Below are 56,402 nucleotides of genomic sequence, written 5' to 3'. Positions count from 1 at the left end.
GGAACATGCCGTAGGCGCAGCCCCATTCAGCAGCCTTCCAGGAACCAGCGGGTTCGCCGTGCATGGGAAAGGACATGTAGTAGGCCCAGTCCATGGAACCGCCGAACATGCAGCCGGACCCCACGCCCGCACAGAACAGCATGCCGACCCACGAGAACGTGGAGTATTCGATTTTGTCGCCGATTTTTTTTCGGCCGAGCGGACCGAACGCGAACCAGAGGATCAGCGCAAAGGAGCCAAGGCCCGCAAGCATGTAGAGCCAGCCCAGTTCCACGGTCACGAAATCGAACAGGGCGTTGATGACCCGTTCCCCTGCCTCGGGATAGAGCAGGAGCGGGATGCAGGTTGCCAGAATGATGGAGAGCGCGCCATAGAAGCAGGTCTTGCGGATGGAATTGGCCTCGGGGCGGCAGGGAGTCATGGACGCGGCCATGGCGGCAGCGTGTTCTTGTTCAGGCATGAATGCTTCCTCCTTTTCAGAGTCGGTGCGGAAAAGCAAGTGCGTCCGCGGGTAAAGGCGGATTTTCGTCCGGGCATGGCGAAATCCGGGATATGCGTTTCAATCGTGCGCTGCCGGAAAACCAGGAAAGACAGGAATCCCCAGACAACCGGGACAGTGCGTTTCCCAAGTCGTGCACTGTCCCGGAAGTCGAGGGGAGGTCGTTCTTGTTCAGGAAGACGATGCGTTCGCTGGAGCCCGGACACCCCTTGAACAGGCCGTTCCTGTTTTGGGCAAGGCGAATCATGTGTTCGGGAAGAATGCTTTTTCCGGCAGACAGCCCGGCGATGCGAGCGAATGTTTCGTGGCGGTGGACCGTGGTTTCGGTCAGGGGGCGAAAGGCCGCGTCCAGACCCATGACGCCGATGCACAGGTCCGTGTTCGCGGGGATGACGGGCTCGTGTTCCGCAGGAGCCTTGAGCGGTTTGCGCGCGGCTCCGTCCGCCTCCACCAGAGTCAGGTCCGCGAGGGCGGACAGTTCCGTGACCATGGCAGGATGCAGTCCCACCAGTTTGCCAGTGGTTTTATCGAGGTGATCGGCGACAACGGTGATTCCGTTTTGGTCCAAAGCCGAATTGATGATGTCGGCAGGGGAGTGCGCTGTTCGGAGCAGGATGGCATTCAGGTCGGGAAACGGGAAGAATTTGGTCGTGGTGGTGATGAGTACGCGTTTTCCTGCCTGCCGGAATGCCTCGGCAAACCAGCGGATGAGTGAGGTCTTTCCCCCGGCCCCGGCAAAGGCCGCGAGCCGGTGGCTCGGACGAATCAGATCGTCCGGCAGGATTTGCGCCGCATCCCCGGCCAGTGTCATTGGTCCTCTCCGATCAGATGGGCCAGAATGGCTTCAAGCACGCCGCCGCCGATGGCAAGGGCCTTGTCCGACGCCTGATGGCAGTAGCTGATTGCGCCTCTGGGGTCCACGTCGCCCAGCTTGGCACCTGCGGTCACCGGAGTGTTGTTGCGCAGAAGTCCCCGGATCACGCCGGATACGGCCGCGATGACCGGAACGCCGTCAATGCTTCCCAGCACATCGCCCTTGTTCACGGTTTCCCCGATGTCCAGACTGGTGACGAAGATTCCGTCGTTTTCGGCCCAGTAGACCCGTTCGATGGTGTAGCCTTCGATGTTGCCGGGGATTCCGGTGTTGGCGGCAGCACTCCCGGAATGGATGATTCGGCCCAGATGATGGCCGCGCTTGGTTTCCACTATCTTGTGGACGTCTTTGCCTGCGGTGAAGCCGGGGCCGAGACCGATGACCAGCGAGGCCATGTCCTGATTGGTGCCGAGGTTGCGTTTGGCGATGATCGCGTCCACGAGTACGTCGGGCCGGAATGCGGGAATGGTTTCGGCCTTGGGATCGCAGATAACGGGAAGTTCGCCTTCGGCCCAGACTTCCGGTGCATGGTCCGGAGAGGGAATCAGCCGTGCGGTGACACCTTCCACCGTGACGGTCTCGTGATACACGGCTTCGGAAAAGGCCACGGTACGGCGGACCGCCAGAGGGTGTTCCGTTTCCAGAAAGACCATTTTGCGCAGCCCGGCGCGATACAGGCGAAGGGCAACGCCCGTGGCCAGATCACCTGCGCCGCGAATGGCGATGATGGGATATTGGAATGTTGTCATGATGCCTGCCTGCCGGTGTTGTCGAAACGTTTCAGGAGAAGCTGGTATTCCTCTTCGGTGTCCACATCGATGAACGGGCCCACATCGTATATCTTGACGAGGCGGAGGTTCAGGCCCGGGGAACCGATCAGGGGGCGCGCCCCGGTGTCGCCTTCCAGCTCGAAGACCTTGGGATACCATGCTGCGGGAATGGTGATGGGGTTGCCGCGCATGCCGTCATGCACCGGAGCCACCCAGCAGTCGGGCTGCTGGGAAAAGGCCCAGACCAGCCAGTTGATGTTTTCCGCAGTGATCAGGGGCTGGTCCCCGAGCAGCATCATGCAGCCTTCGGAGTCGTCCATGACGTGCCGGAGTCCGGCCTGAAGGGATTCGGCCTGTCCCATGTCCCGGTGCGGGCTGGTCACCCTGTCGCATCCTTCCAGATCAAGAAGCTTTTCCAGCTCCGAATCGTGCGGCAGGACCACGGTCACGTTCCTCAGGCTGGATTCGCGCGCCGCATTGATCACGTGCTGCACCAGAGGAATGCCCCGGAAGGGCAGGGAAAGCTTGTCCCTGCCCATCCGGTTGGAGTGTCCCGCCGCCAGTATCACGCCGGATACGGCGGCTATTTTCTGTTTCATGTCCATGATGAATCGGTCCGTGCTAGCCTGCGCAGTCCATCAGGGTGTCGGCCACGATGGTCTTGGCCATGTTCACCTTGAACATGTTCAGGATCAGGGGCTTGGCATCGGCAACTGCGATTTCACCGGCCTTTTCCGCTGCTTCGCGAGTCAGGGGGGAACCGATCAGGGCCTCTTCGGAGTCCTTGCAGCGGCGCGGGTTGTTGTGCACGCCGTTCAGGCAGATGCGGGCGGATTCCACCACGCCGTCCTTGAGCGTCACGGATGCGGCGCAGTTGACCAGAGCGAAGTCGATGGATTTGCGGAATGCGATCTTGCGGAACGCATTGCCGTTGCCTGCTGCCGGGCGGGGTACCAGAATTTCCCTGACGATTTCGTCATGCTCCAGAACCGTGGACTGTGCGCCCATTTCCGCAGTGAAGAATTCGTCTGCCGGGATGTCCCGCTTGGTGGTTTTGATGGTTGCGTTCAGGGCGATCAGGGCCGGAGCCGTGTCGCTGGGATTGACTGCAATGCACTTGTTCACCGCGCCGAAGATGGAGTGGTAGCGATGGTCGCCGGGCACGGCCAGACAGCGCTTGCCGCCCTTGCGCACGCAGTCGATGCGACCGCCGATCTTGTCCGGGTAGCGGTAGTACCAGCAGCGGTTTTCCTGACAGATATTGCCGGAAATGGTGCCGATGTTGCGCAGCAGGGGCGACGCAGTGCGTCGGGCCGCCTCGGCCAGGCCGGACCATGCACCCTTCACGACCTCGGATTCCGACACTTCGGTGAGCGTAACCATTGCGCCGATGTGCAGGCCGTCCTCTTCTTCCTTGATGTCCTTGAGGCCGGGGATGGTCTTGAGGTTGATCACGGCCTCGGGATATTCCATCCACAGATTGTCCTTGAGTCCGCCCAGCAGGTCGCTGCCGCCGGCGATGACATGGGAATTGCCTCCGTGCTCGCGCAGAAGTTCGGCAGCCTGTTCCAGACTGGTTGCGTCGATATGGTTGAACCGCTTCATTATTTCTTGCTCCGTTTGGCCCTGGGCTTGATTTTTCCCAGTCCCTTGAGGATTTTTTCCGGGGTGAACGGCGTTTCGATGACCCGTACGCCAATGGCGTTGTAGATGGCGTTGGAGAATGCAGCCAGAGACGGGCAGGCCGCACCTTCGCCGCAGGCCGTGGCTCCGAAGGGATGGGTCGGATCACCGGGCTTTTCCACCACGAAGGGATCGACGTCGCCGTCCAGGGCCGTGGAGGGACGGTAGTCCACGAAGTTCGGGGTCATGAGCCAGCCGTTGCGCTTGTCCACGATGCATTCGTTGCCCAGAATGGCGTTTTCCAGACCGTGGCGGGAGGTCAGGAGCTGGCCTTCCACGATCTTGGGATTGAGCGCCTTGCCCACGTTCTGCACCATGGTCACGCGGACGTTGGAGAACATGCCGGTCTCGGTGTCCACGTCCAGCGAGATGAACTGCGCGCCCTTTTCCTTGGGAATGTACAGTTCGTCCTTCTTGCCGTCCTTGAGGCAGTTGGGATGCGGCGAATTGTTCACGTAGTAGCCCACGATCTCGTGGCGGCCGCCGAAGCTCATGGTGAGGCCGAAGATTTCGGCAAAGGTCGCTCCCCTGCTCGGTTCGGCGGTGACGTACACACCCTCCTCCCTGATGCTCAACTGGTCTGTCGGAACAGCCAGCTTGGCCGAGGCGAGGTTCAGGAGTTGACGCTTTGCGTCCATGGCCGCCTCGTAGGTGGCCCAGCCCTGAATCCATGTGCCGCAACTGTTGGCGACCAGAGTGGCGAACGGAGTGGAGTCCGTGTCGTGGCAGACCAGACCGACCTTCTTGTAGGGCAGGCCGAGCACTTCGGCCACGATCTGGCATTGCACGGTGTGCTGTCCCTGCCCGATGTCCGCGATGGCGCACACCAGAGCGGCGGAGCCGTCGGGATATATCTTGACCATGGCCTCGCTGGAGTTGCCCGGACCGGGGCGACCCGCGCCCATGGCGAAGATGGCCACGCCCATGCCGTGACGGATGCGTCCGCTCTTTTCGTCCGGATGCTGCCATGTGTTCTTCCAGTCCAGATGCTTGGCGCCGAGGTCAAGGCAGTCGCGGATGCCGGAGGAGGAGATGTAGCCGGACTTGTAGACCATGGGGTCCCAGCCCGCGTCGATGTCGCCGGCGCGCATGCAGTTCTTCTTGCGCAGCTCGACGGGATCGATGCCCAGCTTGTAGGCCGCGATGTCCATGGTGGTTTCCACGGCAAAGGTGCCTTCGGGCGCACCGTAGCCCTGCCAGCCGATGGAGGTGAATCGGTTGGTGTGCACGTAGCGGATCTTGCCGCGCAGGTTCCTGCAGTTGTGGGAGTAGAGCACGGCTCCGGTGGCGAGCATGGCGTTCTTGGGCGGATACTTGTCGCCGCCCGCGCCGACTTCGTGCCAGTGGGCGAAGTCCATGGTGGTCAGGGTGCCGTCCTTCTTGAAGCCGATCTTCACGTCGGCCATGCTGCCACGCGACCATGCGCAGAGCATTTCCTCTTCGCGGGAGTAGCCGCAATGCACGGGCTTGTGCAGGGCCAGACAGGCCAGACCGGCGATGAGCAGGTAATGCGAGGGAAGGTTCGGATTGAGCGGGGCCGCGATCTTGCCGCCGAAGCTCGATCCCGTGTAGGGCGACACGTAGTTGATCTTGTCGGAACCGATGCCCAGCGCCTGCGCAAGGCAGTACTTTTCGTCATGGATGCCCTGGGAATGGGTATAGACATGCAGCTTGACCCCGTCGTAGTTCACGGTGCAGCCGCGCGGCTCCATTGCCGGAGACTTGCAGTAGGCGTACTTCAGTCCCTTCTGCTCCACGATTTCGTCGGCTTCCTCGAAGCCCTTGTCGATGTCGCCGAATCCGTTGTACTCGGCGGGCGTCTTGGTCTTGAACAGTCCGGTTTCCGGGTCGCGGTCGCTCAGGATGGCGTGGAACTCCCAGTCATGGCAGTTGGCCGCGCCCTCGAATACCTCGGGAGAGTCGGGTTTGATCGCATCCTCGAGGCTGAGCACGAACTTTTTCTTTTCGTACTCCACGGAAATGCGTTCCAGCGCTTCTTCGGCAATATCCTCGTTGTCCGCGACAACAGCGGCAACTAGGTCGCCCACATAGTACAGGGACTTGCGGAACGCCTTGGGAAAGTTCTCGTGGGTCATGACCAGCCGCACGCCGGGCATGGCTTCGGCCTCGGCGGTATCGATGCTCACGATGTCCGCGGCAGGGTAGGGGCTGCGCAGGATGCGCGTCTGGAGCATGCCCGGGAACTGGAAGTCCGCATAGTATTTGGCTTCGCCCGTTACGCGAGGGCGTCCGTCCTTCTGGCGGACAGCCTTGCCGAGAGATGACGTGTTATCCATCCGTGCGCTCCTTTGCCATCTTCTTCGCCGCGCTTTTCACGGCGTTGATGATGTGCTCGTAGTTGCTGCAGATGCAGAGATTGCCGCCCAGAGCTTCCTTGATCTCGTCCTCGGTGGGATCGGGATTCTTGTAGAGCAGTCCCTTGGTGGTCATGATCATGCCCGGGGAGCAGAAGCCGCACTGGGCGCCGTACTCTTCGAGCCAGGCTTCCTGAATGGGGTGGAGCTTGCCATCCCGGGACAGGCCTTCAATGGTTTCGATGGCCTTGCCTTCCTGTTCCACGGCCAGAACCATGCAGGACGGGGTGGCCACGTTATCGATGAGCACGGTGCAGGAACCGCACGCACCCTCGCCACAGGCCTCCTTGGTGCCGGTCAGGCCGAGTTCCGTGCGGAGAACCTTGGAAAGGGTCCAGTTGGGCTCCACTTCCAGGGAGCGGGGTTCTCCGTTCACCATCAGGACGATGGATTTCTTGGTGTGTTCGTCTCGGGTCATGTTGATCGTTCCTTTGTCGAACGGTTTTCCGGGCCGCTATTCGGCCGGTATTGCAGTTCTTTTTGTCGGGGGTCAGACGTGCCGATCCCGGTCCCGCCGCCTTGGCGACGGGGAAATTCAGTGTGGGGACGGCAATGCCGTCCCCACGTTTCAAGCAATGGCGACTATGCCTGATTGGTTGCGGTGGCCGCTTCCGCCTTGGGCTTGCGGCTGGACCAGTAGATGCCGCCCACGATCAGGATGCCGCTGACCAGGTGCACCATGCCCATGGCCTCGCCGATGAACAGGTAGGCGAACAGGCCGCTGAACAGGGGCATGGCGTAGTAGATCATGCCGGCGCGGGAGGGGCCCGCGTATTCCAGAGCGAGGTTCCACGTCCACCAGGCGATCAGGGAGTTGCCCACGCCGGTGTAAAGCACGCTGAACACGACCAGACCGTTGAACTGGATGCTGGTCTCGGGCAGGGACCATTCCCACATCAGGAAGGGGATGAGCATGATCAGACCGAAAAAGGTCATGATGGTGAGAATGGTGCTCTGGGAAAGTCCTTCGGGAATCTTGCGCAGAACCATGCTGTAGATGCCGAAGCCGACCGCACCGCCGAGCATGAGCAGATCGCCGATGGCGAACTGGAGGCCGAGCAGACGGCTGAGTTCACCGTTTGCCACCAGATAGATCGAGCCGATCAGGGCGATGGTACAGCCGATCCAGGTATTCAGGGACTGCTTTTCACCGAGCATGGAGGACATGAGCACGATGAATATGGGCGTGGTCACGGAAATGAGGGACAGGTTGATGGCCGACGTGGTCTGTGCGCCCAGATAGCACAGCGGGTTGTACAGGGTGACTGCGGTCAGGCCCGCGATGAAGATCTGGGGCAGAAACTTCCTGGCGACGGGCCATTCCTTTTTCACCTTGGGCAGGGCAAAGCAGCACAGCAGGATGAACGCCACGGTCCAACGCATGGCTCCCAGGGTCATGGGCGGGATTTTGCCGACGGCCATGCGTGCAACCACGAAGTTGCCGGACCAGATCACGATGGTCATCAGGGCACAGAAACACCCTTTGTAGACAGGGTTCTTGAACATACACTCTCCTCGTTTTCGTGCGGTGGCTCACCAGATTCCCGGACTGTGCACGGTGTCAGCGGTGTCCGTCATTCCCCCCGGGAAACGCGTCTTCGTGCAACCCGCCTGTCACGCGGGAACAGGTGAAAGTGAAATTACCCCTTTGCCGATACGTCCCGCATTTCCTCCTTCATGGGTAGAAAATTGTGTTTTTCCACCATGTTGTCGCGAGACTCATTTCCAATGAGCAAAGCGCATGCCAATCCAAAAAAGGTTGGGCAAGGTTTTTTTACAAGTAAAAACAGACGGTTGAATGTGGCGCTGATTGATTGATCGATCAGTTCCGCCATAGGGAACGAGTCGTTATTGACTCAAGCAAAGCCAAAGTGTCCCGTAATCCGGTACTTTTTGATGCTGAGTTGATATCGACTCGGTGAGTCGATCAGGACTCGTTTTGTTTGGTGTATTTTCGTATGAGACGGGAGGCGCGGGATTGGCTGATCCCCAATGCTGCCGCGACCTTGCGTGAACTGCCGTGCATGGCCAGAGCATCGAGCACAAGCTTGCGTTCCAGAGATTCGACAGCATTGTCAAGTGATCCCGACACGTTCAGCGTCGGAAGGGCAGGATGCGGCATGGTGGCGTAGATGGATGCGGGCAGATGATCCACGGTGATGACTTCGTCCTCGACCGTGACCACGAGACGTTCCACCAGATGCGCGAGTTCGCGGATGTTGCCCGGCCAGGAGTGCTGGCAGAGAAGATTCAGGGCTTCGGCGGACAGCCGTTTGCCCTTGCCGTGCAGTCGGCCGAACTTGTTCAGGAAGTGGAAGAGCAGAGGCACGAGGTCTTCCCGGCGGTCCCGAAGCGGAGGGATCATGATGTCGAACACGTTGAGCCGGAAGTAGAGGTCCTGCCGAAAGGCGCCGCTGCCCACCATGCGTTCCAGATTCCGGTTGGAAGCGGCCAGAATGCGCACGTCCGCCTTGACTGTCTGGGAACTGCCGACAGGGCGGTATTCCATTTCCTGCACCGCGTGCAGGAGCTTGGCCTGCATGGACAGGGGAAGCTCGGAAATTTCGTCGAGAAACAGGGTTCCGCCTTCGGCCTTGGCAAAGAGGCCGCCCCGGGCCTGCGTTGCACCGGAAAATGCGCCCCGAACATGTCCGAAGAGTTCGGATTCGAACAGCTCCTGAGGAATGGCGGCACAGTTGACCACCACGAACGGCTTGTCCGAACGGATGCTGTTCGCGTGGATGTACTTGGCGAGCAGGCTTTTGCCGCAGCCGGATTCGCCGAGCAGGAGGCACGGGGAGCTCAGGTCGCCCACCTTGCGCGCCGCATCCACCACCTGTTCCATGAGGCAACTGTGATAGATGAAATCTTCGGGAAGATGGTTTTCTTCGCCGTCCTTGTTGCCCGAGAAGTGGTCCCGGCTGGGGATCTGTTCTTCGTGAAAGTTGTCCCGGATGCTGAGGAGGACGTATTCCACCTCGCCTGCATCGTCCAGAATCGGGACCGCGATGGTCAACACGTCCAGCCCGAGATAGGTCTTCTGCTTCTGCTTGACCGGGCGTTTGTGCTCATAGACCGTGGGCAGGACCGATCTGTCCCAGGCATGGTGTCTGCGGACCACTTCCCAGAACGGGAGACCGACCATCTCCTTCTGCGTGAAGCCGTAATGCCGTTCGCATGCCTTGTTCACGTACAGCATGCGATAGTTGTTGTCGTAGATGATGATTTCGTCGTGCAGGTTGTCGATGAGCCTGGCGAACGTTTCGAAATCAAGGCCGAAATGGTCGGTTTTGGGCATTGTGGAGCAGGAACCGGCGGTGCGGTCCTCGGGTTGCGGTTGCAGAAAACAGATTCAATAGCCAGAGCCCGGGATGAAAATCCACCCTGGGCCATTTCCGCAAGGTTTGTCACCGGAAAGCGTGATCCGGCAGACGGCCTTTCCTACTCTGGCCGTCTGCCGGAAACGTGAAGAGGGATCGAATGGGCTTTCGACGGTCCCCGTGCAATCAGCCGCCCGCGCTGAGCAGGGTCACGATTTCCGAGCTGTCGCGGGAGTTGTTGAACGCCTCGAAGGAATTCATGGTGATCCGCTTGACCCCGTAGAACGCGTGGTCCTCGCCCTTGACGTAGGCCCAGCGCTGGGTGCCGTATTCAAAGTGCCACCATTCGCCGTGGTAGTTGACGAAGCCGGACTGGATCATGACGTCGTAGAGCAGCCTGCGGTTTTTCAGCGCGGCCTGCTCGTTGTCATCCAGTTTTTCGCCGCGTTCGAGCTTTTCCTCGAAGTATCGGGTGTTGGACACCGGGCCGGGATAGTCGAACGGTGCGCCGAAGAACAGGGGCGCGCCGTCCGTGGTGGCGATGGTCAGGTCCACGGCCCCGCCCGTGGAGTGTGGAGAGGGCCGAGTCGGATCCACGCTGGGGCGTGCCACGAATTCGCTGGTCATTTCCTCGATTTCCGTTGCATCCCTGTCCGGGTACGCCTTGGTCAGGGCTTCGGCGCAGCGCCGGAACAGTTCGGTCTGCACGTCCTTGCCGCGCCATGTATCCAGAATGATCAGGCGCATGCCCTTGGGTAGCAGGGAGTTGGCCTTGAGCAGCCTTTGGCGGATGCCTTCGCGCGCATAGCATTCGGGTACGGCGCCGTTGATGCCTGCCACAAAGTATGCGGGGCGAACAAGGATATGATCCTGAGCCAGGGAAAGGGGCACGAACCGTTCGTTGCCTTCCCTGATTTTTGCGGTGAACACGGTGTCCCAGGAAGGTGCGCCGGAATCCGGGATCGCCGGGGCTTCAATGGCTCTGGGCATGATACCTCCAACAGTGATTGAGCCGCGGCAAAACGGGGCGGCTCGTCCCCGCAGCTAGTAGCCGAGCATTCTGGGCAGCCACAGCGAGATCGACGGAAAGAAGATCAGCAGGAGCTGGCAGCCGAGGGCCACGATCACGAACGGCCAGATGTGGCGGAACATCTTTTCCAGAGGCACGGAGCCGATCGAGGAAACGATGTACACGCATGCGCCCATGGGCGGCGTGATCAGGGCGATGGTGATGTTCAGGGTCATGACGATGCCGAAGTGCAGCGGGTCGATGCCCGCGGCCACGGCCAGAGGTGCGAAGACCGGGGTCAACAGCACCAGTGCGGCGATTTCCTCCATGAACATGCCCACCACGAAGATGATCACGCTCATGAAGAGCAGGACCATGGTCGGGGTCTTGGCATACTGGAGCACGATGGGCGCGAGTTTCTGGGGAACCTGTTCCGAAGACAGTATCCAGCCCACGATGGTTGCCGCGCCAATGACCACGAAGATCACGCTCGACAGGCGCACCGTGTTGGACAGGGCCTTGCCGATGTTGCGGATGTTCAGCTTGCGGGTCCAGATCAGGCCAACTATCAGCACATAGAGGCTGGCCACGGCTCCGGACTCCGTGGGAGTCATGAATCCGAACAGGATGCCGCCGATGATGATGGCCGGTGCGATCAGCGCAGTGATGGCTCCGCCGGTCGCGGCAAGCAGGTCGGAAAACGAGAACCGCGAGTTCACGATGGGCAGGTTCAGTCTGGATGCGCTGGCCCGATGCATGAGCATGAAGGCCGTGCCGAGCAGTATGCCCGGAAGCACGCCCGCCATGAACAGGCCGCCTACATTGGTTTTTGTCATGGAACCGAACAGGATCATGAAGATGCTGGGCGGGATGATGGGACCGATCAGGGAACTGCCCGCAGTGAGTCCGGCTGCATAGGGGCCGGGGTAGCCGCCCTTTTTCATGGCCGGGATCATGATGGACCCCACGGCGGATGCGTCCGCTGCAGCCGATCCGTTCACGCCCGCGAAAATGATGCTTGCCACGACCGTGACGTAGCCCAGTCCGCCCTTGAGATGCCCGACCAGAGCCTCGGCAAATCTGAGCAGCCGTTCGGTCAGCCCGGAATAGCCCATGAGTTCGCCGACCAGAATGAAGTAGGGAATGGCCAGCAGGGAAAAGGGCTCCATGCCTCCGTAGAACTGCTGGATCATGATCCGGAACTGGGAGAGGTCTCCGATGTAGGCGAAGCCGGTGATGGCCGTGGTCAGCATGGCCGCAAACAGCGGGAGCCCGCAGATCAGGGCAATGAAAAACACGGCCAGGAGAACGAAACTCATGAAGCGACCTCCTCGTCGTTCTTTTTCGAATGATCGGCGTGTTCAAGGGGAATGAACTGCTGGAGGGCGTACTCGATGAACATGAGTCCCATGCCGATGGGAACGGCCAGCAGGGGAATGCTTTTCTTGATGCCCAGAGTCATGATGGTGAACAGCCGCAGCTTGTACGCGTACTGGAATCCGAGCACGATCATGAGGGCGAGGATGGCGAAAAACGCGATGCGTCGCAGGACCGTGACGACCTGACGCTGGGTTTTGGGCAGCCGGTCCACGATGATGCGGATGACCATGTGTTCCCCGCGCTTGAGTGCCGGGGCTGCGGCCAGCATGACCAGCCAGACCAGCGTGATCTTGGCGAGGTCGGTGGTCCACATGGGAGGCCGGAAGAACCGGCCGAACACGCCGAGCATGACCGTCATCAGATTGATGGCGAGGAGCGCCCCGGCCCCGCAAAGGCAGAGGCGCTCCAGAACGTCAGAGGCTTTTTTGCAAAAGCTGGCGACGGAATCCATTGCTATTCGGCTCCCTCGGAATTGGCCTTGGCCGCGTCCCTGATGGCGAGGTCGATCCAGGACTGGTCGATCTGCACCTTGAGCCAGTCGATGTACGAGGGACTGCCGAGCTTCTTGAACTGGGCCATCTCATCGGCATTGGGCGCGTAGCTGATCATGCCCTTGCTTTCGAGGAAGCTGATCCGTTCGTCCACCTGGGATTCCACGAATTCGCGGGTCTTCACGTTGGCTTCGTGCGCGGCCTTTTCCAGAGCGTCGCGCTGGTCCGCGTTCAGGGAATCGAGCAGTTCGCCGTTGATGAGCAGGAACTGGTCGGAATACTGGACATTGGCCAGCGTCAGGTGCTTCTGCACCTCGAACAGGCTACCGATGATGATGTAGGTCGGCGGATTCATCTGGCCGTCGGCAACGCCGGTCTTGAGGGCCAGATACACTTCGGTCCACGGAATCGGGGTGCCGGCTGCGCCGAACGCCTCGTACATGGCCACCTGACTGGTATCCATGGCGCGGAACTTCAGTCCCTTGAAATCGGCCGGGGAATGGATGGGCTTGTTGCTGGTGAAGGCAAGAAAGCCGCCTTCCTCGACCACTTCCAGCAGTTCCACGCCGGTGCGCTCGCGCATGGTTTTGCGGGCCTTGTCCATGAACGCACTGGAGTCGAAGAAAACGTGTGCAGCCTTGTAGCTGTCGAACAGGAACGGGATGTTCGTGGCAAACATCTCGGGAAACACGGTCTGCATGCCGCCGTAGGAGGCCACATTGATGATCGGACCGCTCATGACCTGTTCCATGCGCTGTTCCTCGTTGCCGAGCTGGCTGTTGGGGAACAGATTGATTGCGATCTGGCCGTCGGTTGCCTTTTCCACCAGATTCTTGAAGGTGTCGGCAAAGTAGTGGACTGCGTTGTCGTCCTTGTTCGGCGGGCCGTTGTAGCTCATCTTGATGGAGGTTCCGGCCAGAGCCGCGGTCGGGATGGCCAGCATCAGGACCAGACAGAGCAATGCGATGCGTTTCATGAAGACCTCACAGGGTATTTTGTTGAGAAAACGCCGGGCCGGTGCGTACGTTGCACATGGCTTTCGGTGTCTTCCGTTGCAGGGCGAAAACATGGTGCGGGGACGCTCCCCCTTGTTGGGAGTTTGGAGTGGAAAGTCGGGTTTCCCTTGCCGTTGCGCAGGCGTTTCAGCCTGCATATATGCGTTTGACCCGGGGCATTATCCGGGAAACGACTTCATAGTTGATGGTGTCGATCTGCCGTGCAATCTCGTCGGCCGAGACCTCTTCCTGTCCCTGTCTGCCGAGAATGACGACTTCGTCACCCGGTTCGGCATCCGGCACGTTGCCCAGATCAATCATGGTCTGGTCCATGCAGACCCGGCCCACCACGGGCACGCGTCTGCCGCGCACCAGCATGGTTCCTGCCGAGGACAGGTGTCGGTCGTAGCCGTCGGCATAGCCCACGGGCACGGTGCCGATCAGGGTCTCGCGTTCGGTCACGTAGGTATGCCCGTAGCTGACGGAAAAGCCTGCCGGGACGCGTTTGACCTCGGCCAGCGTCGCCTTGATGCTCATGGCGGGCCAAAGGTCCATCAGGTTTTTGTCCATTTCATCGGAAGGATACAGGCCGTACAGGGAAATGCCCTGTCTGACCATGTCGAAGCGCGCCTCGGGCATGCTCATGATGGCCGCGCTGTTGGCCGCGTGCACATGGGAAAAGGAAAACCCTGCGTTCTGGAGTTCGCGCAGGGTGGAGGCAAAGGTGGTGAGCTGTTTCCGGGCTTTGGTCAGGTCTTTCCCGTCGCTGGAGGCGAAGTGGGTGAAAAGACCGTCCAGACGGATGTGTTTCAAGTCCAGCAGGAAGCCCATGGATTCGGATACGCTCTGCGTGCCGTGATTCCCGGGCGGAAGAAAGCCTATGCGGCCCATGCCGCTGTCTATCTTGAGGTGTCCCTTGACCGTGCAGCCCGCCTTTTCGGCAGCCTTGTCCAGCTCCAGGGCATAGTCGCGGGAAAACACGGCCTGAGTGATGTCCTGATCGGCCAGTCGGGCCGCGTCGCAGGGCGGGGTGTACCCGAAGATCAGGATGGGCAGGTCGAGTCCGGCCCGCCGCAGTTCCTCGGCCTCGCAGATGCGGGCCACGCCCAGAGCGCCAGCTCCTTCCTCGGCCACGGCCTTGGCCACCTCGACGGCCCCGTGCCCGTATGCATCGGCCTTGACCACGGCCATGACCTGTGCGCCGGGTCCGGCCATGTCGGCAGACAGTCTGAAATTGTGCCTGATGGCTTTCAGATCGATCTCGGCCCAGAGGGCTTCATGCACCGCCATTTCTGCTCTCCTCGTTGGAATTCCGTATCGCATAGCGATACAGGGATTCTAATAGCAATTTAGAATTATTACAAAAACAAGTCAAGTAGCTTACCCCAATCGGGTGGGTGAAATTTTGATTCACTTGTTGTATAAGGTATATAAGCGGCGGGTTCATGCCTTTGCGTGCGGAGCTGGGGCGGAGTGAACCCGGGGGGGATTCATCTAAAACCGAACGAGCGTTATGTCAAAGATTAAGAGCCGGAGAGCGAGTTCTCTTTTCGTGGCATCGGTTGAACGCGGCATGCTGATTCTGGAGGCGTTCAACCATGGACACAAGGAACTGGGGCTGGCCGAACTCGTGGCGTTGACCGGGCTGAACAAGAGTGCGGTGCAGCGGTTTCTGCATACATGGACAACCCTCGGCTATCTGTCCAAGGACCCGGCCACCAAACGGTTCCGGATGACGCCCAAGGTCATGAGTCTGGGGTACAACTATCTTCGCAGTGAACGGCTTGTGGAAGTGGGCACGCCGTATCTGGTGGAAGCGCGCAAGCGGGCCGGGAATTCCGTGTATCTGGGAACACTGTACGAGACATCCATAATTTACCTTGTCCGCCTGCCGCAGCGGGTGCTTCTGCTGGAAGGGACTTTGCCCGGACGCAGGATTCCGGCCTTCTGCGGGGGCAGAGCCATGCTGTCGCGCATGGATGAGGCCGAGGTCCGAGCCCTGCTGGAACGGTCCGATCGCAAGCCCATAACTCCATATACTGTCACTGGCGTGGAGGAAAATCTGCGCGAGATCGAAAAGGTTCGGGAAAAGGGATACTGTGTTTCGGCTCAGGAATTTCTGGTCGGCGAGATCGCGGTGTCCGCTCCGGTGGTGGACATGCATGGAACTCCGCGTGCCATCGTCTATATTTCGGCAAGGTACAGCGAATGGTCCGAGGAGCGGGTCGAGGCCGAGCTTGCCCCCATTGCTCTGGAAACTGCGGCTGCCATCGGCGCACAGCTGTAGCCGCCTTTTCCGACTTGAGCAGCGCAGGGATACCGTGTAGGAATCCTGCTCCCGGGAGGCCGATGCGCGGTCTTCCCGGCAATGTCCATCAATCCGAACACAGGATGTTTTCATGAAACCCGTGCTTGTCGATATCAGGATTCCGGCCGATCGGATTCATCTCCCCGATGCGGTTCGACTGGCTGCTCTGGAAAAGGCCGGACTGCCGAATTCCCAGGAATTCGTGACCCGTATCGTGCGCCGTTCCATCGATGCCCGGTCGCGCATGCCCAAGTTCGCGCTTCAGGTCGCCATCGCTCCGCAGGACGCCCCCGAGCCGGAGTGGGCCGAATTCCGTCCGGTCGCATTGACTGGAAAGCGCGTGGTGATCGTGGGAGCCGGGCCTGCCGGATATTTTGCGGCGTTGTCACTGCTTGAGCACGGAATCACGCCCGTTGTGCTGGATCGCGGCAAGGACGTGAACGAGCGGCGCAAGGACATCAGGAAGCTCTACACCGAGGGGCTGGTCAATCCGGATTCCAACTACTGTTTCGGCGAGGGCGGAGCCGGAACCTATTCCGACGGCAAGCTCTACACCCGATCCTCCAAGCGTGGCAATGTGGGCCGCATTCTCGATCTGTTCGTTGCTCACGGCGCATCTCCGGACATCCGCATTGACGCGCATGCCCATATCGGCTCCAACAAGCTGCCCGGGATCGTGCGCAATCTCAGGCAGGCCATTCTGGACGCAGGCGGGGAAATTCATTTCAATACCCGTGTCACGGATCTGCTTCTGGACAACGGCGTTGCCACCGGCGTTCGGCTTGCGGACGGCGAAATCGTGTCCGGCGAGGCCGTGATTCTGGCGACCGGCCATTCCGCGCGCGACATCTACCGCATGCTGGTTGCCCGCGAGGTTCCGGTGGAGGCCAAGCCCTTTGCCCTTGGTGTGCGCATCGAGCATCCCCAGCCCCTGATCGACAGGATTTTCTATCACCATTCTCCGCGCCATCCCAATCTGCCCGCAGCCAGTTATCGGCTGACCGCGCAGGTCGAGGGCCGGGGCGTGTTCTCCTTCTGCATGTGTCCGGGAGGATACGTGGTGCCTGCATCCACTGCGCCGGGCGAGCTTGTACTCAACGGCATGAGCATGGCCGAGCGCAATGCCGAGTTCGCCAATTCCGGCCTTGTCGTGGAGTTGCGGCTTGAAGACATTCCCGGCGTTCAGGATGATCCGCTGGCCGGGCTCGCCTTTCAGGCCGCCGTGGAACAGGCCATGTTTCGCGCCGGGGACGGCGTGACTCAGAAGGCTCCGGCTCAGCGCGCCACGGATTTTCTGCAGGGCCGCATATCCTCGAACATCGGCAGAACTTCCTATGTGCCCGGTGCATACGCTGCGCCCCTGCATGAACTGTTGCCCGAGGACGTGGCGCGGCGTCTGGGACAGGGGCTTGTCGCGCTCGGCAGAAAGAACAGGGGATATGATTCCGAGGAGGCCCTGCTGCTCGGCGTGGAGTCCCGGACCAGTTCTCCAGTGCGCATTCCCCGCGACAGGGAAACCATGGCCCATCCCGCCGTGCCCGGTCTGTACCACTGTGGCGAAGGCGCAGGCTATGCCGGGGGCATCGTGTCCGCTGCCATGGACGGCGAACGCGTGGCGCATGCCGTTGCCGGGAAGCTTGGATAGGGGAGTGAGGATGCCTTCGGCGACTTAAGAACCTTTTCGAGAAAAGGTTCTTAAGAATCTCCCAAAGCTTTCTGGTTCTACGCCGCCTGAAAAGGGTGAAGGAACTTGTTTGGTTCGTTTGGCGGCGTAGTTGGGTGCGGAGGAGCCTTGTTTGCCCTGTCGACGAATGAGATTCAGGGCAAACAGGTAAAAAAAGGAAAGAAGAATTTTTTTGGCCACCCGTTTCGGGAATTCGAAGAGGCCGGAGACATGTCCCGACAGGGCATGTCTCCGGCCTCTTCGAATTCCCGAAACAGAATGGGGTCAAGGGGGTGTCTGCCCCCTTGCGGGTCTGGGCAGCGCCCAGCCCCCCGGGAGGCTCGCCGAAGGCCTCATGCATCAAAAAAGGCCGGGCATAACAGCCCGGCCTTTTTGCTTTTTGATTGATGGCGCCCTAGTTGCAGAGGCAGTCGCTGAATACCACGCGGTCGCTGTATTCGGCCTGTTTGCCCTTGTTCCAGCGGGAGATGGGCCGGTAATAGCCGACGATGCGCGTATAGACCTCGGTTTCCGCTCCGCAATCCGGGCATTCGAAGTGTTCGCCCCGGATGTAGCCGTGCTCCTTGCAGATGGAGAAGGTCGGCGTGATGGAGATGTAGGGAATGCGGGTCATGGTGAAGGCCTTGATGATGAAGGCCTTGAGCGCCTTGGTGTCGGCCACGGCCTCGCCGAGGAAGGTGTGGAACACGGTACCGCCGGTGTACAGGGTCTGGAGCTTGTTCTGGTGTTCCAGTGCATAGTACACGTCGTCCGAGATGCCCACGGGCAGGGCTGTGGAGTTGGTGTAGTAGGGTGTTCCGTTGCCCTGGGCCTGAATGTCCGCGTACAGGGCCTTGTCGATCTTGGCCAGTCTGTAGCTGGTGCCTTCGGCCGGGGTGGCTTCGAGGTTGTAGAGGTTGCCGGTCTCTTCCTGAAAACGGGCGGTGATGCGGCGCAGATGGTTCAGGGTGCGGCGCATGAAGCGCAGGCCGGATTCGGTTTCGATGCCCTTGCCGAGCATGTTCATGCAGGCTTCGTGACCGCCCACCAGCCCGATGGTGGAGAAATGGCCCTTGTACCCGTTCTTGAGATAGCGCCGGGACCACGGAAACATGCCGTTTTCGAGGTTGTCCGTGATGATCTTGCGTTTGAACTCAAGGGAGTCCTTGGCGAGTTCCGCGTATTCCTCCACGAGGTCCAGAAAGTCGTCCTCGGATTCCGCGAGATAGGCGAGCTTGGGCAGGTTCAGGGTGACCACGCCGATGGAGCCGGTCAGATCGCCCGCGCCGAACAGGCCGCCGGTCTTGTTGCGCAGTTCGCGGATGTCCATCTGGAGGCGGCAGCACATGGAGCGCACGTCTTCGGGCTTGAGTTCGGAATTGATGAAGTTCTGGAAGTAGGGCACGCCGAACTTGGCCGTGAGCTTGAGCAGCAGTTCCCCGATTTCGGAATCCCAGGGGAAATCCGTGGTCACGTTGTACGTGGGAATGGGGAACGAGAAGATGCGCGAATGGTAGTCGCCTTCGATCATGACCTCTATGAAGGCCTTGTTGATCATGGCCATTTCCTCGGTGAAGTCGCCGTAGGTGAGCTCATCGTGGAACTTGCCGCCGATGATGACGGGTTCCTTGGCAATGTGCTTGGGCGGCACGAGGTCGAAGGTCAGGTTGGTGAACGGCGACTGCCCACCCCAGCGGGAGGTGTTGTTCAGATTGAACACGAATTTCTGCATGCATTGGCGGACCTGATCATAGGTCAGTCCGTCGTGGCGGATGAACGGGGCGAGATAGGTGTCCACATTGTTGAACGCCTGAGCTCCGGCCCATTCGTTCTGGAGCGTGCCGAGAAAGTTGTTCACCTGACCGAGGGCCGTGTCGAAGTGCTTGGCCGGGCCTGCCGAGGCGCGTCCTTCGAGGTTGAAGCCTTCGATGAGCAGGTCGCGCAGGGACCAGCCCGCGCAGTATCCGGCAAGGCCGAAGGAGAGGTCATGTATGTGGAAATAGCCGTGCTCGTGGGCAAGGCGGATTTCGTCAGGGTATTTTTCCAGCGAATAGCGCGCCTGCACCGTGCCGGACAGATGCAGCATGAGTCCCTGAAACGAGTGGGTCATGTTGGCGTTCTCGTTGACGCGCCAGTCCGACTGTCCCAGGTATTCGTTGATGACTTCCTTGATGTCGAGATAGGCTTCCTTCTGGGAGCGCAGCCTGCGGCGCGTTTCCCGGTACAGGATGTATTTCTTGGCTATTTCGAACTGGCGGGACTCCATGAGCACCTTTTCGACAGTGTCCTGCACGTGCTCCTGTTCCGGGATTTCCACGCCCTGAAGTCGCTGGTCCACCTTGCGGGCCAGTCTGCGGGCAAGAAGCGGGTCCTTGATGCCGCTCGCATTGAGCGCCTTGAAAATGGCCTGGGCAATGCGGTCAAGCGACCACGTTTCCAACCGCCCGTCGCGTTTCATGATCTGGCTGGGCATGCTCGGTGTCCCTCCTTGGTGGCACATATTTCTGAATAGTCAGGGAAAATCCTTCCGGCAGATAGCTGCGGGCGGTCTCCACGTCGCGGTCCGTGATTCCGGGCACCTTGGTGAGCCGGAAGTAGAACGCGTCGGGACTGGTCCGGGCCATTTCGAAAATGCGTTCGAGATTGGCCTTGGCCGCAATGGCGGACACGGCGTGTCCGGTCAGCGACGGATATTTTTCATATGGTCCCTTCACATCCACGGCAAAGACCTGGGCCAGTCCCTCGTCCATGATGTCGCGAACGACTTCCGGACGCATGCCGTTGGTGTCGAGCTTGACGGGCAGGCCGATCTTTCTGATCTCGAGCAGCAGATGGCCGAGTTCCGGCACCGTGGTCGGTTCTCCGCCGGATACGGTCACGCCGTCGAACCACTTGGCCCGGCTGGTCAGGAACGCCTTGAGCTTGCCCGGGTCGAGCCGGGGCAGGCGGTCCATGTTCCATGCAAGATCGAAATTGTGGCAGGTGGGGCAGCGCAGATTGCAGCCGCCGAGAAAAATCACGCATCCGGGATGTCCTGGCCAGTCGCACAGGCTGCTCTTCTGGAGCCCGCGCACGTAATTCCAGACACCCGAGGGCGTACTTGTCATCCTAAACTCCCTTGATTCATTTTTCTGCGGCGAAGCGTCGCAGTCTTACGGCAAAAAAATCAGGCCCGGTCATCTGAGATTGGGGTGTTCCGGGCCTGTTCCGTCGGGGGCGTCCGCAGGGGACGGCGCACGTCGGAACGTCGAAGACAGTGATACACCACGAATCAGGTTATGTACAGGGGGGTGGAGGTAATTATATGTATAGTCGGTCGGTTAAAGTCGGATATTGCCGATTAGCCATGATTGTGAGAACTCTTGAAAAGTTTTCAACATGTATGAAAAGAGACTGTCCGCAGAAATATTTGATCTTTTTTAGAGTAATTTTAGAAAATATTTTTTTACCCTTCGGCAGGATGGGTTTTCGACAGGAGAAAAAAAGCGGACTTTGGGAAAAGGGAGGGGCGCGGCAGAGAAAGAGGCTTACCACAAGGGTTTTGGGTAGGGAACAATTTTCTGGCCGTAATCCACAGCAGAAGGAACAGTCAAAATGGGGCTTTTTCCCGGCCCGAGACGGAAAGACCGTGGATCTGCGGCTTATGCCGAAGTCGGGCGGAAATGATGCGAGGTCATTCCGGAAAGGACGGCATCGGACTTGCAAATGTGGCAGGTCTGCGATCCCTGTCCCGAGTTGCGTATCCGGTATCGGAAAACGCATTGACGCCATCTGCCGGTTGGTTTTGACCGGGAGTTCTGGTATCCTGCCGGGATGGACGAACTGCGTGAGCAAAAGACATACAAGATCGGGCAGGCGGCCAGAAAAATCGGGGTCAAACCGTATGTGCTTCGGTTCTGGGAAGGGGAATTCGAGGAAATTCAGCCCATCAGGACCGAAAGCGGACAGCGGCTCTACACCGTGGAGACCCTGGAAGTCATCAGCGAGATAAAGCGGTTGCTTTATGACGAAGGCCTGACCATCGAGGGGGCCAAGAAGAAACTGGGCAATCGGGATCGGGACGCATTTCTGCGGGATATTCAAAACGAACTTGTGGCAATCCGGAATCTGCTGGGCGACTAGCTATCGCCCTGTGCGGGGATTACATGACCAAGATTGTGAAATGGATCGGAATCGGAGCGGCGGCTGCCGTCATTCTGGTGGCCGTTGCGGTTGTGGTTTTTCTTTCCACCTTCGACATCAACGACTACAGGGAGCGCATCGCCCGCGCCGTGCATGACGAAACCGGGCGCACACTGGTCTTTGACGAGGACCTTTCCCTGACCGTATTCCCTTCATTGGGTGTGGAGATGGGGCGGGTCAGCCTGTCCAATGCCGAGGGTTTCGGACCGCAACCCATGCTTCAGGTGCTCGGCGCCAAGGTCAACGTGAAGCTGATTCCCCTGCTCAGGGGACAGATCCGGTTCGGCATGCTGGACATCGACGGGCTGACCGTGCGTCTCAAGCGCGATGCGGGCGGCAGGGCCAACTGGGACGATCTCACCGGACGCGAGGATGCGCCTGTGGCGGAAGAGTCCTCGGCCGATAAATCCTTTTCCCTTGAGATCGAGGGCGTGGACATTTCCGACGCCAATCTGGTGTGGGACGACCGCAGGGATGACAGGAAATTTCTGCTTCGTGGTCTGAATCTGAAGACAGGGCGCATCTTCCGTGGCGCTCCGTTTCCCGTGGACGTTCGACTCGATTTCGAATGCTCGCGTCCGGATGCCAGAGGAACCCTGACCTTGTCCGGCAAGTCGTCCGTGGATTTTCAGGCCCGGGAATACGGGCACATGGACATGAAGCTGGCCGTGGAGGCGCAGGGCGCGGACGTGCCGGGCGGCAAGGGCCGCGTGGAAACAGCCTTGCAGCTTCTGGTTGCGAATTTCAGCAGGGAGACCGTGCAGGTCTCGGGACTGACCGTTTCCGGCTACGGCATGACCGTGCATTGCGACGGAACCGTGCAGGGCGTGATGGATGGGCTGAAAAAGGCGGTCGCCACATTCAAGGCCGAACCTTTTGATGCGAAAAAGACGCTGGCAGCACTCGGCATGGATGTGCCGCAGACCGGCGATCCGGCCGCGCTCACGGCTTTGGGCGGCATGGCCGAGGTCAATTATGCCCCGGGCGATCTGCATGTTCCGTCTCTGGAATTGCACTGCGACGGCGCGCGCATTGCCGGAAGATTGCGCATCAGGGAGGCGGACGAAGAACCGTTCTATTTTGTGCGGCTGGATGCGGACAAGCTTGATCTGGACCGCTATCTGCCGTTGGACAGGCCGGAAGGCGCGGCGGCCGAGGAACCCGAGGATGACCGAATCCTGTTCACCGAGGCCCTGAAGAATCTGTATCTGGACGCGGAAGCCAAGGTTGCGGAATTCAAGGTCGAGGGCATGCGCATGCAGAATGTGGCGATTTCGGCCAAGGCCCGGCACGGATTGGTGCGCATCAGCCCGGTTTCCGCAGATGCCTATTCCGGCAAGCTGTCCTCGGGATTGACCATCAATGCCATGGGCGTTCGGCCCAAGATTGATTTTCTGCTCGGCATCGACAAGGTGCAGGTGGGGCCGCTGGCCAGAGATGTGACCGGAGATGAATCCTATGCCGGGTTGGCCGAGGTGAACGGCGCGTTTGCCTGCGAGGGCGAGAAGGTTTCGACCATGTTGCAGACCCTGAATGGCAAGGCGACCTTTTCCCTGACCGATGGCGTGTTTCCGGGCGTGGACCTGCTGGGTCTTGCCAGAAGCGCGCACGACAGCCGTGATCGGAAGGGGGAGACTCTTGAGGGAAGCGGGAAGGACAGGACGAGTTTCGGTTCCATCACCGGGACCGTGGTGGCCGTGAACGGCCTGCTGCGCAACCGTGACCTTGAAGTCAAGGCCCCGGGCCTTCGGGCCACGGGCGAGGGAGTTGTCAGTCTGCCTGCCCGGGAGATCGACTACATTGCCCGGGTCAAGCTCGTTCCCACGGGCAAGGGACAGGGCGGTGCGGATTCCGGGGATTTGTACGGAATCATGGTTCCGATCCATGTGACCGGTCCATTGGATCATCCGCGATATTGGGTGAGCGTCTCCGAATACATCAAGTCTCTTGGCGGCGCGGTCATCGGCACTGTGGGCAACGTTGTCGGCGGCGTGAAAAACGTGCTCAAGGGCATGGGACAGGCCATCGACAAATCCTGCTGCGAAGAGGACGGCGAGCCCGCGGAACAGAAAAAGCCCGAGAAGAAAGGTCTGTTCGGCATTTTCTGATTACGGATTTGAAAAACATGTCTTGAAGGCCGTCTCCGCAAGGAGACGGCCTTTCTCCTGTCTGTCACCAAAACGTCGTTTGCCGAAAATTCCTGATCCCGCTATCCTGTTTCTTCACGATTCTGCAAAGTTTGGTCCAAGGGTATCCCCTTTGTTGTCCTCAGCCCCCCTGCGCCGCCAAACCGACTTTTCGTCTTGTTTCATCCTTTCAGGCGGCGCAGAAACAAGAAGTTCGGGATTCTCAAACCTTTTAAAAAAGGTTTGAGCCGCCGGAGGCCTCCCCATGAACATACTCTATCTTTGCACAGGCAATTCCTGCCGCAGCCAGATGGCCGAGGCATGGACCCGGCTGCTGCATCCGACCATTCACTGCTGGTCCGCGGGAGTGGAACGGCACGGCATGAATCCGTATGCTGTTCGCGTCATGGAAGAAGTCGGCGCGGACATGTCCGGGCATTCGTCCAAGACCGTGGATGACCTGCCTGATCTGGCCTACGATTACGTGGTGACCCTGTGCGGCCATGCCGCGGAGAACTGTCCGTATTTCCCGGGCGCGCACAAGCGCGTGCACCGGGGATTCGATGACCCGCCGTCATTGGCAAGGGGACTGGAACGCGACGAGGATATCCTTGAAGTGTACCGGCGCGTGCGGGACGAGATTCGGAAGATGGTGGACGGGCTGCCGGACAGTCTGGAAGACGGCTAGTCCTTGACCAGCTCGTGCAGCTTGGCAAAGCTGCCTTCCAGTGGCTCCTGCTCGGTGACGAGCTGGCGCAGGAACTTGTTGATGGGCCCGACCATGCTGATGGCCTTGTCCACCTCGGCATTGGCTCCCTTCTGGTACGCGCCGATGTTGACCATGTCCTCCACGCGCTTGAACGCGGCCATGTGGCGGAGCATTTTGCGGCCATCGGCCTGAACTTCCTTCGTGGTGATGTCGCTGCGCAGACGGCTGATGCTGCGGAGCACGTCGATGGCCGGGAAATGTCCCTGATCCGCGAGCTCGCGCGTCAGCACCACGTGTCCGTCGAGAATGGAGCGGGTGGAGTCGGCAATGGGTTCGGTGAAGTCGTCGCCGTCCACCAAGACCGTATATATGCCTGTGATGGAACCGGTGCGGCTCTTGCCCGCGCGTTCCAGCAGTTTGGGCAGATGTGCGAATACGCTGGGCGTATACCCGCCTCGTGTGGGCGGTTCCCCGGCTGCAAGGCCGACCTCGCGTCCGGCCATGGCAAAACGCGTGACCGAGTCCATCATCAGGAGCACGTCCTTGCCCTGATCCCGGAAGAATTCGGCTATGGCCGTGGCTGCGTAGGCAGCGCGCATGCGGATGAGGGGGCTCTTGTCCGAGGTGGCCACCACGACCACGCTGCGCGCCATGCCCTCGGGGCCGAGGTCGCGTTCCATGAATTCCACGACCTCCCTTCCGCGTTCGCCCACCAGAGCAATGACGTTGATATCCGCCTTGGTGTAGCGGGCCATCATGCCCATGAGCGTGGATTTGCCCACGCCGGAACCGGCCATGATGCCCACGCGCTGGCCCTTGCCCAGTGTGAGCAGGGAATTGATGGAGCGCACGCCCACGTCAAGGGGAGCGTCAATGCGAGGACGTTCCAGCGGGTTGGGCGGATCGCGATGCAGGGGAACGTAGGCTTCGGGCGCAATGGTACCGTTGCCGTCCAAGGGGTCGCCGAATGCGTCCACGGCCCGACCGAGCAGGCCGTATCCCACGGGAATGTTCGGCGGGGTGCTGACATTCTGGATCAGGCTGCCCGGGCTGATGCCGCGCATGTCCGAGTAGGGCATGAACAGGCAGGCATGGTCGCGGAATCCCACGACCTCGGCGGGAATGGGGTCGCTGCCGTTGTCCGGGATTAGATAGCAGACCGAGCCGAGCGGGGCCTTGATGCCCTGTCCCTCGGCAATGAGGCCCACGACCTTGGTGACCTTGCCAAAGGATTGGCAGGGTTCCAGTTCATGCAGCAGGGTGATGCAGTCCGCGCAGTCCAGAACCATGTCAATCCCCTGCCGGTCGTTCGGCTATGGCGAGTTCGTCGAGAATGGGTTCCACTCCGGCCCAGCGTGTGGCCACGGTGTTGTCCACCATGCCGTCCTCGGCTTCCACGATCACGCCGCCCGCGTCCACGTTCGGATCGGGCTTGATGGACCAGTATCGCAGGGAAGGATTCCGGTTCTGGATGTCCTTGAGCATGGAGTCCAGAGTTTCCGCATCATTGGGCGCACAGCGGATGGTCAGCTTTCGCTGGGATTCGAGGTGTTCCACGGCCTGATTCAGCAGGCTGGACAGGGATTGAACCCGGGAAGCTTCCATTTCGATGCCAAGGGTCTTGGCCACGGCGAGCTTGATCAGGGCGACCAGATCGTCGTGCCGCTGCTGCCAGATGGTGTTGCCCTGTGCGCCGATCTGGCCGAACAGGCCTTCCATCTTCTGCGTCATGGCCTGAACCTGACTTTGGATTTCCCCATCGGCCCTGGCCTTGCCTTCCTTGTAGCCTTCCTGTGCTGCCGCTGCGCGCAGTCCCTCGGCTTCGAGCATGGCGTGCTGGATGATCTCCTTGGCCATGTCCTGCGCCCTGGTGCGGACGCGATCCAGATATTCCTCGTCGGTCTTTTCGTCCCAGATCAGTTTGCGCTTGCCCTCGATCTCCTGAATGGTCATCTCGTCCGGGCCGGGCGTATCCATGCCCATGACGACCTTTCCGGTATATTTCTTCGGGCCGGGTGCGGAGGTCTTAGATAAAGACATCGCTGCCACCTCTGCTGATCACGATCTTGCCTTCGTCCTCCAGACGGCGGACGGTCTTGACGATGTTCTGCTGGGCCGATTCGACCTCGGAAAGCTTCTTGGGCGGCATGATTTCGAGGTCTTCCTTGATCATGGTGCTGGCGCGTTCGGACAGGTTCTTGAAGAACTTTTCCTTGAGTTCCTCGGATGCACCCTTGAGCGCCACGGTGAGGTCCTCGTTGGAAACCTCCTTGAGCAGTTCGCGGATGGCGATGTCGTCCACGGCCTTGATGTCCTCGAACACGAACATGAGGTTGCGGATGTCTTCGGCCATCTGGGTGGATTCCTCCTCGATCTCGGAGAGAACCTCTTCCTCGGTGTTGCGGTCCACGGCATTGAGGATTTCCGCGACTGCGGCCACGCCGCCGACCTTCTTGCCTTCCTTGCCACCCATGGCGATGAGCTGGCTCTGGAGCACCTTGTCGACTTCCATGAGCATCTCCTCGGCAACGGCTTCCAGCTTGGCGAGGCGCATGAGCACTTCGGCGCGCACGCCTGCGGGAAGGTTCTGGATGAGTTCCGCGCCCTGGTCCGGATGCAGGTGCCCGATGATGAGCGCCAGGGTCTGCGGATGTTCGTTGCGCAGGATCTGGGCCAGAATGCGGGGGCTGACATTGCCGAGTTCCTGAAACGGGGTGGGGCCGGTGTCGAGGTCCAGACTGTCCATGATGTACTTGGCGGTTTCGCTGTCCAGCGCCTTGGTCAGCAGGCGCTTGACCTGCTCGGGGCCGCCCACCAGAAGTTCCGCGCCGTAGGCCAGCGCCTCGTTGTACTCGCGGAGCACTTCAAGTACCTGTTCCTTGGGTATGGAGTCGGTTTCGAGCATGGCCTTGGAAACCGCGGCGATCTCGTTGCGCTCCATGCGCTTGAACACTTCGGTGGTGAATTTCTCGCCCAGTGCCAGCAGCACGATGGCGGTCTTCTGCGGTCCGGTGAAGTCGCTGGCCATGTGTCTATGCCTCCGCCGTCAGCCAGTTCTTGAGCAGGCGCACGGCCTGTTCCATGTTGTCCTCGGAGAGCTGGATGGCGTGGTTCTTTGCGTTTTCCAGTCGTCTGGTGGTGTCCAGAGCCTCTTCGTCCACGTCCTCTTCCTCCAGCGCCAGACGTTCCGCGCCGGGCAGTCCAGCCATTTCCTCGATCTCCTGTTCGGCCACGCGAGGCCGGATCAGGGCCATGATGACCGGGCGGACGACCAGGATCAGGAAGAGGAAGATCAGGACGCCGTTCAGGAAGGGCTTGCCCAGACGCTGCGCGTATTCGAGCATGGTGCGCATCAGGGTGTCGCCGTCGTACATCTGGGGCTCGCCAAAGGAGATGTTGGTCACCTCGATGGTGTCGCCCCGAATCGAGTCGAAGCCCACGGCATTGGAAACCAGGGTCTTGATCCGTTCGATCTCCTCGGCGGAGCGGGGCGTGTACACGGCTTCGCCCGTATCCGGGTTCGTCTCCCACGTCCCGTCCACGATAACCGCAACGCTCAGACGTTTCAACTCTCCGACAGGGGCGATGATGTTTTCTTCCTGCTTGTTGATCTCGAAATTCGTGGTTCGGCTTTCCCGGGTGGAATCCTGCGTGGTGCGGGTGCCGGTGAAGCCGTCGCCGCGAAAGTTCACGTCGGGTTCGCCACCGGCAAGGGAGGCCGCGCCGGCAGTGGATTCCTCGCTGCGGGTCTCGGAGCGGACAACCGCACCGTCCGGGTCGTAGGATTCCTTGCGGATGGTCTTCTGGCTGAAGTCGAGATCCGCATTGATGCGGGCGATGACCTTTTCCGGTCCCACGACCGGGCCGAGCAGCTCCATGATGCGGCGCTGAACCTTGTTTTCCAGATCGGCCTTGTATTCGAGCTGGGTGCGGGACATGGCCAGACCCGTGGAATCGTCTTCCGGGAAATACAGGGGGCGGCCCTTCATGTCGGTCAGGGTGATGTGCTTGGGGTCGAGTCCCTCGACTGCCATGGATACCAGATTCACTATGCCCTGCACCTGATCCGAGGGCAGTTTGCCGTCGCCCTTGAGCTGGAGCACGATGGATGCGGACGGCGGCATCTGGTCTTCGATGAACAGGCTTTTCTGGGGCAGGACCAGATGGACGCGGGCCTTCTGGACCTGGGGAAATTCCGTGATGGTGCGGGCCAGTTCGCCCTGAAGCGCGCGCTGGTAGTTGATGTGCTGCACGAAATCGGTCTGGCCGATCTGCACGGAGTCGAAAATCTCGAAGCCGATGCCCTGGCCGTGCAGGTCGCCTTCGCCCGCCACCTTGAGCCGGAGTTCATATACGCGGTCCGCCGGAACCATGATGGTCTGGCCGTTGTCCGTGAGCTGATACTTTTCCTTTTCCCCCTGAAGCATGGCCACGACCTTGGAGGCGTCCTCGGGGTACAGGTTGGTGAGCAGCACCTTGTAGTCGGGCTTGTTCATCCAGTAGATCATCAGCACGAAGGCAAGGCTGACGGAAACGGCAAGGCCGCCGATGAGCACGCGTTGGGACAGGGTGCGTCCGGCCCAGAAGTTGGCGAGCTTGTTCCAGTATTCGGCGATGAACGGAGGCATGGGTTACTCCAGCGAAAGGTTTTGGTTCGACTTCGGAATCCGGTTCTGCCTAGAACGGCATGCGCATGACTTCCTGATACGCGGTCATGACCTTGTTGCGCACCGCGCTGGTCATGCTCATGGCCAGCCCGGCCTTCTGCATGGTGATCATGAGTTCGTGCACGTTCTGGGTCTCGCCCGAGGCGAATGATTCGATCATCTGCTTTTTCTCGGCCTGCATGTCATTGACCTTGCTGACCGAGTCCTTGAGCGTGGTGCTGAAGGCTTCGGCCGGTGCCTGGGGCTTGGTCAGCCTGCCGGAAACCTTGTTGTTCAGGGCCTTGCTGCGGGCACCCATGGTATCCATGGCATTTTCGTATGCCTTGAAGGCGATGCTTTTCACAACCATGACGTTTCTCCCTAGCCTCTGCCGATGAGCAGGGCCTTGTTGAACATGTTTTTGACGGACTGAATGGTCTGCACGTTGGCTTCGTAGCCGCGCATGGCCGTCATCATGTTGGTCATCTCCTCGACCACGTTGATGTCGGGATAGAACACGTATCCCTGATCGTTGGCATCGGGATGGCCGGGTTCGTACACCTGCTTGAAGGGACGGTTGTCCGCCACCACACCCAGTACCTTGACACCGTGCAGGTCCCTGTTCATGTGGTCCTGCATGGCCTTGTCAAAGGGGGAATATACCGGGCTGGACTCGAAGGACACGGACTTGCGGCGGTAGGGGCCGCCAGCCATGGTCTTGGTCGTCCGGATGTTGGCCAGGTTCATGGAAATGACATTCAGATTGGCGCGCTGGGCCTTGAGCCCGGATGCGCCGATGTCCATGGCAGTCATGAAGTCCATTTACTTGCCTCCGTCCTGTATGACCTTCTGCAGGCCCGTGAAATTCTTTTTGATCACGTCGGTCAGGGCATTGTAGAGCATGGCGTTCTTGGCCATGACGGTCATTTCCTTGTCCAGATCGACGGAATCCTCGCCGTGCACCTGACGGGCGCGGAATTCCTGGATGCCGTCTCCCTTGAACGTGCCGGCGTGAAATGCGGCGGGCATGTGACTTTTTTCGGTCCGCGTCATCTTGCCGCGCATGTCCAGATTCAGCGCCTGCTGGAGCTTTTCCTCGAATTCCAATCGGCGGGGCCGGTAGTCGGGCGTGTTCACGTTGGTGATGTTGCCCATGACGAGATTTTGACGTTCAAGGCGGAGGTCCAGCACTTTTGCTGTCAAATTGATGTGGCTTCCAAAAAGGCCTTTCATGGCTTGATCCTCCAGGGGTTTCAGCGTTTTGAATCCGGCTCGGGAATTTTTTGCCGCCGGTTTCGTGTTGAGAGAAGCAACAACTGTTCCATAGTTTCAATTATCTGATTTCATTCGATTAATGGAAATATGCCGTTGTTTTTCCATTCGAACGGCGCGAAAGGAGATCGGCAGCGGGGTGGAAAAAGGGGGGAGATCGGGGAAGAATTTGCCAGCACCGGCATGCGAACGGGAAAATGTCCGTCTGCGGGACCGGAAAAGCATGATTTTCGTCTTTTCCTTGCATTTCAGCGGATTGTTGCGGAAAAGAACCGGACGACATCTGAGGAATCATCAGGTCGGCGAATGGTTGTCCCATACTGTTTCATCTCTGTTGGCACAGTGGTTGCTTGCGAATGGTGCAGGCCAATAGTGGCCGAATCCTTTTGCCGTCCGGACAGCCGGACAGGAAAATTGGAGGGGAAATCGCATGAGTGGTCATATGGATTATGAAATCAACAAGGAACTCGGGGAATGCTACCTGTTCATGGGTGAGCTGGACAAAGCCGAGGAATACTATCGGAAAGCCATCGGCTCCAATGGTATTCACCCCGACCCGTACCTCGGTCTCGCAACCGTGGCCGTACAGCGCGGCGCGCTCGACGATGCGCTCCTGATGTATGAAAAGGCCCACAGGATCGAGCCGACCGACAAGAGTTTTTCCGGCATCGGGCTGATCCGCATGGAACGCGGAAGCAAGGAAGACGCATTTTCCCTGTTTCTGAGCGCCATCGGGCTCAATCCCGAAAACATGGTCGCCCTGTTCAGTCTGATCAGGCTCGCCCATGAACTGGACCGGCTGGAAGAGATCGTCCCGCATCTGGAAAACTATCTGGAGATCGACCCGTCCAAGCACGAGGTCAGATACTCCCTCGCGGGATGCCTGGTCTGCCTTGACAGAAAGGACGAGGCCAGAGCGCAGCTTGAACGGATTCTGGAGATGGATCCGGAATTCGAAGCGGCGCGCGAAATGCTCGCACAGTTCGAGTCCTAGACAACCACGGTCTCCCCTCCCCGTTGATTTTCCGTCCCGTTCCTCGTGGGCGGGGCGGAAAATCAGCCTACGCAGGTAGGGTTTTGAAACCGGGAAAAACCGCGTGATTGCACGCGTTCGTTTCTTGCCTTTGGCGGGCAAATCTGGCACAGCCTCACAAAACAACGAGGGGGTTGTGCATGAACCTGTTGCCTGTGAAAAGAGCCATTCTGTCCGTGACCGACAAGAGCGGTCTGGCTGAATTCGGCGCATTCCTGTCCGAGCGTGGCGTTGAACTGGTTTCCACCGGGGGAACCAGGAAGATGCTCCAGGAATCCGGCCTGTCCGTTACCTCTGTCAGCGACGTTACCGATTTCCCCGAGATTCTGGGCGGAAGGGTCAAGACCCTGCATCCGTACATTCACGGGGGCATTCTGGCTGACAAGGATGACGAAGGCCATCTTGAAACCCTGAGGGAGTTCAACATCGAGCCGTTCGACCTCATCTGTGTAAACCTCTATAATTTTGCGGAAGCCGCCAGAAAACAGGCCGTGCTCCGCGATGCGGTGGAACAGATCGACATCGGCGGCCCCTGCATGTTGCGGGCGTCCGCCAAGAACTTCCATTCCGTGCTGGTTGTCCCCGGCCCGCAGCATTATGCCCGGGTTCAGAAGGAAATCGAGGAGCACGGCGGCATCACCTTGGGATTGCGCAAGGAAATGGCCGCCGAAACTTTCCGCATGGTGTCGGAATACGACAACATGATCGCGGAGTACCTCGCTTCCCACGACAAGTAGCGACCATTCATCCGGCCGTCCGCGTCTCTGCACGGGCGCGGGCGGTCATTTTCGCAAAGGAGCACCGCCATAGCTCAGAAGGCCAGGGGAAACCTCCAGGGGTTGAAACCCAATCAGATCAAGCGGCTCAACAGGCTGTATCAGCGTCGGTATCCGGCGCACGGCAATTACACCGGGGAACAGGCGAGGGAGCTCGCGGACATTTCCCTGGAAACCGGGCGGCAGATCGGCCTGCTCATCAATCGTCAGGGCACCCCGGAAATGGTGCTCGTGGGTGACAACCGCTCCATCTTCATTCCCGAACTGCCCCGCGCACGTCAGGCTGCGGACAGACTGCGCGGCCTGCGGCTGCTGCACACGCATCTCACCGAGGAAAAGCTTTCGCAGGAAGACCTCATGGACATGGTTTTTCTGCGGCTGGATTCCGTGACCGTGCTCAATGTGTCGACGCATGGGCCGCAGACCGCCCAACTCGCCCACCTGCTGCCGCCCAATCCCGAGGAGCGGAGCTACGAAATTTTTGATCCCGTGCGTTGGGATCGCATGGACGCTGACCTGCTGGCCGTGACCGAGGCGCTGGAAGACGAGTTCCGGCGGCTGGTTTCCGCGCGGGAAACGGACAGCGAGAACCGTGCCTTGCTGGTGAGCGTGGACGACACGCCCCGGCCCGTGCAGGAACTGTCTCTGGCCGAACTCGCCGAACTGGCGGACACGGCCGGGCTGGAGTCCGTGGGGTCTCTGATTCAGCGGGTGCGCAGGAAGAATCCCAAGTCCATCATGGGCAAGGGCAAGCTGGCGGAGCTCGAAGTGCGCGCCCTGCAAGGCAATGCTTCGGTCATCCTGTTCGATCAGGAACTGTCTCCGGCCCAGATGCGCAATCTGGCCGAGATCACGGAACGCAAGATTCTGGACCGCACTCAGCTCATTCTGGACATTTTCGCCCAGCACGCCACGAGCCGTTCCGGCAAGCTGCAGGTGGAGCTGGCCCAGTTGCGCTACACCCTGCCAAGGCTGGTGGGCCGCAATCGGGCCATGTCCCGGCTCATGGGCGGCATCGGCGGCAGGGGGCCGGGTGAAACCAAGTTGGAGGTCGACCGCCGCCGTGCTCGCGATCGCATTACCCGGCTCAAGGATGAACTGAAATCCGTGCGCAAGCGGCGTGGCCAGACCCGGGAACGCAGGGCCAAGGCCGGACTGCCCATTGTGTCGCTCGTGGGATATACCAATGCGGGCAAGTCCACGCTGCTGAACACCCTGACCCGGAGCGAGGTCATTGCCGAGGACAAGCTTTTCGCCACGCTGGACCCGACCAGCCGACGGATTCGATTCCCCCGGGAACGGGAAATCGTGCTCACTGATACGGTGGGTTTCATCCGCAGGCTGCCGCCCGAGCTCAAGGAGGCGTTTCGCGCGACCTTGGAGGAGCTGGAGTCCGCGGACCTGCTGGTGCTGGTGGCGGATGCGTCCCATCCCGAAGTCGAGGAGCAGGTGGATGCGGTCCGGAGCATCCTTGACGAGATGGATCTGGGCGAGCTCCCGAGTCTGCTGGTGCTGAACAAGTGGGACCAGCTCGACGAAGAGGGCAGGGAAGCCATGCGGAATCTGTATCCCGACGGCATTCCGGCGTCGGCCCTGGACCGGGCCTCTCTGGAACCGTTGGTGGATGCGATTCTGACCTCATTGCCTTGGGGAACCGTGTAGTCTTCATTTCCTGATTTTCAGGCAGAAGAAAAGCCTCCCGCGCAGCAACGTGCGGGAGGCTTTTTGCGTGGCGTGGAAGGATTATTCCTTTTCGAGGACTTCGGATGCCGAGCACATGCCGCAACCGGAGCAGACACCGCCGGTTTTTCGTCCGTCCCATGACGAGGCGGATTCGAGCGGTTCCACATGGATGGTGACTTCCACATCCCTGAGGGTATGCTCGATCTGATCCTCGATAAGGCAGCACAGGTCGTGTGCGCGTTTGACCGTGGTGTCGCCGGGCACGAGCAGGTGGAAGTCCACGAACCGTGTGGAGCCGGACTTGCGGGTGCGCAGTGCGTGATAGATGGCGTTTTCCCCGGCATGGGTGCGGATGGCGATGACGATGTCCCGGATTTCCTCCTTGGGCAGGGCATAGTCCATGAGGCCGCCCACGGACCGCTTGAGCAGCGAAAATCCGGTGAACACGATGTTTGCGGCCATGATGCAGGCAATGATCGGGTCGAGAATCTGCCATGAGGGCGGTGCCACGAGCAGAACCGCCAGTCCGGCCACGAGCCCGGCCGAGGTCCAGACGTCCGTGAGCAGGTGCTTGGCGTCCGCCTCCAGCGTGATGGAGTCGAAGCGTTTGGCGGCGCGCAGCATGACCCGGGCCGTGGCGAAATTCACGCCGGACGAGAGCAGTGCCAGAATCAGGCCCGGGCCGAGGCTGTCCAGAGGCTGGGGACTCATGAACCGGCCCGCTGCCGCATAGACGATGCCTGCTGCCGCAACAATGATCAGAACGCCCTCTGCACCGCTGGAGAAGTATTCGGCCTTGCCGTGGCCGTAGGCATGTTCGTGATCCGAGGGGCGCAGGGCCACGGTCAGGGCCACTAGCGCAAGCACGGCTGCCGTGAGGTTTACAAGGGATTCGAGGGCGTCGGACAGCAACCCGACGGACCCGGTCATGCGCCATGCCCCGAATTTCAGGGCGATGGTCAGCAGCGAGGCGATGATCGAATAGATGGCGTATCTCTTGGGAGAATGGCTGTTTTCAGGCCGGGATTCCTGCATGACGATTCCTCTTTTCATTTTTCTAGGTTCTGCGGCGCGGTTTCGTCAAGGTTGCCGGGATGCTGAAGGCATGTTTCGACATTTGTTCATATTTTCGTTGACACTCCGGGCCGGGCTGTTTATTAACGAGATCGAAATTCATTTTCAATATCAACGAACACCGGGAAGGGTGGGGTGGATATGCATTGTCAGAGAACGTTGAAAGCAGTGGCTCCAGGCAATTCCGTGATGGTTGTCGGCGTGGATGCCGGTCGAAGGGCCTGCCTGCGTCTGGAATCCATGGGCATCATGCCCGGGATATTGCTTGAAGTCGTCAGCAACGGACACGGCCCCATGATCATTTCCACGGGCGAAGGTCGCATCATGGTGGAAAGAGGGATTGCCGAAAAAGTGCTTGTTGCCTGATGTAGGAAAAGCGCGATTCCGAACTTTTTATCGTGCCCTGAAGATGCTTCGGGGGAAAAGTGGTGAAAGGAATGTCGCGTGCGCCGATTCCGTCTTGAGGGAGGTGGGTTCGGTTTTTTTTGAACCAGTTAATGATAATGAAACTCAATTTCGAAAAAAGTTGGAGAGGTGCCATGACACTGGATGAAATGAATCCCGGTTTGCGTTGCATCATGAGCGATCTGACCGCGGAAGGGGCGTTGGGGCAGCGTCTCATGGATCTCGGGTTCTACCCCGGGGCCGAGATATGCGTGGTTCGCAATGCGCCCCTGGTCGATCCCGTGGAGCTGGAACTGGACGGATACCATGTCAGCATTCGCCACGAGGAGGCCCGGCACGTGGAGGTGAAACAGGCATGACCCGCGAAACGCTTCTTGTCGCTTTGGCCGGGCAGCCCAATTGCGGCAAATCCACCATTTTCAACATGCTCACCGGAGCCCGTCAGCATGTGGCCAACTATCCGGGCGTGACCGTCGAAAAGAAGACCGGACGGTTTTCCCTCGACGGTACGGGCGTCGAACTGGTGGACCTGCCCGGCACCTACAGCATGACGTCCTATTCTCTGGAAGAACGTGTGGCCAGGGATTTCCTGCTGCACGACGGTCCCCATGTGGTTGTGGACGTGGTGGACGCTTCCAACCTGAAGCGCAACCTGTATCTGACGTTGCAGCTTCTGGAGATGGAAGTTCCGCTGGTCGTGAACCTGAACATGATGGACGTGGCAGAGCGGCGACAGATCGAAGTCGATTGCGACGGACTCGCCAGGCATCTCGGCGCCACGGTGGTGCCCACCGTGGGCAAGAAGAGCCAGGGCGGTCCGCTTCTCAAGGAAGCGATGCGCGCCGTGGCGGATACCGGCTCCGGAAAGCCCTTCAGGCTGGATTACGGTCCGCTGGAACCGCACATCACCGAACTTTCGGCACAAATCGAAGCGGATCATACTGTGTCCACGGCCTATCCGGTGCGCTGGTTTGCGATAAAGCTGCTGGAAAATGACGAGGAAGCGCATTCCCTGCTGGAAAGGCATCATGCCGAGGCCGTAGCCATAGCCAGGCTGACCGAACAGCTTCGCAAGCGTTTTTCCGACGAGGCGAACATGCTCCCCGAACGGCACATCGCCTTTGCCCGGCATCGCACTGCCGCGCAGATTGCCCGGGAGTTCGTCAAGCTTCCCGAGGAGCGGCGCAAGACCGTGTCCGACAGGGCCGACAGGTGGGTGTGCAACCGGTTCACCGGGCCGCTCATTCTCATTGCGATTCTGTTCGTGCTGTATGAGATTGCCATTGTCTTCGGCAACTGGCTGGCCCTTCAGGCCTGGCCGATCTGGGGCGCGCTGGAAGCGTTCACTGCGGACGTGCTGCCTCATGCCGGATTTCTGAATGACCCGCTGATTCGTTCCCTGGGCATTTGGGTGGTGAAGAGCACGACTGCCATTCTCAACTATCTGCCCATCTTCTTCCTGCTGTTCGGCCTGATCGCCATTCTGGAAGACAGCGGGTACATGCCGCGCATGGCATTCATTCTGGACCGGCTGTTCCGCAGATTCGGATTGCACGGCCAGTCCACGCTGCCCCTGATTCTCGGCGGCGTGTACGTGGGCGGCTGCGCCATTCCCGGAGTCATGGCCACCAAGGCCATTCCGGACGAGCGCGCCCGGCTGGCCACCATCCTGATCGTGCCCATGATGAACTGCCTGGCCAAGGTGCCCCTGTATCTGGTTCTGATCGGCGCGTATTTTGCGGATCAGGCCGGTTCGGCCATGTTCTTCATCGCCACCGGTGACCCTGTTCATGGCCCTGCCTGTTGCCAAGGTGCTGTCCATGACCGTGCTGCGGGGACGGGAAAGCGCGCCATTCATCATGGAAATGCCTCCCTATCATCTGCCCACCGTGGGCGGCGTGCTGCGGCGCGCCTTGGAACGCATCTGGCTGTTCCTGAAGAAGATCGTGACTGTGGTGGTGGCTGTTGCCGTGGTGGTTTTCGTACTCATCAACTTCCCGGGACTGTCCGGGGAGCGTATGGCCGAGTACGAGGCGCAACAGAGTTCGTCGATGGAAAGGTTCATGAAGACCGTGGCCTCGACCAAATATGCTGGCCAGATTCAGCAGGACGATGTGCTCGGCCTGATCCTGTTTCAGGAAGCCCTGAAGAATGCCAAGCGTGGCGTCACGGATCAGGAGAAATCCAATGCCATCAATGCCCGGTTCGCCGAGGACAACCCGGTCTACTATTCCGTGGTCAAACGCAAGGGCAAGGATGGCAAGAAGCTGAACAAGGCTTTGAAGAAGGTCGTGAAAACGCGGAAGAAGCTGCGTCGCGAAATTCGAGCCGAACGGTTCGAGGGCAGCTTCCTCGGCATGGCCGGACGCGCGCTGGAACCTGTGACGCAGTATGCCGGTTTCAACTGGCGTATCAACATCGCGCTCCTGTCCGCGTTTGCGGCCAAGGAGAACAGCGCGGCCACTCTGGGTGCCATCTACGGGCTGGACGGTTCCGATGCCTCGGTTCAGGAGAGCATGAAGGCGGGCGAGTCCGGGTTTACCCCGCTGCACGCTCTGGCCCTGATGCTGTTCATGGCCCTGTATCCCCCATGCGTGCCTGCTTCCATCATGGTGCGCATGCAGTCCAATTCCAGCAAATGGATGATGTTCTCCATTGCCTACCAGACCTTGCTGGGGCTGTTCGTAGCCTCTCTGGTTTTTACCGGCGGCACGCTGCTCGGCCTGACCGGCGTGCAGACCATGTGGGCCTTCTACGTCCTTTGCGTGGTCGTCACCTTGATAATGGGCTTTTTGCCCGAGAGAAGGGCAGCGGAAAATCGGTTGCCCATGAATTTGTCCAAAAATGAAAATTGCCCTGAAGGAGGAGCAAACTGATGAAAAAGATGATTGTTTTTGCGGTGTTTGCAGCCATGGTCGCTTTTGCCGGACATGCTTTTGCCCACAGCCCCCTGTGCGACTGCTTTGACAACGGGGATGGCACCGTCACTTGCGAGGGCGGCTTCTCGGATGGTTCTTCCGCAGCTGGCGTGAAAATGTCCGTACTGGATGGCGCCGGGAAGGTCCTTCAGGACGGCAAGATGAATGCGGACAGCGAATTCTCGTTCAAGAAGCCCGGCGACGCTTACGTCGTCCTGTTCGACGCCGGTGAAGGCCACAGCGTGGAGATCAACGGCGCGGATATCGTCGAATAGGTTTTGATGGCCGCCGGAATCGAGCGTTCGGCTCCGGCGGCCTTTTTTGCAGAAGTGTATTGATAACGATTGTCAAAATCATGAAAAGGAGAAGGAAAGTGAAAAAAGGTTTGATCACCGCCGCGTGCATGTTTGCGTTCATGGTCATGTCCCTGCCTGCACAGGCGCACTTCATGATGGTGTATACCCCCGAGATCGCCAAGGAAAAGGGCGGAGACATGGATTTCCGTCTCGTGTTCACGCATCCGGCCGAAGCCGGTCATACCATGGACATGGGCGGAGCACAGGAATTCTACGCCCTGTACCAGCGCGGCGACAACAAGGCCAAGAAGATCGATCTCAAGGGCTACCTCAAGGAGATCGACTGGGCCAATCCCGAATCCAAGGGCAAGGGCTTCGAGGCCATGATTCCCAGGAAGCTGGTACGCTCCATGGGCGACTACACCTTCGTGTTCAAGCCAGGCTATTATTTCGAGAAGGAAGAAGGCATCTACATGCAGCAGATCACCAAGCTCGTGGCCAATGTCGGCGGCATTCCCGGCAATTGGGCCGAGCCTGCGGGCCTGCCCTGCGAGATCGTTCCCCTGATCAAGCCCTACGGCCTGTGGACCGGCAACGTGTTCAAGGCGCGTGTTTTGTCTCAGGGCAAGCCTGTTGCCGGAGCCGAGGTCGAGGTCGAGTTCATGAGCCACATGCCCGACCTCAAGGCCAATGTCATGCATGCCAAGTCCTCCGTGGACTACCCGCACGACGCGTTCGTGACGCAGACCATCTTCACCGATTCCGAGGGGTACATCACCTTCGGCATTCCCAAGGCCGGATGGTGGGGCTTTGCCGCTCTGGGCGTCGGTCCCGAGACCGAGCACAAGGGCAAGGAAATGTCTCAGGACGCCGTGATCTGGGTCAAGGCCGTGGACATGTAGCAACTCGCGCCGTGGAATCAGGCGCATCGCACCTCCCCCGGGTGCGGAGGACGGTCCCTCCCGTTCCCGCACCTCCGGGCGAGGGCGGGGGAAGACGGAATGATTGCGGAACACAGACCTCGGTTGCAGTTGGAAGATATTTGCGAATTCCAGATTCTGGATGCGGTGCACATGACCGTGCATCAGTTTGCGGAGTCCCTCGGCAATGTCATCGATGCAAAGGATCATTGCACCCGGTCGCACTCGGAAGAGGTGGCCGTGGTTTCCCAGGCGATCGGCCTGGAATTGGGATTGTCCGCCAGACAGGCGGACATTCTGCATGTGGCAGGGCATCTGCACGATATCGGCAAGATCGGCATTCCCGACGCGATCCTGAAAAAGCAGGGACCGCTTACGTCGGCGGAATTTGAAATCATCAAGCAACATCCGCAGATAGGGGCCGGGATCATGGCTCCGGTAACGGGTTTTTCCGGCACGAACGGCGTTGTCAGGATGATCCTGCATCATCACGAACGGTTCGACGGCACCGGGTATCCCCATGGGTTGCCCGGGCTCGACATTCCGCTTGGGGCGCGCATCATTGCTGTTGCGGATTCCCTGTCGGCCATGCTTCAGAATCGGCCCTATCGGAAGGCCCTGAGCTACGGGCAGGCAGTGGAGGAAATCGCCCGCTGTTCCGGCAGCCAGTTCGATCCTCTGGTTGTTGAGGCCCTGCTGGAAATACGCGACACCGTGCGGGACTATTTGCGGACCATGCGGGATTTGAGGGTGGCGGTATGACCGGAGCACGTTCTCTGGAGGAAATGCATCCCGTGCAGGAAGTCATGGTCCGTCCGGCCGGAGCCGGGTGCGAGTCCAGACTGGTGCTGCTCGCGGCAGTCATGACGGTTTGTGCATGTGCATTGTTCATCTGGCTGCAACAAGGTGACGTTCGGGAAGAGACCGTGCCCGAGTGGCGTGTGAGTGCGTTCGGCGATCTTGGCGCTGCGGAATTGGCGGTGTTCAACGCCCTGACCTCCGCAGGACCGGAGATCGAGGCCATGCACGGCGAACTGGCCGGGGAATGGCCGGGCGTGACCCGGCTGGAACGTGAATTCGTGCCGCCCTTTGTACGTGATGCCGCCTGGACCCGGAGCGGCCGGCTCAACTGGACCCGGAGTGTGCTGGCGACCGGGGAATCGCACATCGCCGTCTATCTGGGAACGCCGCAGGACGCGGATTTTTCCGGTGCGTTTCTGCTGGTCATGCTGCATTCGCACGTCAAGAAACAGGGGAATGCCTCCGTGCGTCCCACACACCCGCCCTTTGAAATCTGGATGCATCGCGAACAGGCTCCGGCCTTGCCGGAATCCGTGACCGATCAGGCGCTCATCAGTGCTGGCTGGCGCGAGGTGGTGGCCAGAAGCGGGGAAGAGGAAACCCGGCACGCCCGGGGAAGGAAATTTCAGCAATGAAGAGTCGTTGCATTGCCATCATGCTGGTTGCCTGCGCATTGCTGCTTCAGGCGACCGGTGCACAGGCGTCAGGCATGCGGATCGGCATCACCCTGCATCCCTATTACAGCTTCGTGAAGAACATCGTGGGGGATCGGGCCGAGGTCGTGCCGCTTATCGGAGAGGGCTTCAACCCGCACAACTACCGGCCACAGCCCGAGGACATCAAGCGCTGCATGGAATTGGATGCACTGGTGGTCAACGGCATCGGGCACGACGAATTCGCGTTCGAGATCGTGGAGGCCGCCGGAATGCAGGGGAAGCTGCCCCTGATCTTCGCGAACAGGGATGTGTCCCTGATTCCGGTCTCCGGCACACTGGATGGCCGAAGGATCGTGAATCCCCATACCTTCGTGTCCGTGACCGCATCCATTCGACAGATTTACACCATTGCCGCCGGACTGGCGGAACTGGACCCGGACAACAGCGCGTTCTATCGAAGGAACGCCCGGGCCTATGCCGCCAAGCTCCGGCGCATGAAGGCCGCGTACATGCAGCGTGTGGCCGCTCTGCCCGGCATTGATTTCCGGTGTGCCACCATTCACGGAGGGTACGACTACCTGTTTCAGGAATTCGGACTTCAGGTGACCGCCGTGATCGAGCCGGGGCATGGACTCAAACCCACGGCCAGCCAGCTTGCCAAGACCATCGAGGAAATCCGGCGGCTCGGCGTGGAGGTGGTGTTTACCGAGATGCATTTTCCGGACAGGTTCGTGCAGACGATTCATCAGGAAACCGGGGTGCGCATCCGGCATCTGTCGCATCTGACTGCCGGGGAATATTCGGTTGGCGGTTTCGAAAAGGGCATTCGTGCCAATCTGGAAGCCCTGACCCGTGCTCTGGAGGATGCGCAAGTCATGCACAAGGAGGCACATCATGGCTAGGCCACGGGCGGACATGGGACCTTCCCTGCATTTCGAGGATGTGGGGCTGTGGCTCGGAGGCGGCTCCATATTGGAGCACATCGACTTTGCGGTCGAGGCCGGAACCATCCATTGCCTGATCGGTCCGAACGGCGGGGGCAAGACATCGCTGCTGCGATCCCTGCTGGGGCAGATGCCGCACACCGGAACCATCCGCATCCGGTGGGGCAGGGCAAGAACCATCGGATATGTGCCGCAGGCGCTGGACTTTGACCGTACCCTGCCCATGACCGTGGAGGATTTTCTGGCCATGACCTGCCAGCATCGGCCCGCATTTCTCGGGCTCGGACGCAGACATCGGGCCGAAGTGGCCGAGGCGCTGGATCGCGTGGGCATGTCCGGCAAGCGAAAGCGGCTGTTCGGCGCATTGTCCGGGGGCGAGCGGCAGCGCGTACTGTTGGCGCAGGCCCTGATTCCGAGGCCAAGGCTGCTCATTCTGGACGAGCCCGCAACCGGGCTGGACAGGGAGGGCGATGAGCTGGTGCGTTCCTTTTGTCGCGAATTTCGGGACGAGGGAGCCACGGTGCTGGTCATTCATCACGATCTGTCCGTGGTGCGCGAACTCGGAGACGCCGTGACCTGCGTGAACCGGCGCGTGCTGTTTTCCGGTCCGCCGGAATCGGAGCTGACCCCGGATCGCGTGTTTTCCATCTTTTCCTCGGCAAAGGCGGCCTGACGTATGGATTTTCTGTATGACCTGATTCGAGTCCCGCTCATGGAATGGGGCCGATCCGGCGTGCTGCCGGATTTTCTTCAGTATGCGTTCGTGGTCAATGCCCTGTTGTGCTCCCTGCTCATCGGACCGCTGCTCGGCGGCATCGGCACCATGGTGGTGAGCAAGCGGCTGGCATTCTTCTCTCAGGCAGTGGGGCAGGCCGCGCTTACGGGCGTGGCACTCGGCGTGGTACTGGGCGAACCCGTGACCGCGCCCTATGCCTCGCTGTTCGGATTCTGCATCCTGTTCGGTCTGCTCATGAACTATACGCGCAACCGGACGCGCATGTCTCCGGATACCGTCATCGGCGTGTTTCTGTCCGTGTCGCTGGCCGTGGGCGCGTGCGTGCTGCTGTACGTGACCGGGCGCGTGAACATGCATGTTCTGGACAACATTCTGTTCGGCTCCATCCTCACGGTGAATGATACGGACATGAACGTGCTGCTGATCATCACGATCCTGTGCGCGGGACTGGGCATTCCCCTGTTCAACCGGATGCTGCTGGCGGGATTCAACCCGAGTCTGGCGCAGGTTCGCGGGGTGAACGCCAAATTGCACGACTACGTGTTCATTCTCATGATCACGCTCATTACCGTGGCTTCGCTCAAGATCGTGGGCGCGGTGCTGGTGGAGGCCCTGTTCATCATTCCGGCTGCAGCCGCGCGCAACGTGAGCCGGTCCATGCGCGGATTCTTCTTCCTGAGCATGACGTTTGCCTCGGCAAGCTGCCTGCTCGGGGTCATCGTGCCCATGCAGTTCGAGATACCGGTGCCCTCGGGCGGGGCCATCATTCTGGCCGCATCGTGCATATTCGCCCTGACCGCGTTTGTTCGTGCCTGTTGCGGATCGTTCAAGGAGGCGTCGGTCTGATGTTTTTCCGAATCATGTTGGGGCTGTTCGTGGTGATGAGTCTGGCCGTTCCGGTCCGTGCCGGGCAGTCCGTACCGGTCGTGCTGGCTTCTCTGGATGCCACGCTGCTGATGGGACGGGCGTTGTGCCAAGGGACATCCATTCATGTGGAACGCGCTGTTCCGGCAGGCTATTCCATGCAGGGCCATGCCGCGTATTGCAAAAGACATTTTCCCGAATTCCGGGAACGGGCCGAAAAGGCCGAAGCCGTCCTCTCCATTGCGTCGGCCTGGCCCGAAGATCCCCTGTATCCGTGGGCGAGGCGGGCCAACATCCGCATCGTGCACATTGACGCGGCCCGGCCCCTGGATGGTTCCGGGGTCGGTGTGCCGCTTCTCTCGGTGCAGGGCAGGGTTTCCCCATTTGCATGGCGAGGCCCTGCGGGCATGGCGCGCATGGCCGCCATTGCGGCCGCGGATCTGGAACGGCTGTTTCCCGGACAGCGGGACCGCATTCGGCACAATCTCGAATCGTTGCAGACAACCCTGTTTGCCCTGCGTACCCGGTATGAAATGGCGTTTGCGGAATCGGAATCCGTGACCGTGGCGGCCATGACTCCGAATTTCGGCTATCTGACGGATGGCTTCGGCCTTGACGTGATCGGCTGTTTTTCCCGGCCCGAGCAGGATTGGACCTCGGAGCAGGGCGATGCCTTTGCGGAAGAGCTTCGGGAGAACGGCGTCAAGGCCGTTGTGTGCGCATGGGAACCGGGAGGCGTGCCCTTGCAGGCCATGCGCCGGGCCGGAGCCGTTCCGGTTGTTCCGGAGACGTTTCACGACAACGGAGACGCTGCTGAAAGATTGATAGCGGATACTTTTGAAAGGAACCTCGAGAAGTTGCGGCGAGCCTTGCAATAGCCGATGTTCGATTCGGGCCCGACCGCAAGTGGGAAAAGGGCCGGGAAAGACATAGCGTCTTTCCCGGCCCTTGCTTTTCGAGTGCAGGCGGGGTGGTTACTTGCTGGACTTGAGCCAGGGATTCTCCTCGCCGCGCGCAAGGCGGTAGATGTTGTCGCGGTGCCGCCAGAACAGGATCAGGGTCACGAGCATGCCCACGGGCACGAACCCGAAGTTGCCGGTCAGGAACAGAAAGACGGGAATGGCCAGTGCCAGTGTCAGGGAACCCATGGATACGTGACCGGACAGGGCGACCACGGCCAGACAGAGCGCGCCGGAGAAAAAGGTGCTCCAGAAGCTGACCGCGAAAAAGGTGCCCACCGTGGTTGCCACGGCCTTGCCGCCCCGGAAGTGGAGAAAGCAGGGAAAGATGTGGCCGAAGATGGCGCCCAGAATGACAAAGCTCAGAAAGAGCGGAGAGTCGTTCCAGGTGGAGGCCAGCAGCACGGGCACAAAGCCCTTGAGCAGGTCGAGCACCAGAGCGGCCACGCCGAACTGCACGCCGCAGAGCCGGGCCACGTTGGTCGCGCCGATGTTGCGGCTGCCGTCCGTGCGCGGGTCGATGTTGCAGAACGTCTTGGCAATGACCAGTCCGAACGGGATGGAGCCCAGAATATAGGCCATGATCGGCCAGATGATGTAGAGCATGGAATGTCTCCTGACGGTTTTGCGGAATCCGCGAATTTCTTTACCCGCTTTGCAAGGGCTTGAAAAGTCCCGGTCCCGGGATTACGACCTCGGCGGTCGCTTGATGGCCGGGCGGATATGCCGGATTACTTTTTTCAGGGAGATTTCCGCCGCCTCGGTGTTCAGCTCGGGAATCTGATCCCGGTCCACAAAGGTGACGGCTCCGCACGGGCACATTTCTGCGCAGGCCGGTTTCTGCCCAAGGTCGCGGCGGCTGGCGCACAGGTCGCATTTGCGCACGGCAACGCCTGTGGACGTGGTGAAAATCGCACCGTAGGGGCAGGCGAGAATGCACTGCCGGGTTTCACAGCCCCGGCACAGCATGGTCTGGAGCACCACGGCTCCGTCCCGGTCCTTGCGCAGTGCGCCCTTCTTGCATGCCTTGATGCAGGGTGCGTCCTCGCAGTGACGGCAGTACAGAGGCACCATGACTCCATCGCGCATGCGGGTCATGTGGATGCGTGGAGTGTCGTGAATGAAGCCGCAGACTGCCTCGCAGGTTCCGCAGCCGATGCATTTGCTGTAGTCAACGTAAAGAGTCTTGTTGTTCGAGTCCATATTTGCCTGTTACTTGCAAAAATATCCGTGGGGATGAAATTCCGCTTTCGGGTCCGTGGCCTTGAGCTCCAGCCAGTTGTCCAGTGAACGTGCTGCCTTGAGACCGCTTTCCACGGCCTTGCCGATCTTGCTCGGCCCGGTGAGTACGTCTCCGGCAACGAACACGTTGTCCACGGCAGTCATGTTCAGCCAGCGCACGTCGCCCCGGCGGATGTTGTCCATGCCCAGCTTGTCGGCAAAGGGGGGAGTGGGAATCTCGCCGATGGCCGCCACCAGCATGTCGGTTTCGTAGGTCACGGGTTTGTCGCAGCCCTTGACCGAACAGGTCACGCCTTCCACCCGGTCCGTGCCCAGTACTTCCGTGGGGCTGGCCTGTGGGCACCATATGGCACCGAGTTCCACGAGTCTGTCTATTTCGAATTCGCCGCAGGGTGCTTCTTCGCGGGTGCGTCGATAAATCATCCTGACTTCGGCTGCGCCGAGGTGCAGAGCTGAATGTGCCACGTCAATGGCGGAATGGCCTGCGCCTACCACGGCCAGACGCTTGCCCTCCACGTCCGGGGTCTTGACCCGGGACGCATCGTAGCGCGCGGCCCGAATCGGAAACAGGAATTCCAGTCCCGAGAACACGCCGGAGAGCTTTTCGCCGGGAATGCCCAGTTGGCGGGATTTCCAGGAACCGGTGCAGATGATCACCGCGTTGTGGGTGTCCACCAGATCGCTCAGGGCGATCATTTCCCAGGAAAAGTGGTCGCCTTCCTCTTCATACAGCGGAGCGCTGCAGCAGATTTTGGTCTGGAGCTTGAAGTTTACGCCGTAGCGGCGTTCCAACTGCTTGACCCCGGTCTCGATGCGGCGGGAGGGGATTCGGTAGCCGGGAATGCCGAAGGTCATGAGACCGCCGGCCTTGGGCAGCTTGTCGTATACGTCCACCTGATATCCCAGTCCGCCGAGGTAGCCTGCGGCGGCCAGTCCCGAGGGACCCGCGCCCACCACAGCCACGCTTCGGCCGTTGGGCGGCATGGGCGTGTTCGTGAGAAAACAGAAATTCATGGCATCAATCATGGCAATCTCCGAAAAAAGGGGGAAGTGGCATCGAAGCTATTCTTCCAGAGCTTCGGCAACCCGGATTTCATTGGTCAGGGGATCGATTCTGGAAAATCTGACCTGAAAGCGCTGTCCCATGAGGAGCTTTTCTCCGAGCATGGACTTGGGCAGCCGGACGTTGATCTGGAGTTCGGGCATGGCCAGTGTGGCCATGGGGCCGGATTCGTCCACCAGTACGGCGGAGCGCAGTTCCTTCTTGTGCGCGGCCAGATAGACCAGTTTCCAATAGCGGGGGCGGAAACGCTGTACCTGGGATACCGATTGAATCCGGATGCCGAGGTGGGTGGCGAGGGTGTCGAGTTCTTCCTTGTCCAGACGGGGCTCTCCGGTTTCCAGAAAGGACTGGACCTGAGCCATGTTTATGAAATCCGTGTAGCGCCGCAAGGGTGAGGAAATGGGCGCATAGGCGTCCACTCCGAGCGCGGCATGACGTTTTGGCGTGGTTTCCAGCGTCGGAGGCAGAAGCAGCTTGACCGTGCGCAGGATTTCCGCGGGCTCGGTAAAGATGCCCACCGCGTCCACAGGCAGGGCTATGGCCTGAGTGCGGTGCAGCAGGGGAACATTGTTGTCCCGGGCCCAATTGGCCAATCCGTTGTTGGTCAGGATCATGAATTCGCTGATCAGCAGTTCCGACGCGGTGCAGGGTTGCTTGAGTCGGATGTCGACCTTGGCCTGCGCACCTTCGCCCTCGACCTTGACAATGGGTTCGGGCTTGCGGATCACGCAGGCACCGGACCGGAGGCGATGTTCAAGCAGCTTGGCCGCGAGGTCGTGAGCCGCGCACATGGCCTTGTCCGAACCGGAACGGATGCGCTCCTCGGCCTCTTCATAGGTGATGTTGGCCGAAATGTTCACCCACGTCAGTCTGGGGGCAGTGCGAAGAAGCGCGCCGTCCCTGTCAAACCAGAAATCCGTGACCAGTGCCGGACGGTTTAGCCCTTGAATCAGGCTGTACAGCTCGGTGCCCAGCGTTTCCGGCATCATGTGGCCGGTGCCCTCGGGCAGATACAGGCTGGTGGCGCGATGAAACACGGCCTGATCCAGTTCTGCCCCGAATTCCCAGTGGGCCACGGGACGGGCAAGGGCAATGGAAAGCTTCCAGCCCGTGTCCAGTGTTTCCACTGCGAACGCGTCGTCGATGTCCCGGGTTGTGGCCGAGTCGATGCTGATGAAGGGTGTCGGATCGATTTCCGGAGTCTCATTGGACAAAGCTTTTTTCAACGAATCGATTTCATTGGAAAAGGATTCGCTCCAATCATCGCCCCAAGCGTACCCGGCAAGATCGAGATGAAAATTGTGATGTCTGGGAAGCACGCCCCAGGTCTGTGCCAGAAGCAGGGCGAGGTGTGGATGCTCGGGAAGTCCCTTGCTTACGGCGGTCCATATCTTTTCGCCGTTGTCGTCCAGATTGTCCGCAATCCTGTTCCGAAGCAGGGTTTCGAGTCCTTTGGCAAGTTCCGGCTCCATGGTCGGGGCCTCGTATTTCGCGCCGTTCAGATGGGCGTTCCACATGGGCTTGAACAGCTTCTGCCCGGCTGCGATGACGCCTTCCCGCTCCTTTTCCTCGGCGGCTTTGGCCATGCGTTCCTGAACTTTTTCCTCGGGCCATATCTCGAATTCCGGCGGACGGAACTTGAAGTGCGTCTTGGCGGAAAGCATGGCCCGGCCAAGGGCAGCAAAATGATCCGGCCCGGGGGTGTCCCAGAGCAAGTCTGCGAACCAGGTCAGGGGCGCGGATTCCATTTCTCCCTGCGCCAGATCCCAAAGCTCCATGACATTGATGGACGCCTGAATTTCACCGCGCTTTTCCTGATGCGCGTTGAGCTTGTCCTGGATTTCCTGCCTATTCAGATTGTTGCTGTATACCGGGCCGCCCCAGGGCAGGAGCCGAGCCGCAGGCAGTTTGGTTTCGCGCTTGTTGATGGTCCACAGCCTGAGCTTGCCCGAAGCCTCCTCCAGCACCCAGGCAAGCTGGGGCTGATCGCCGTGCATGAATTCCACCACGCTGCCGGGGCGGGCCGTAGGGCTCAGGAAAGTCGCTTTCATTCTGTACCTGTACTTCCGCGTCTCAAAAGACGCAAATGGCCTCGCGGCGACTGGGCCGCGAGGCCGTGGATTCGTTATGATCGGGCCTCTAGTGCTTGAAGGAACGCTGGCCCGTGAAGACCATGGCCACCTGCGGGGAGGCCTCGTTCACGGCCTGGATCACTTCCCAGTCGCGGATGGAGCCGCCGGGCTGGGCAATGGCGGTGATGCCCTGACCGATGCACAGGTCCACGCCGTCGCGGAACGGGAAGAAGCCGTCGGACACTGCCACGGAACCGGGCAGGCCGCCCTTGGCTTCCTTGGTTCTGGCCTCGATGTCGGCAAGTTTGGCTGCCATGTCTTCGTCTTCCTCGGCCTTGAGGCGCAGCTCGAACAGGGACATGCCCAGTTCGTTGAAGGCCAGCAGGTCGGCGTACTTGGTGTATGCCTTGGATACGGCGAGCTGCACGCAACCCACGCGGTCCTGTTCGCCGGTGCCGATGGCCGTGGTGGCCCCGTCCTTGACGAACAGTACGGAATTGGAGGTCACGCCGGCTTCGACGGCCCAGGCAAAGAGCAGGTCGTCGGCTTCCTGTCTGTTCGGAGCGCGGGCGATGAAATTGTTGCCGTCCTTTTCGGTTTCGGCGGGCATGAAGTCGTCTGTCGAAAGGATGCGGTTGCGGAAGGAGAACTGGACCACCATGCCGCCGTCCATCAGGGACTTGATGTCCAGAAACGGTTCCCGGCTGAACTGGTCGAGCTCCTTGATGCCCGGGATTTCCATGATGCGCAGGTTCTTGCGCTGCTTGATGGATTCCAGAGCGTCCGCATCGAATTCGGGGGCGGCCACGACCTCGAAGTACGCGGAGTTGATGATATCGGCGCAGGCCATGTCCACCTTGCGGTTCAGGATGATCGCGCCGCCAAAGGCCGCGATGCGGTCCGCGTCGAACGCCTTTTTCAGGGCCGAGGCAACGCCGGATTCGTCCCAGGCCGCGCCGCACGGGTTGTTGTGCTTGAGAATCACGGCCGCAGGCTTGGCGGAAAGGTACTGAAGGATGTTCAGCCCGTTGTCCACGTCGGTAAGGTTGATCTTGCCCGGGTGCTTGCCTGCCTGGAGCATGTGCTCCTCGGACAGGGAGGACACCAGACCCCGGCCCGCACCCTTGAAGGTCACGCCGCCGATTTCAAGGCCGCCTTCGGCCAGTTCGAACAGGGCGGCGGGCTGGTCCGGGTTCTCTCCATAGCGGAGGCCCTTTGTCTCACCGTCGATTTCCCAGGTCCGTTTGCGGAAGACCAGTTTCTGGTCACCCAGAGTCAGGGTCAGTTCCCCGGCAAAAGGATCCTGCTGAAGGGTCTTGTACATCTGCTTCAGATCGCTCATGGCACTCTCTCCATTGGTATTGTCTGCTGGATGGGCGGTCATATCACAGGAGTCACCGGCGGGCAATTCGATTGTCCCGGCCTTTCCCGGACGTCCACCGCACCTCTTTTTCGGCATTTTGTCCAGATTATCACGGCTCATGACGAAAATACTGTTCCCCGTACGGGGTTTCATGCATATATTTAGGCATAAGAGCAGAAATGTCGTCGGAATGAAATCGTCTACATATCTTATCAAATGGTCGGAGGATGTCATGGCTGTAAAGAAGTTTCGCGATTGGAGCATGCGTACCAAGGTGCTGAGCATCTTTTTCTCGACCATTGCCTTGGTGCTCATCGGGTTGTTCGGATTCTTTCTGCCCATAGTGGGGGATTCCCTCATGGAGGAAAAGCGGGTCGCCACCCGGAGCGTGGTGGACGTTGCCTATGGCATCATCGGTTTTTTCGGCGACAAGGCTGCTTCCGGCGCCATGAGCGAAGAGGAGGCCAAGCAGGGGGCCATGAAGGAAATCAAGACCATCCGGTACAAGGGCAACGAGTATTTCTGGATAAACACCATGGATGAAGTCATGGTTATGCATTCGGCAAATCCTTCGCTGGATGGAAAGAATCTGCATGACATCAAGGACCCGGATGGAGTCTACATCTTCCGCGAGTTCGTCAAGGTCAGCCGGGAAAAGGGGGAAGGTTTCGTCAATTATGCATGGCCCAAGGAAGGCTCGGATCAGCCCGTGCCCAAGGTCTCGTTCGTCAAGCTCTACAAGCCGTGGGGCTGGATTGTCGGCACCGGCATCTATGTGGATGACGTGGAAACCCAGCTTGCCAGTCTGCGCTGGCAGATTCTCATTCCCACCGTCATCGTGATTCTGGTCATCGTGGGCGTCGTGTTTCTGGTGGTCGGCAGCATGGTTCGTCCGCTTCAGGAAGCTTTGGAAGTTTCCAACCACATGGCGCGAGGGGATTTGTCACGCGACATTGCGGTCAGGAGTCACGACGAGGTCGGGCAGCTTTCCCAGGCCATGTCCAACATGGTTTACGAGATTCGCCGGGTTGTGACCGAAGTCCGCATGGCCGGGGAACAGGTGGCTGCGGGTAGCGAGGAGCTTGCCGCCAGCGCCATCGAGCTGAGTCAGGGCGCAACCGAACAGGCCTCGGCCGTGGAAGAGGTTTCGGCCTCCATGGAGGAAATGACTTCCAGCATCGGTCAGAATGCGGAGAACGCCAAGACCACCAACGACATGACCAATCAGGCTGCCTCGGATACCGAGCAGGGCGGACAGGCTGTTGCCAAGACCGTGGCAGCCATGAAGCAGATTGCGGAAAAGATTCTCATCATCGAGGACATAGCCCGTCAGACCAATCTGCTTGCCCTGAATGCGGCCATCGAAGCGGCCCGGGCCGGTGAGCATGGCAAGGGATTCGCCGTGGTTGCGGCAGAGGTGCGCAAGCTGGCCGAACGGTCCGGAACCGCAGCGGCAGAGATCAGCGAACTCTCGTCCTCCAGCGTGGAAGTGGCCGAACAGGCCGGAGAACTGCTTGGCAAGATCGTGCCGGACATTCAGCGCACAGCGGAACTGGTGCAGGAAATCTCCGCCGCCACCAATGAGCAGAATGCGGGTGGCGAACAGGTGAACCGTGCCATCCAGGAACTGGACAAGGTCATTCAGCAGAACGCCTCGGCGTCTGAAGAGGTTGCGTCCACGTCCGAAGAGCTTTCCGGGCAGGCCGTGCAGTTGCAGCAGGTCATCCGGTTCTTCAAGCTCGACGACCGCGACGTGAGTGCACCGCCGCCGACTCAGGTTTCCGTGAAGAAGAAGGCGGCTGCGGCCCGACCCAAGCCGCTTGCTGCGGGCAAGCCGACAAGACCTGCCAAGCCGGCCCCGACCGCTTCTTCCGGGGACGAAGGAATCGACATGGACATGGAAGGCGACGACGACTTCGAACGCTTCTAGAAGACGATTCCGGCATGTTGACCCATTAACGTGAAAACGCCGCTCGAAACCGGGCGGCGTTTTCACATTGGCTCCCGGATTCTATTCTGTTATAGGAGAATTCCCGGCAACCGTTCGCCGGAGTCTGCAAAAAAAAGGACACTCGAAGCGCATCATGGAAAAAGCCCTGCTCAAACTCGCTCGGCAACTCAATGCCTATGACGAAGCTTCTCTCATGAATCTGTGGGAGAAGTATGCGGATATCGTACAGCATTTCGAACCCACCAAGCAGTGGGAGGAGTCGGTTCTGGTCTTCAACCTGATTCAGGCGGTCCGTTCCAAGAATCAGTTGTTCAATCACGAATGGGCGCAGTCCCGCATTCCGGACGCGCCGCATGAAATCGATCTGATCGCCCTGACCGCTCCGGAAAAGAAGACCCGGGATTCGGAAGGGGAAAATTCCCGCAATGGCGAGACCGAACGGGACAAAAGCCATCGCCGAGGCAAACTGTTGAAGCTCAATCCCCGGTCCGGCGATTGATTTGCGCGCAATTCCGCAGTTGACATATCTCTAAATTTGTATTTACGGAAGATAACCGTTCGTGCGTGCAAAATCCTTTTGCGAGGATAATCCGGTTATTTTAAGGAGCTAACCAATGGCCAATACCGTGGTGTTCGGCTCCCAGTGGGGAGACGAAGGCAAGGGCAAGATAGTTGACATGCTCGCTGAAAAGGCGAACGCGATCGTTCGGTTCCAGGGAGGCAACAATGCCGGGCACACCCTGGTTGTCAACGGCGAAACGTGCATACTCCACCTCATCCCTTCGGGCATTCTGCACGAGGGCAAGAAGTGTATCATAGGCAACGGCGTGGTTCTGGACCCCGTGGTCTTCTGCAAGGAACTGGACCATCTCGCCGCGCGCGGGGTGGACGTTTCCCCGGAAAGACTGATGGTCAGCAACAAGACCCACGTCATCATGCCGTACCATCAGCAGATGGATACGGCCCGCGAATCCGCGAAGTCCGATTCCAACAAGATCGGTACCACCGGACGCGGCATCGGTCCCTGCTACGAGGACAAGATGCATCGTTGCGGCATTCGTGCCGCCGACCTTGCGGACAAGGAACTTCTCCGCGAGAAGATAGCTCGTGCGCTTGAGGAAAAGAACGTGCTCTTCCAGCACCTGTACGGTCTGGAACCCATGAGCGCGGATACCATTTTCGAGGAGCTGCTGCCTGTGGCCGAGCGTGTCGTTCCCTATCTGGGCGACGTGTCCACCGCCATTCAGGAAGCCGGAAACGAAGTGCTGTTCGAGGGCGCTCAGGGTACCCATCTGGACATTGACCACGGTACCTATCCCTTTGTCACGTCCAGCAACACCGTGACCGGCAATGCCGCGTGCGGTTCCGGCTGTTCGCCTCGCGAACTGGAGCGCATCGTGGCCATTGTCAAGGCCTACACCACCCGCGTGGGCGGCGGCCCGTTTCCCACCGAGCAGCTCAACGAGGATGGCGACTACCTCCAGAGCCAGGGCGGCGAATTCGGTGCAACCACCGGACGCAAGCGTCGCTGCGGCTGGCTGGACCTTGTCGTGCTGCGCGAGTCCGTGCGTCTGAACGGCCCCACGGAGCTGGCCATCACCAAGCTGGATGTGCTGTCCGGCCTCAAGGAAATCAAGCTCTGCGTGGCCTACGAGTACAAGGGTGAGACCATCGAGTATACCCCGCAGGAGCAGAATTCGCTGGCCCATGTGAAGCCGGTCTACGAGATTCTTCCCGGTTGGGACGAGGATATCACCGCTGCCCGGAGCTGGGACGATCTGCCCGCCAATGCGCAGGCGTACCTGCATCGCATCGAGGAGATCACCGGCGTCAAGGTCGGTCTGGTTTCCGTTGGCCCGGATCGCGCCCAGACCTTCTAAGCAGCATTTGTGGAGTTGCGAACATGACTGTCCCTGTTGATCCGCTGACCGCCCTTGCCGGGCAGGAACATGCGGTGCGTCGTCTGGACGCCATGGCTGCCAATCCTCCGCAATCCATAGTCATCGAGGGGGGCGACGCGGATACGCGCGTCGCCCTTTCCCTTTACTGGGCCATGCTGCTGAATTGCCGCTCGGCCCAGCCTCCGTGCCGGTCCTGTGCCTCCTGCCGTCAGATCGCGGATCAGGTCTTCAACGATCTGCTCTTTTTCGACGGCCGGGAGGGACTCATCAAGGTGCAGTCCATACGCGATACCCGGGGCGTGTGGGGCCAGCCGCCAAACGGCGACGGCTACCGCGTGACCATTTTCGCCGAGGCCCAGATGTTCATGACCGAGTCGGCCAATGCCCTTCTCAAATCCCTTGAGGAGCCCCGGCCCGGCAACGTGTTCGTGCTGACCGCGCCGCAGCGGGAACGGCTGCTCGAAACCCTTGTTTCCCGGTCGTGGGTTGTTACCCTTGCGTGGCCGGACCAGCGGGACAATGCTCCGGACGTTGCGGAATGGGTCGATTCCCTTGTGCGTTTCTGGCGTACCGGGCAGGGCTGGTTCGAACGCACATCGCCCAAGGGCGCCGTGGACAAGGACCTTGCCATGCAGGTCGTGCTTGGCGTGCAACGCGAACTGCGTGAAGCCATGATCGGCTCGAATTCGACCTCCGCATCCTCCCAACTTGCCCAGGCCTATGGACCGCAAGGACTTCGCCGGATCGGCCTCGTGCTTGATCAGGCGCAGGACGCCCTGAATACGCAGGTCCCGGTCAATCCCTCCCTCGTGCTCGACTGGGTCGCCACCCGCATGATCTAGACATGCCTCCGGCGTCTCCCGAATTTTTTGATTCTCCACCTCCTGCAAGGGGTGAGGGAATTTGTCCGGTTTGTTTGGCGGCGCAGGGAGATGTGGAAAAGCGGAAGATTTCGCTATCGAAGAATAGAACTCGGGGAAAATCAAAACAGAGTTTGCCTTTTTTTGAACCTACCCGTTTCGGGAAATGAAAGTGGCCGGATGCATGTCCCGACAGGGCGTGCATCCGGCCTCTTTCATTTCCCGAAACATATGGGGATCCAAGGGGCCTTGCTCCTTGGCGGGTCTGGGCGGCGCCCAGCCCCCCGGGAGGGTCGCCGAAGGCATTTGCTTTTGTTCCACATTGAGCCTGTTGCGTTCTCGTTGTAGAGTACATGGAACGGGAATCGACCATGCGTGAAAAAATCGTGAAATATTCTGCGGCAGGCCTGTGCCTGACCTGCCTGATCGTGCTGGCTGGCTGGTTCGTGGTTCTGCCTGTGCTGCTGTCGTCGGTTCTGCCGGGCGTGGTGAACGGCGCACAGAATGCGGTGCTGGTCCGGCAGTGCCGGGTTGCGTCCGTGGGGTGGAATGCCTTGCAGGTTCGCGATGTGCTGGCGGATGTGCCGGGCATGGGCAATGCGGAAATCGATTCACTGGAAGTGGCGTATTCCCCGGGTGAATTGGTGCGTGGGCATGTGGCCGGAATTCGAGCCCGGGGCGTGAGCCTTGTTCTTGCGGACACGGCTTTTCAGGATCGGGGCGACGCGGAACACGGCGAGGGGATTGCGTTGGAACGGTTCCCGGCCCTGCCACGGGTTCGCGTGGACGATGGCGTGATATCGCTTCCCGTGGCCGGGCGCAGACAGGAAGTCCGCTTCGGACTGGAAGGCGGCGTTGAGCCTGGCCTGACCCGGGCAGGATTTTCGTTGCGCGCGGAAGCTCTGGGCGCTGTCGTGGCGGCAAGGGGCGATGCGGATTTGAACAGCGGGCGTGCGGTCATGACCCTGAAACTGGACCGTGCGGCCTTGCAGGAAATGGCGCGGGCCTCGGGCGTATTGCCCGAAGGCGTGGTCGTGGCGGGGCGGGGTGCGGGCACGGTCGAGGCCGAGTATGATTTGAAACAGGGCGGCGGCTCCGCATCCATCTCGTCGACATGCAGGTGGATTCCCCGGTTCTGTTGCGCAAGGGGCAGGTGCTGGCTTCGGCTGAAGGCGTGTCCCTGTCCGCACGGCAGACAGCGGACGGGCTGCTTCATTTTGATGTCTCCACCAGGCATCTGGAGGCGGCGGACCTTGCCGCCCGGTTGCATGCGGCAGGGCGCATCCGGTTTGCCAGGCGGACTGAAGCGTCCATGGAGTATGATTTGCTGCTTCGGGACGGGGCAGACAGGGAACTTCGCGCCGTGGGCCATGCCCGGGCCAGCGTGGAGCAGGGGGAATGGTCTGCTTCCGCAGGATGCGACGTGAACGGTTCGGTTCGTGAATTTGTCCTGCCGCAATGCGTGTTGCAGGGCGAGGCTCGGGGGAACGGGAAACAGGTTGCCCTGCAATGGAGTCTGCACGGAAAGCCGGGCGCATTGATGCCGGGCGATGCAACCATCGATTTTGGCCCGTACAGAGCGC

General features: G+C 60.0%; 54 protein-coding genes and 1 pseudogene (2 of these 55 only partly in view). 26 read left to right on the top strand and 29 right to left on the bottom strand.

All coding sequences use genetic code 11. The features are described 5' to 3' along the window. The 14 genes from MPN23_RS07220 to alr form a co-directional block, all read right to left on the bottom strand. On the bottom strand, window positions 1-460 hold the 5' portion of the coding sequence (locus MPN23_RS07220; RefSeq protein WP_243547024.1) for a BCCT family transporter. It extends 1,124 nt beyond the left edge of the window; 460 of the gene's 1,584 nt are visible here — the first part of the coding sequence; it begins with the start codon at window positions 458-460; the stop codon falls past the left edge of the window. A gap of 16 nt (window positions 461-476) precedes the next feature. Continuing rightward, entirely contained in the window at window positions 477-1,310 is an 834-nt protein-coding gene (yqeC, locus tag MPN23_RS07215) for a selenium cofactor biosynthesis protein YqeC (protein WP_243547023.1), read from the bottom strand. Further along, complete coding sequence (gene yqeB, locus MPN23_RS07210) at window positions 1,307-2,122, bottom strand: selenium-dependent molybdenum cofactor biosynthesis protein YqeB (protein WP_243547022.1); 816 nt, start codon at window positions 2,120-2,122, stop codon at window positions 1,307-1,309. The genes yqeC and yqeB overlap by 4 nt, the downstream gene beginning before the upstream one ends. Continuing rightward, a complete protein-coding gene (locus tag MPN23_RS07205; protein ID WP_243547021.1) occupies window positions 2,119-2,742 on the bottom strand; it encodes a nucleotidyltransferase family protein in 624 nt (207 codons plus the stop codon). The genes yqeB and MPN23_RS07205 overlap by 4 nt, the downstream gene beginning before the upstream one ends. Before the next feature lie 22 nt (window positions 2,743-2,764). Further along, the gene (locus tag MPN23_RS07200; protein ID WP_243547020.1) at window positions 2,765-3,748 is read right to left on the bottom strand and encodes an FAD binding domain-containing protein; all 984 of its coding nucleotides are present in this window, start codon (window positions 3,746-3,748) and stop codon (window positions 2,765-2,767) included. Next, window positions 3,748-6,123 carry a xanthine dehydrogenase family protein molybdopterin-binding subunit gene (locus tag MPN23_RS07195; RefSeq protein WP_243547019.1) on the bottom strand — a complete coding sequence of 792 codons (2,376 nt, stop codon included), beginning with the start codon at window positions 6,121-6,123 and terminating at the stop codon, window positions 3,748-3,750. The genes MPN23_RS07200 and MPN23_RS07195 overlap by 1 nt, the downstream gene beginning before the upstream one ends. Then, window positions 6,116-6,619, bottom strand: a complete 504-nt coding sequence (locus tag MPN23_RS07190) for a (2Fe-2S)-binding protein (RefSeq protein ID WP_243547018.1) — start codon at window positions 6,617-6,619, stop codon at window positions 6,116-6,118. Before MPN23_RS07190 ends, MPN23_RS07195 begins: the two co-directional genes overlap by 8 nt. 164 nt (window positions 6,620-6,783) lie before the next feature. Continuing rightward, entirely contained in the window at window positions 6,784-7,707 is a 924-nt protein-coding gene (locus MPN23_RS07185) for a DMT family transporter (protein WP_243547017.1), read from the bottom strand. 421 nt (window positions 7,708-8,128) lie between these two features. Next, entirely contained in the window at window positions 8,129-9,499 is a 1,371-nt protein-coding gene (locus tag MPN23_RS07180; RefSeq protein WP_243547016.1) for a sigma-54 interaction domain-containing protein, read from the bottom strand. Window positions 9,500-9,707: 208 nt separating this feature from the next. Beyond that, window positions 9,708-10,511 (bottom strand): M15 family metallopeptidase, encoded by an 804-nt coding sequence (locus tag MPN23_RS07175; RefSeq protein ID WP_243547015.1) that lies wholly within the window; start codon window positions 10,509-10,511, stop codon window positions 9,708-9,710. 54 nt (window positions 10,512-10,565) lie between these two features. After that, a complete protein-coding gene (locus MPN23_RS07170) occupies window positions 10,566-11,849 on the bottom strand; it encodes a TRAP transporter large permease (RefSeq protein WP_243547014.1) in 1,284 nt (427 codons plus the stop codon). After that, the gene (locus MPN23_RS07165; protein ID WP_243547013.1) at window positions 11,846-12,361 is read right to left on the bottom strand and encodes a TRAP transporter small permease; all 516 of its coding nucleotides are present in this window, start codon (window positions 12,359-12,361) and stop codon (window positions 11,846-11,848) included. Before MPN23_RS07165 ends, MPN23_RS07170 begins: the two co-directional genes overlap by 4 nt. A 2-nt stretch (window positions 12,362-12,363) precedes the next feature. Further along, window positions 12,364-13,377: a TRAP transporter substrate-binding protein gene (locus MPN23_RS07160; RefSeq protein WP_243547012.1), complete on the bottom strand. Its 1,014-nt coding sequence runs from the start codon at window positions 13,375-13,377 to the stop codon at window positions 12,364-12,366. A gap of 166 nt (window positions 13,378-13,543) precedes the next feature. After that, window positions 13,544-14,686, bottom strand: coding sequence for an alanine racemase (gene alr / locus MPN23_RS07155; RefSeq protein ID WP_243547011.1), 1,143 nt, complete (start codon window positions 14,684-14,686; stop codon window positions 13,544-13,546). A 262-nt stretch (window positions 14,687-14,948) separates the two neighbouring features. On the opposite strand from alr, the gene MPN23_RS07150 reads away from it, so the two are divergent. Both MPN23_RS07150 and MPN23_RS07145 read left to right on the top strand, forming a co-directional pair. Then, on the top strand, window positions 14,949-15,683 hold the full coding sequence (locus tag MPN23_RS07150) for an IclR family transcriptional regulator (protein ID WP_243547010.1): 735 nt from the start codon (window positions 14,949-14,951) through the stop codon (window positions 15,681-15,683). 112 nt (window positions 15,684-15,795) lie between these two features. Then, window positions 15,796-17,349, top strand: coding sequence for an NAD(P)/FAD-dependent oxidoreductase (locus tag MPN23_RS07145; RefSeq protein WP_243547009.1), 1,554 nt, complete (start codon window positions 15,796-15,798; stop codon window positions 17,347-17,349). 433 nt (window positions 17,350-17,782) lie between these two features. On the opposite strand, the gene MPN23_RS07140 is transcribed toward MPN23_RS07145, so the two are convergent. Next, window positions 17,783-19,840 carry a ribonucleoside triphosphate reductase gene (locus MPN23_RS07140; protein WP_243547008.1) on the bottom strand — a complete coding sequence of 686 codons (2,058 nt, stop codon included), beginning with the start codon at window positions 19,838-19,840 and terminating at the stop codon, window positions 17,783-17,785. Continuing rightward, window positions 19,788-20,474 carry an anaerobic ribonucleoside-triphosphate reductase activating protein gene (locus tag MPN23_RS07135; RefSeq protein WP_243547007.1) on the bottom strand — a complete coding sequence of 229 codons (687 nt, stop codon included), beginning with the start codon at window positions 20,472-20,474 and terminating at the stop codon, window positions 19,788-19,790. The genes MPN23_RS07140 and MPN23_RS07135 overlap by 53 nt, the downstream gene beginning before the upstream one ends. A gap of 706 nt (window positions 20,475-21,180) precedes the next feature. Here MPN23_RS07135 and MPN23_RS07130 point away from each other — a divergent pair. The 3 genes from MPN23_RS07130 (at window position 21,181) to MPN23_RS07120 (ending at window position 24,363) form a co-directional block, all read left to right on the top strand. Continuing rightward, the gene (locus MPN23_RS07130; RefSeq protein WP_243547006.1) at window positions 21,181-21,489 is read left to right on the top strand and encodes a MerR family transcriptional regulator; all 309 of its coding nucleotides are present in this window, start codon (window positions 21,181-21,183) and stop codon (window positions 21,487-21,489) included. A gap of 23 nt (window positions 21,490-21,512) precedes the next feature. Continuing rightward, window positions 21,513-23,657 carry an AsmA family protein gene (locus MPN23_RS07125; RefSeq protein ID WP_243547005.1) on the top strand — a complete coding sequence of 715 codons (2,145 nt, stop codon included), beginning with the start codon at window positions 21,513-21,515 and terminating at the stop codon, window positions 23,655-23,657. A gap of 283 nt (window positions 23,658-23,940) precedes the next feature. Next, window positions 23,941-24,363 carry an arsenate reductase ArsC gene (locus MPN23_RS07120; RefSeq protein ID WP_243547004.1) on the top strand — a complete coding sequence of 141 codons (423 nt, stop codon included), beginning with the start codon at window positions 23,941-23,943 and terminating at the stop codon, window positions 24,361-24,363. On the opposite strand, the gene MPN23_RS07115 is transcribed toward MPN23_RS07120, so the two are convergent. From MPN23_RS07115 to flgB, 7 genes are read right to left on the bottom strand one after another with little or no spacing between them, the layout of a single operon-like run. Next, complete coding sequence (locus tag MPN23_RS07115; RefSeq protein ID WP_243547003.1) at window positions 24,360-25,673, bottom strand: FliI/YscN family ATPase; 1,314 nt, start codon at window positions 25,671-25,673, stop codon at window positions 24,360-24,362. The genes MPN23_RS07120 and MPN23_RS07115 overlap by 4 nt on opposite strands. A 1-nt stretch (window position 25,674) precedes the next feature. After that, the gene (locus MPN23_RS07110) at window positions 25,675-26,424 is read right to left on the bottom strand and encodes a FliH/SctL family protein (protein ID WP_243547002.1); all 750 of its coding nucleotides are present in this window, start codon (window positions 26,422-26,424) and stop codon (window positions 25,675-25,677) included. Then, window positions 26,411-27,412, bottom strand: a complete 1,002-nt coding sequence (gene fliG / locus MPN23_RS07105) for a flagellar motor switch protein FliG (RefSeq protein WP_243547001.1) — start codon at window positions 27,410-27,412, stop codon at window positions 26,411-26,413. Before fliG ends, MPN23_RS07110 begins: the two co-directional genes overlap by 14 nt. A 4-nt stretch (window positions 27,413-27,416) precedes the next feature. Beyond that, window positions 27,417-29,012: a flagellar basal-body MS-ring/collar protein FliF gene (gene fliF, locus MPN23_RS07100; RefSeq protein ID WP_243547000.1), complete on the bottom strand. Its 1,596-nt coding sequence runs from the start codon at window positions 29,010-29,012 to the stop codon at window positions 27,417-27,419. A gap of 49 nt (window positions 29,013-29,061) precedes the next feature. Continuing rightward, window positions 29,062-29,400 (bottom strand): flagellar hook-basal body complex protein FliE, encoded by a 339-nt coding sequence (fliE, locus tag MPN23_RS07095; RefSeq protein WP_243546999.1) that lies wholly within the window; start codon window positions 29,398-29,400, stop codon window positions 29,062-29,064. An 11-nt stretch (window positions 29,401-29,411) separates the two neighbouring features. Beyond that, entirely contained in the window at window positions 29,412-29,852 is a 441-nt protein-coding gene (gene flgC / locus MPN23_RS07090) for a flagellar basal body rod protein FlgC (RefSeq protein ID WP_243546998.1), read from the bottom strand. Next, window positions 29,853-30,263: a flagellar basal body rod protein FlgB gene (gene flgB, locus MPN23_RS07085; protein WP_243546997.1), complete on the bottom strand. Its 411-nt coding sequence runs from the start codon at window positions 30,261-30,263 to the stop codon at window positions 29,853-29,855. 469 nt (window positions 30,264-30,732) lie between these two features. Here flgB and MPN23_RS07080 point away from each other — a divergent pair, with 469 nt between their 5' ends. The 3 genes from MPN23_RS07080 to hflX all read left to right on the top strand — a co-directional run bounded on the left by MPN23_RS07080 (window position 30,733) and on the right by hflX (window position 33,773). Beyond that, complete coding sequence (locus MPN23_RS07080) at window positions 30,733-31,296, top strand: tetratricopeptide repeat protein (RefSeq protein ID WP_243546996.1); 564 nt, start codon at window positions 30,733-30,735, stop codon at window positions 31,294-31,296. A 179-nt stretch (window positions 31,297-31,475) separates the two neighbouring features. Beyond that, window positions 31,476-32,072 (top strand): IMP cyclohydrolase, encoded by a 597-nt coding sequence (locus MPN23_RS07075; RefSeq protein WP_243546995.1) that lies wholly within the window; start codon window positions 31,476-31,478, stop codon window positions 32,070-32,072. Window positions 32,073-32,174: 102 nt separating this feature from the next. After that, window positions 32,175-33,773, top strand: a complete 1,599-nt coding sequence (hflX, locus tag MPN23_RS07070; protein WP_243546994.1) for a GTPase HflX — start codon at window positions 32,175-32,177, stop codon at window positions 33,771-33,773. 81 nt (window positions 33,774-33,854) lie between these two features. Here hflX and MPN23_RS07065 read toward each other — a convergent pair whose 3' ends face one another. Then, window positions 33,855-34,847: a cation diffusion facilitator family transporter gene (locus tag MPN23_RS07065; RefSeq protein WP_243546993.1), complete on the bottom strand. Its 993-nt coding sequence runs from the start codon at window positions 34,845-34,847 to the stop codon at window positions 33,855-33,857. 189 nt (window positions 34,848-35,036) lie between these two features. Here MPN23_RS07065 and MPN23_RS07060 point away from each other — a divergent pair, with 189 nt between their 5' ends. From MPN23_RS07060 to MPN23_RS07005, 12 genes and pseudogenes are all read left to right on the top strand, one after another. After that, window positions 35,037-35,234, top strand: a complete 198-nt coding sequence (locus tag MPN23_RS07060; protein ID WP_243546992.1) for a FeoA family protein — start codon at window positions 35,037-35,039, stop codon at window positions 35,232-35,234. Between the two features lie 131 nt (window positions 35,235-35,365). Continuing rightward, a complete protein-coding gene (locus tag MPN23_RS07055) occupies window positions 35,366-35,632 on the top strand; it encodes a FeoA family protein (protein WP_341540104.1) in 267 nt (88 codons plus the stop codon). Then, window positions 35,521-36,984 (top strand): annotated as a pseudogene (feoB, locus tag MPN23_RS07050) (ferrous iron transport protein B); the annotation flags it as partial. The gene MPN23_RS07055 and the pseudogene feoB, both read left to right, overlap by 112 nt. A gap of 79 nt (window positions 36,985-37,063) precedes the next feature. Continuing rightward, window positions 37,064-38,149: a nucleoside recognition domain-containing protein gene (locus MPN23_RS07045; RefSeq protein ID WP_243546991.1), complete on the top strand. Its 1,086-nt coding sequence runs from the start codon at window positions 37,064-37,066 to the stop codon at window positions 38,147-38,149. After that, window positions 38,149-38,466 (top strand): hypothetical protein, encoded by a 318-nt coding sequence (locus tag MPN23_RS07040; RefSeq protein ID WP_243546990.1) that lies wholly within the window; start codon window positions 38,149-38,151, stop codon window positions 38,464-38,466. The genes MPN23_RS07045 and MPN23_RS07040 overlap by 1 nt, the downstream gene beginning before the upstream one ends. A gap of 128 nt (window positions 38,467-38,594) precedes the next feature. Further along, window positions 38,595-39,389 (top strand): DUF4198 domain-containing protein, encoded by a 795-nt coding sequence (locus MPN23_RS07035; protein ID WP_243547360.1) that lies wholly within the window; start codon window positions 38,595-38,597, stop codon window positions 39,387-39,389. A 99-nt stretch (window positions 39,390-39,488) separates the two neighbouring features. Further along, complete coding sequence (locus MPN23_RS07030; protein ID WP_243546989.1) at window positions 39,489-40,169, top strand: HD-GYP domain-containing protein; 681 nt, start codon at window positions 39,489-39,491, stop codon at window positions 40,167-40,169. Beyond that, the gene (locus tag MPN23_RS07025; protein WP_243546988.1) at window positions 40,166-40,843 is read left to right on the top strand and encodes a DUF6162 family protein; all 678 of its coding nucleotides are present in this window, start codon (window positions 40,166-40,168) and stop codon (window positions 40,841-40,843) included. The genes MPN23_RS07030 and MPN23_RS07025 overlap by 4 nt, the downstream gene beginning before the upstream one ends. Next, on the top strand, window positions 40,840-41,766 hold the full coding sequence (locus tag MPN23_RS07020; RefSeq protein WP_243546987.1) for a metal ABC transporter solute-binding protein, Zn/Mn family: 927 nt from the start codon (window positions 40,840-40,842) through the stop codon (window positions 41,764-41,766). The genes MPN23_RS07025 and MPN23_RS07020 overlap by 4 nt, the downstream gene beginning before the upstream one ends. Further along, window positions 41,759-42,481: a metal ABC transporter ATP-binding protein gene (locus MPN23_RS07015; RefSeq protein ID WP_243546986.1), complete on the top strand. Its 723-nt coding sequence runs from the start codon at window positions 41,759-41,761 to the stop codon at window positions 42,479-42,481. Before MPN23_RS07020 ends, MPN23_RS07015 begins: the two co-directional genes overlap by 8 nt. A gap of 3 nt (window positions 42,482-42,484) precedes the next feature. After that, window positions 42,485-43,390 (top strand): metal ABC transporter permease, encoded by a 906-nt coding sequence (locus tag MPN23_RS07010; RefSeq protein ID WP_243546985.1) that lies wholly within the window; start codon window positions 42,485-42,487, stop codon window positions 43,388-43,390. Beyond that, on the top strand, window positions 43,390-44,286 hold the full coding sequence (locus MPN23_RS07005) for a metal ABC transporter solute-binding protein, Zn/Mn family (RefSeq protein WP_243546984.1): 897 nt from the start codon (window positions 43,390-43,392) through the stop codon (window positions 44,284-44,286). The genes MPN23_RS07010 and MPN23_RS07005 overlap by 1 nt, the downstream gene beginning before the upstream one ends. 96 nt (window positions 44,287-44,382) lie before the next feature. Here MPN23_RS07005 and plsY read toward each other — a convergent pair whose 3' ends face one another. The 5 genes from plsY to MPN23_RS06980 form a co-directional block, all read right to left on the bottom strand. Next, window positions 44,383-44,973 (bottom strand): glycerol-3-phosphate 1-O-acyltransferase PlsY, encoded by a 591-nt coding sequence (gene plsY / locus MPN23_RS07000; RefSeq protein WP_243546983.1) that lies wholly within the window; start codon window positions 44,971-44,973, stop codon window positions 44,383-44,385. An 81-nt stretch (window positions 44,974-45,054) separates the two neighbouring features. Further along, on the bottom strand, window positions 45,055-45,570 hold the full coding sequence (locus MPN23_RS06995; RefSeq protein ID WP_243546982.1) for a 4Fe-4S dicluster domain-containing protein: 516 nt from the start codon (window positions 45,568-45,570) through the stop codon (window positions 45,055-45,057). Between the two features lie 9 nt (window positions 45,571-45,579). Continuing rightward, entirely contained in the window at window positions 45,580-46,635 is a 1,056-nt protein-coding gene (locus MPN23_RS06990) for an FAD-dependent oxidoreductase (RefSeq protein WP_243546981.1), read from the bottom strand. A 36-nt stretch (window positions 46,636-46,671) separates the two neighbouring features. Then, window positions 46,672-48,723, bottom strand: coding sequence for a ribonuclease catalytic domain-containing protein (locus tag MPN23_RS06985; protein WP_243546980.1), 2,052 nt, complete (start codon window positions 48,721-48,723; stop codon window positions 46,672-46,674). Between the two features lie 88 nt (window positions 48,724-48,811). Next, complete coding sequence (locus MPN23_RS06980) at window positions 48,812-50,086, bottom strand: IMP cyclohydrolase (protein WP_243546979.1); 1,275 nt, start codon at window positions 50,084-50,086, stop codon at window positions 48,812-48,814. Between the two features lie 253 nt (window positions 50,087-50,339). Between MPN23_RS06980 and MPN23_RS06975 the strand changes: the two genes are divergently transcribed. The 6 genes from MPN23_RS06975 to MPN23_RS06950 all read left to right on the top strand — a co-directional run. Further along, the gene (locus MPN23_RS06975) at window positions 50,340-52,037 is read left to right on the top strand and encodes a methyl-accepting chemotaxis protein (RefSeq protein ID WP_243546978.1); all 1,698 of its coding nucleotides are present in this window, start codon (window positions 50,340-50,342) and stop codon (window positions 52,035-52,037) included. 154 nt (window positions 52,038-52,191) lie between these two features. Further along, window positions 52,192-52,557, top strand: a complete 366-nt coding sequence (locus MPN23_RS06970; protein WP_243546977.1) for a hypothetical protein — start codon at window positions 52,192-52,194, stop codon at window positions 52,555-52,557. A gap of 115 nt (window positions 52,558-52,672) precedes the next feature. After that, window positions 52,673-53,938: an adenylosuccinate synthase gene (locus MPN23_RS06965; RefSeq protein WP_243546976.1), complete on the top strand. Its 1,266-nt coding sequence runs from the start codon at window positions 52,673-52,675 to the stop codon at window positions 53,936-53,938. A 23-nt stretch (window positions 53,939-53,961) separates the two neighbouring features. Then, complete coding sequence (locus MPN23_RS06960) at window positions 53,962-54,801, top strand: DNA polymerase III subunit delta' (RefSeq protein WP_243546975.1); 840 nt, start codon at window positions 53,962-53,964, stop codon at window positions 54,799-54,801. A 389-nt stretch (window positions 54,802-55,190) separates the two neighbouring features. After that, window positions 55,191-56,246, top strand: coding sequence for an AsmA family protein (locus MPN23_RS06955; protein ID WP_243546974.1), 1,056 nt, complete (start codon window positions 55,191-55,193; stop codon window positions 56,244-56,246). After that, window positions 56,132-56,402, top strand: partial view of an intermembrane phospholipid transport protein YdbH family protein gene (locus tag MPN23_RS06950; protein WP_243546973.1) — the start only. 1,388 nt of this gene lie beyond the right edge of the window; the window shows 271 of its 1,659 coding nt (coding positions 1-271); its start codon is at window positions 56,132-56,134; its stop codon lies off the right edge, out of view. The genes MPN23_RS06955 and MPN23_RS06950 overlap by 115 nt, the downstream gene beginning before the upstream one ends.

Origin of the sequence: Pseudodesulfovibrio tunisiensis (genome assembly GCF_022809775.1) — a bacterium.
GTDB classification, from domain to species: Bacteria; Desulfobacterota; Desulfovibrionia; order Desulfovibrionales; family Desulfovibrionaceae; genus Pseudodesulfovibrio; species Pseudodesulfovibrio tunisiensis.
This window is presented reverse-complemented; position numbering and strand designations above follow the sequence as displayed.

Bases quoted from the DNA above. Each gene is read 5' to 3' on its own strand.
- MPN23_RS07115 (WP_243547003.1), bottom strand. From the start codon at position 25,673: ATGGTTCTGGACTGCGCGGACTGCATCACCCTGCTGCATGAACTGGAA.
- MPN23_RS07075 (WP_243546995.1), top strand. From the start codon at position 31,476: ATGAACCTGTTGCCTGTGAAAAGAGCCATTCTGTCCGTGACCGACAAG.
- MPN23_RS07130 (WP_243547006.1), top strand. From the start codon at position 21,181: ATGGACGAACTGCGTGAGCAAAAGACATACAAGATCGGGCAGGCGGCC.
- MPN23_RS07140 (WP_243547008.1), bottom strand. From the start codon at position 19,840: ATGCCCAGCCAGATCATGAAACGCGACGGGCGGTTGGAAACGTGGTCG.
- alr (WP_243547011.1), bottom strand. From the start codon at position 14,686: ATGGCGGTGCATGAAGCCCTCTGGGCCGAGATCGATCTGAAAGCCATC.
- MPN23_RS07030 (WP_243546989.1), top strand. From the start codon at position 39,489: ATGATTGCGGAACACAGACCTCGGTTGCAGTTGGAAGATATTTGCGAA.
- MPN23_RS07185 (WP_243547017.1), bottom strand. From the start codon at position 7,707: ATGTTCAAGAACCCTGTCTACAAAGGGTGTTTCTGTGCCCTGATGACC.
- MPN23_RS07195 (WP_243547019.1), bottom strand. From the start codon at position 6,123: ATGGATAACACGTCATCTCTCGGCAAGGCTGTCCGCCAGAAGGACGGA.
- MPN23_RS06970 (WP_243546977.1), top strand. From the start codon at position 52,192: ATGGAAAAAGCCCTGCTCAAACTCGCTCGGCAACTCAATGCCTATGAC.
- MPN23_RS07080 (WP_243546996.1), top strand. From the start codon at position 30,733: ATGAGTGGTCATATGGATTATGAAATCAACAAGGAACTCGGGGAATGC.
- MPN23_RS07065 (WP_243546993.1), bottom strand. From the start codon at position 34,847: ATGAAAAGAGGAATCGTCATGCAGGAATCCCGGCCTGAAAACAGCCAT.
- MPN23_RS06995 (WP_243546982.1), bottom strand. From the start codon at position 45,570: ATGGACTCGAACAACAAGACTCTTTACGTTGACTACAGCAAATGCATC.
- MPN23_RS07025 (WP_243546988.1), top strand. From the start codon at position 40,166: ATGACCGGAGCACGTTCTCTGGAGGAAATGCATCCCGTGCAGGAAGTC.
- MPN23_RS07160 (WP_243547012.1), bottom strand. From the start codon at position 13,377: ATGAAACGCATCGCATTGCTCTGTCTGGTCCTGATGCTGGCCATCCCG.
- fliE (WP_243546999.1), bottom strand. From the start codon at position 29,400: ATGGTTGTGAAAAGCATCGCCTTCAAGGCATACGAAAATGCCATGGAT.
- flgC (WP_243546998.1), bottom strand. From the start codon at position 29,852: ATGGACTTCATGACTGCCATGGACATCGGCGCATCCGGGCTCAAGGCC.
- fliF (WP_243547000.1), bottom strand. From the start codon at position 29,012: ATGCCTCCGTTCATCGCCGAATACTGGAACAAGCTCGCCAACTTCTGG.
- MPN23_RS06965 (WP_243546976.1), top strand. From the start codon at position 52,673: ATGGCCAATACCGTGGTGTTCGGCTCCCAGTGGGGAGACGAAGGCAAG.
- MPN23_RS07110 (WP_243547002.1), bottom strand. From the start codon at position 26,424: ATGTCTTTATCTAAGACCTCCGCACCCGGCCCGAAGAAATATACCGGA.
- MPN23_RS07190 (WP_243547018.1), bottom strand. From the start codon at position 6,619: ATGACCCGAGACGAACACACCAAGAAATCCATCGTCCTGATGGTGAAC.
- MPN23_RS07170 (WP_243547014.1), bottom strand. From the start codon at position 11,849: ATGAGTTTCGTTCTCCTGGCCGTGTTTTTCATTGCCCTGATCTGCGGG.
- MPN23_RS06960 (WP_243546975.1), top strand. From the start codon at position 53,962: ATGACTGTCCCTGTTGATCCGCTGACCGCCCTTGCCGGGCAGGAACAT.
- MPN23_RS07145 (WP_243547009.1), top strand. From the start codon at position 15,796: ATGAAACCCGTGCTTGTCGATATCAGGATTCCGGCCGATCGGATTCAT.
- MPN23_RS07045 (WP_243546991.1), top strand. From the start codon at position 37,064: ATGGCCCTGCCTGTTGCCAAGGTGCTGTCCATGACCGTGCTGCGGGGA.
- fliG (WP_243547001.1), bottom strand. From the start codon at position 27,412: ATGGCCAGCGACTTCACCGGACCGCAGAAGACCGCCATCGTGCTGCTG.
- MPN23_RS07165 (WP_243547013.1), bottom strand. From the start codon at position 12,361: ATGGATTCCGTCGCCAGCTTTTGCAAAAAAGCCTCTGACGTTCTGGAG.
- MPN23_RS07005 (WP_243546984.1), top strand. From the start codon at position 43,390: ATGTTTTTCCGAATCATGTTGGGGCTGTTCGTGGTGATGAGTCTGGCC.
- MPN23_RS07175 (WP_243547015.1), bottom strand. From the start codon at position 10,511: ATGCCCAGAGCCATTGAAGCCCCGGCGATCCCGGATTCCGGCGCACCT.
- MPN23_RS07010 (WP_243546985.1), top strand. From the start codon at position 42,485: ATGGATTTTCTGTATGACCTGATTCGAGTCCCGCTCATGGAATGGGGC.
- MPN23_RS07035 (WP_243547360.1), top strand. From the start codon at position 38,595: ATGTTTGCGTTCATGGTCATGTCCCTGCCTGCACAGGCGCACTTCATG.
- MPN23_RS07020 (WP_243546987.1), top strand. From the start codon at position 40,840: ATGAAGAGTCGTTGCATTGCCATCATGCTGGTTGCCTGCGCATTGCTG.
- MPN23_RS06980 (WP_243546979.1), bottom strand. From the start codon at position 50,086: ATGAGCGATCTGAAGCAGATGTACAAGACCCTTCAGCAGGATCCTTTT.
- MPN23_RS07135 (WP_243547007.1), bottom strand. From the start codon at position 20,474: ATGACAAGTACGCCCTCGGGTGTCTGGAATTACGTGCGCGGGCTCCAG.
- MPN23_RS06985 (WP_243546980.1), bottom strand. From the start codon at position 48,723: ATGAAAGCGACTTTCCTGAGCCCTACGGCCCGCCCCGGCAGCGTGGTG.
- MPN23_RS07055 (WP_341540104.1), top strand. From the start codon at position 35,366: ATGATAATGAAACTCAATTTCGAAAAAAGTTGGAGAGGTGCCATGACA.
- MPN23_RS06975 (WP_243546978.1), top strand. From the start codon at position 50,340: ATGGCTGTAAAGAAGTTTCGCGATTGGAGCATGCGTACCAAGGTGCTG.
- plsY (WP_243546983.1), bottom strand. From the start codon at position 44,973: ATGCTCTACATCATCTGGCCGATCATGGCCTATATTCTGGGCTCCATC.
- yqeC (WP_243547023.1), bottom strand. From the start codon at position 1,310: ATGACACTGGCCGGGGATGCGGCGCAAATCCTGCCGGACGATCTGATT.
- MPN23_RS07125 (WP_243547005.1), top strand. From the start codon at position 21,513: ATGACCAAGATTGTGAAATGGATCGGAATCGGAGCGGCGGCTGCCGTC.
- MPN23_RS07200 (WP_243547020.1), bottom strand. From the start codon at position 3,748: ATGAAGCGGTTCAACCATATCGACGCAACCAGTCTGGAACAGGCTGCC.
- flgB (WP_243546997.1), bottom strand. From the start codon at position 30,263: ATGAAAGGCCTTTTTGGAAGCCACATCAATTTGACAGCAAAAGTGCTG.
- MPN23_RS06990 (WP_243546981.1), bottom strand. From the start codon at position 46,635: ATGATTGATGCCATGAATTTCTGTTTTCTCACGAACACGCCCATGCCG.
- yqeB (WP_243547022.1), bottom strand. From the start codon at position 2,122: ATGACAACATTCCAATATCCCATCATCGCCATTCGCGGCGCAGGTGAT.
- MPN23_RS07180 (WP_243547016.1), bottom strand. From the start codon at position 9,499: ATGCCCAAAACCGACCATTTCGGCCTTGATTTCGAAACGTTCGCCAGG.
- MPN23_RS07040 (WP_243546990.1), top strand. From the start codon at position 38,149: ATGAAAAAGATGATTGTTTTTGCGGTGTTTGCAGCCATGGTCGCTTTT.
- MPN23_RS07205 (WP_243547021.1), bottom strand. From the start codon at position 2,742: ATGAAACAGAAAATAGCCGCCGTATCCGGCGTGATACTGGCGGCGGGA.
- MPN23_RS07120 (WP_243547004.1), top strand. From the start codon at position 23,941: ATGAACATACTCTATCTTTGCACAGGCAATTCCTGCCGCAGCCAGATG.
- MPN23_RS07015 (WP_243546986.1), top strand. From the start codon at position 41,759: ATGGCTAGGCCACGGGCGGACATGGGACCTTCCCTGCATTTCGAGGAT.
- MPN23_RS06955 (WP_243546974.1), top strand. From the start codon at position 55,191: ATGCGTGAAAAAATCGTGAAATATTCTGCGGCAGGCCTGTGCCTGACC.